Source organism: Frondihabitans sp. OV104 (genome assembly GCF_057787745.1).
This window is the reverse complement of record NZ_CM173541.1, coordinates 57,672-111,426: the sequence shown is the minus strand read 5'-3', so window position 1 is coordinate 111,426 and position 53,755 is coordinate 57,672. Positions and strand designations below refer to the sequence as shown.

The 53,755-nt window shown below is 70.8% G+C and carries 58 protein-coding genes (2 of these 58 only partly in view); 27 read left to right on the top strand and 31 right to left on the bottom strand.

Annotated elements, in window-relative coordinates; translation table 11 throughout:
• The 5 genes from AC3CBB_RS00600 to AC3CBB_RS00580 form a co-directional block, all read right to left on the bottom strand.
• Window positions 1–1,978: the 5' portion of a beta-glucosidase family protein gene (locus AC3CBB_RS00600; RefSeq protein WP_488625587.1), read on the bottom strand. It extends 485 nt beyond the left edge of the window; the window shows 1,978 of its 2,463 coding nt (coding positions 1–1,978); its start codon is at window positions 1,976–1,978; the stop codon falls past the left edge of the window.
• 70 nt (window positions 1,979–2,048) lie between these two features.
• Entirely contained in the window at window positions 2,049–2,942 is an 894-nt protein-coding gene (locus AC3CBB_RS00595) for an ATP-binding cassette domain-containing protein (protein WP_488625586.1), read from the bottom strand.
• Window positions 2,939–4,789: a dipeptide/oligopeptide/nickel ABC transporter permease/ATP-binding protein gene (locus tag AC3CBB_RS00590; protein ID WP_488625585.1), complete on the bottom strand. Its 1,851-nt coding sequence runs from the start codon at window positions 4,787–4,789 to the stop codon at window positions 2,939–2,941. Before AC3CBB_RS00590 ends, AC3CBB_RS00595 begins: the two co-directional genes overlap by 4 nt.
• Window positions 4,786–5,727: an ABC transporter permease gene (locus tag AC3CBB_RS00585; RefSeq protein ID WP_488625584.1), complete on the bottom strand. Its 942-nt coding sequence runs from the start codon at window positions 5,725–5,727 to the stop codon at window positions 4,786–4,788. Before AC3CBB_RS00585 ends, AC3CBB_RS00590 begins: the two co-directional genes overlap by 4 nt.
• A gap of 95 nt (window positions 5,728–5,822) precedes the next feature.
• Complete coding sequence (locus AC3CBB_RS00580; RefSeq protein ID WP_158614225.1) at window positions 5,823–7,352, bottom strand: ABC transporter substrate-binding protein; 1,530 nt, start codon at window positions 7,350–7,352, stop codon at window positions 5,823–5,825.
• Between the two features lie 173 nt (window positions 7,353–7,525).
• Here AC3CBB_RS00580 and AC3CBB_RS00575 point away from each other — a divergent pair, with 173 nt between their 5' ends.
• Together AC3CBB_RS00575 and AC3CBB_RS00570 are read left to right on the top strand one after the other, a co-directional pair.
• Entirely contained in the window at window positions 7,526–7,951 is a 426-nt protein-coding gene (locus tag AC3CBB_RS00575) for a MarR family winged helix-turn-helix transcriptional regulator (protein WP_488625583.1), read from the top strand.
• Window positions 7,952–7,955: 4 nt separating this feature from the next.
• Window positions 7,956–9,224: an MFS transporter gene (locus AC3CBB_RS00570; protein ID WP_488625582.1), complete on the top strand. Its 1,269-nt coding sequence runs from the start codon at window positions 7,956–7,958 to the stop codon at window positions 9,222–9,224.
• Window positions 9,225–9,430: 206 nt separating this feature from the next.
• Here AC3CBB_RS00570 and AC3CBB_RS00565 read toward each other — a convergent pair whose 3' ends face one another.
• On the bottom strand, window positions 9,431–10,633 hold the full coding sequence (locus AC3CBB_RS00565; RefSeq protein ID WP_488625581.1) for a TetR/AcrR family transcriptional regulator: 1,203 nt from the start codon (window positions 10,631–10,633) through the stop codon (window positions 9,431–9,433).
• A 200-nt stretch (window positions 10,634–10,833) separates the two neighbouring features.
• Between AC3CBB_RS00565 and AC3CBB_RS00560 the strand changes: the two genes are divergently transcribed.
• Genes AC3CBB_RS00560 through AC3CBB_RS00540 form a run of 5 tightly spaced genes read left to right on the top strand, consistent with a single transcriptional unit; the run spans window position 10,834 to window position 15,380 of the window.
• Window positions 10,834–11,484 carry an ABC transporter permease gene (locus tag AC3CBB_RS00560; RefSeq protein WP_488625580.1) on the top strand — a complete coding sequence of 217 codons (651 nt, stop codon included), beginning with the start codon at window positions 10,834–10,836 and terminating at the stop codon, window positions 11,482–11,484.
• Entirely contained in the window at window positions 11,471–12,721 is a 1,251-nt protein-coding gene (locus AC3CBB_RS00555) for an ATP-binding cassette domain-containing protein (RefSeq protein ID WP_488625579.1), read from the top strand. The genes AC3CBB_RS00560 and AC3CBB_RS00555 overlap by 14 nt, the downstream gene beginning before the upstream one ends.
• Complete coding sequence (locus AC3CBB_RS00550) at window positions 12,718–13,479, top strand: ABC transporter permease (protein WP_123506387.1); 762 nt, start codon at window positions 12,718–12,720, stop codon at window positions 13,477–13,479. The genes AC3CBB_RS00555 and AC3CBB_RS00550 overlap by 4 nt, the downstream gene beginning before the upstream one ends.
• The gene (locus tag AC3CBB_RS00545) at window positions 13,476–14,483 is read left to right on the top strand and encodes a glycine betaine ABC transporter substrate-binding protein (protein WP_488625578.1); all 1,008 of its coding nucleotides are present in this window, start codon (window positions 13,476–13,478) and stop codon (window positions 14,481–14,483) included. Before AC3CBB_RS00550 ends, AC3CBB_RS00545 begins: the two co-directional genes overlap by 4 nt.
• 60 nt (window positions 14,484–14,543) lie before the next feature.
• Window positions 14,544–15,380, top strand: a complete 837-nt coding sequence (locus tag AC3CBB_RS00540; protein WP_488625577.1) for a PhzF family phenazine biosynthesis protein — start codon at window positions 14,544–14,546, stop codon at window positions 15,378–15,380.
• 292 nt (window positions 15,381–15,672) lie between these two features.
• On the opposite strand, the gene AC3CBB_RS00535 is transcribed toward AC3CBB_RS00540, so the two are convergent.
• The 3 genes from AC3CBB_RS00535 to AC3CBB_RS00525 all read right to left on the bottom strand — a co-directional run bounded on the left by AC3CBB_RS00535 (window position 15,673) and on the right by AC3CBB_RS00525 (window position 18,632).
• Window positions 15,673–16,482: a hypothetical protein gene (locus AC3CBB_RS00535; protein WP_123506390.1), complete on the bottom strand. Its 810-nt coding sequence runs from the start codon at window positions 16,480–16,482 to the stop codon at window positions 15,673–15,675.
• A gap of 192 nt (window positions 16,483–16,674) precedes the next feature.
• On the bottom strand, window positions 16,675–17,808 hold the full coding sequence (locus tag AC3CBB_RS00530) for a Gfo/Idh/MocA family protein (RefSeq protein ID WP_488625576.1): 1,134 nt from the start codon (window positions 17,806–17,808) through the stop codon (window positions 16,675–16,677).
• Complete coding sequence (locus AC3CBB_RS00525; RefSeq protein WP_488625575.1) at window positions 17,808–18,632, bottom strand: sugar phosphate isomerase/epimerase family protein; 825 nt, start codon at window positions 18,630–18,632, stop codon at window positions 17,808–17,810. The genes AC3CBB_RS00530 and AC3CBB_RS00525 overlap by 1 nt, the downstream gene beginning before the upstream one ends.
• A gap of 134 nt (window positions 18,633–18,766) precedes the next feature.
• On the opposite strand from AC3CBB_RS00525, the gene AC3CBB_RS00520 reads away from it, so the two are divergent.
• Together AC3CBB_RS00520 and AC3CBB_RS00515 are read left to right on the top strand one after the other, a co-directional pair.
• On the top strand, window positions 18,767–19,357 hold the full coding sequence (locus AC3CBB_RS00520) for a TetR/AcrR family transcriptional regulator (protein WP_488625574.1): 591 nt from the start codon (window positions 18,767–18,769) through the stop codon (window positions 19,355–19,357).
• Between the two features lie 9 nt (window positions 19,358–19,366).
• Window positions 19,367–19,834 carry an S-ribosylhomocysteine lyase gene (locus tag AC3CBB_RS00515; protein WP_123506393.1) on the top strand — a complete coding sequence of 156 codons (468 nt, stop codon included), beginning with the start codon at window positions 19,367–19,369 and terminating at the stop codon, window positions 19,832–19,834.
• A gap of 24 nt (window positions 19,835–19,858) precedes the next feature.
• Here the strand turns inward: AC3CBB_RS00515 and AC3CBB_RS00510 are convergent, their stop codons facing one another.
• On the bottom strand, window positions 19,859–21,064 hold the full coding sequence (locus tag AC3CBB_RS00510; protein ID WP_488625573.1) for a Gfo/Idh/MocA family protein: 1,206 nt from the start codon (window positions 21,062–21,064) through the stop codon (window positions 19,859–19,861).
• A gap of 96 nt (window positions 21,065–21,160) precedes the next feature.
• Window positions 21,161–22,165, bottom strand: a complete 1,005-nt coding sequence (locus AC3CBB_RS00505) for a LacI family DNA-binding transcriptional regulator (protein ID WP_488625572.1) — start codon at window positions 22,163–22,165, stop codon at window positions 21,161–21,163.
• A 65-nt stretch (window positions 22,166–22,230) separates the two neighbouring features.
• Here AC3CBB_RS00505 and AC3CBB_RS00500 point away from each other — a divergent pair, with 65 nt between their 5' ends.
• From AC3CBB_RS00500 to AC3CBB_RS00490, 3 genes are all read left to right on the top strand, one after another.
• Complete coding sequence (locus tag AC3CBB_RS00500) at window positions 22,231–22,845, top strand: DedA family protein (protein ID WP_488625571.1); 615 nt, start codon at window positions 22,231–22,233, stop codon at window positions 22,843–22,845.
• Window positions 22,846–22,981: 136 nt separating this feature from the next.
• Window positions 22,982–23,215 carry a hypothetical protein gene (locus AC3CBB_RS00495; RefSeq protein ID WP_488625570.1) on the top strand — a complete coding sequence of 78 codons (234 nt, stop codon included), beginning with the start codon at window positions 22,982–22,984 and terminating at the stop codon, window positions 23,213–23,215.
• A gap of 140 nt (window positions 23,216–23,355) precedes the next feature.
• On the top strand, window positions 23,356–24,411 hold the full coding sequence (locus AC3CBB_RS00490; RefSeq protein ID WP_488625569.1) for an FUSC family protein: 1,056 nt from the start codon (window positions 23,356–23,358) through the stop codon (window positions 24,409–24,411).
• A gap of 149 nt (window positions 24,412–24,560) precedes the next feature.
• Here the strand turns inward: AC3CBB_RS00490 and AC3CBB_RS00485 are convergent, their stop codons facing one another.
• The gene (locus AC3CBB_RS00485; RefSeq protein WP_158614226.1) at window positions 24,561–25,829 is read right to left on the bottom strand and encodes an MFS transporter; all 1,269 of its coding nucleotides are present in this window, start codon (window positions 25,827–25,829) and stop codon (window positions 24,561–24,563) included.
• 118 nt (window positions 25,830–25,947) lie between these two features.
• Between AC3CBB_RS00485 and AC3CBB_RS00480 the strand changes: the two genes are divergently transcribed.
• Window positions 25,948–26,538 carry a hypothetical protein gene (locus AC3CBB_RS00480; protein ID WP_488625568.1) on the top strand — a complete coding sequence of 197 codons (591 nt, stop codon included), beginning with the start codon at window positions 25,948–25,950 and terminating at the stop codon, window positions 26,536–26,538.
• Window positions 26,539–26,557: 19 nt separating this feature from the next.
• Here AC3CBB_RS00480 and AC3CBB_RS00475 read toward each other — a convergent pair whose 3' ends face one another.
• The 4 genes from AC3CBB_RS00475 to AC3CBB_RS00460 are packed head-to-tail and all read right to left on the bottom strand — an operon-like array spanning window position 26,558 to window position 30,501.
• Window positions 26,558–27,835 (bottom strand): aminotransferase class III-fold pyridoxal phosphate-dependent enzyme, encoded by a 1,278-nt coding sequence (locus AC3CBB_RS00475; protein WP_488625567.1) that lies wholly within the window; start codon window positions 27,833–27,835, stop codon window positions 26,558–26,560.
• Between the two features lie 10 nt (window positions 27,836–27,845).
• Entirely contained in the window at window positions 27,846–28,616 is a 771-nt protein-coding gene (locus AC3CBB_RS00470; protein WP_488625566.1) for a hypothetical protein, read from the bottom strand.
• Window positions 28,616–29,893, bottom strand: a complete 1,278-nt coding sequence (locus tag AC3CBB_RS00465; protein WP_488625565.1) for an MFS transporter — start codon at window positions 29,891–29,893, stop codon at window positions 28,616–28,618. The genes AC3CBB_RS00470 and AC3CBB_RS00465 overlap by 1 nt, the downstream gene beginning before the upstream one ends.
• Entirely contained in the window at window positions 29,890–30,501 is a 612-nt protein-coding gene (locus tag AC3CBB_RS00460; protein ID WP_488625564.1) for a TetR/AcrR family transcriptional regulator, read from the bottom strand. The genes AC3CBB_RS00465 and AC3CBB_RS00460 overlap by 4 nt, the downstream gene beginning before the upstream one ends.
• Before the next feature lie 186 nt (window positions 30,502–30,687).
• Between AC3CBB_RS00460 and AC3CBB_RS00455 the strand changes: the two genes are divergently transcribed.
• Window positions 30,688–31,743 (top strand): Gfo/Idh/MocA family protein, encoded by a 1,056-nt coding sequence (locus AC3CBB_RS00455; protein WP_488625563.1) that lies wholly within the window; start codon window positions 30,688–30,690, stop codon window positions 31,741–31,743.
• On the opposite strand, the gene AC3CBB_RS00450 is transcribed toward AC3CBB_RS00455, so the two are convergent.
• Window positions 31,740–32,414: a hypothetical protein gene (locus AC3CBB_RS00450; protein WP_488625562.1), complete on the bottom strand. Its 675-nt coding sequence runs from the start codon at window positions 32,412–32,414 to the stop codon at window positions 31,740–31,742. The two genes, AC3CBB_RS00455 and AC3CBB_RS00450, sit on opposite strands and share 4 nt — an antisense overlap.
• Before the next feature lie 216 nt (window positions 32,415–32,630).
• Entirely contained in the window at window positions 32,631–34,136 is a 1,506-nt protein-coding gene (locus tag AC3CBB_RS00445; protein WP_488625561.1) for an MFS transporter, read from the bottom strand.
• 126 nt (window positions 34,137–34,262) lie between these two features.
• Between AC3CBB_RS00445 and AC3CBB_RS00440 the strand changes: the two genes are divergently transcribed.
• Window positions 34,263–34,859, top strand: a complete 597-nt coding sequence (locus AC3CBB_RS00440) for a TetR/AcrR family transcriptional regulator (RefSeq protein ID WP_233580002.1) — start codon at window positions 34,263–34,265, stop codon at window positions 34,857–34,859.
• 193 nt (window positions 34,860–35,052) lie between these two features.
• Here the strand turns inward: AC3CBB_RS00440 and AC3CBB_RS00435 are convergent, their stop codons facing one another.
• Window positions 35,053–35,802 carry a sulfite exporter TauE/SafE family protein gene (locus tag AC3CBB_RS00435; RefSeq protein ID WP_488625560.1) on the bottom strand — a complete coding sequence of 250 codons (750 nt, stop codon included), beginning with the start codon at window positions 35,800–35,802 and terminating at the stop codon, window positions 35,053–35,055.
• Window positions 35,792–36,520: a GntR family transcriptional regulator gene (locus tag AC3CBB_RS00430; RefSeq protein WP_488625559.1), complete on the bottom strand. Its 729-nt coding sequence runs from the start codon at window positions 36,518–36,520 to the stop codon at window positions 35,792–35,794. Before AC3CBB_RS00430 ends, AC3CBB_RS00435 begins: the two co-directional genes overlap by 11 nt.
• A 116-nt stretch (window positions 36,521–36,636) precedes the next feature.
• Here AC3CBB_RS00430 and AC3CBB_RS00425 point away from each other — a divergent pair, with 116 nt between their 5' ends.
• Entirely contained in the window at window positions 36,637–36,960 is a 324-nt protein-coding gene (locus AC3CBB_RS00425) for a zinc ribbon domain-containing protein (RefSeq protein ID WP_488625558.1), read from the top strand.
• 124 nt (window positions 36,961–37,084) lie between these two features.
• Here the strand turns inward: AC3CBB_RS00425 and AC3CBB_RS00420 are convergent, their stop codons facing one another.
• The 3 genes from AC3CBB_RS00420 to ppk2 all read right to left on the bottom strand — a co-directional run bounded on the left by AC3CBB_RS00420 (window position 37,085) and on the right by ppk2 (window position 39,861).
• Window positions 37,085–37,807, bottom strand: coding sequence for an AAA family ATPase (locus tag AC3CBB_RS00420; protein ID WP_488625557.1), 723 nt, complete (start codon window positions 37,805–37,807; stop codon window positions 37,085–37,087).
• 115 nt (window positions 37,808–37,922) lie between these two features.
• Complete coding sequence (locus AC3CBB_RS00415) at window positions 37,923–38,858, bottom strand: C40 family peptidase (RefSeq protein WP_488625556.1); 936 nt, start codon at window positions 38,856–38,858, stop codon at window positions 37,923–37,925.
• Window positions 38,859–38,955: 97 nt separating this feature from the next.
• Complete coding sequence (ppk2, locus tag AC3CBB_RS00410; protein WP_370454095.1) at window positions 38,956–39,861, bottom strand: polyphosphate kinase 2; 906 nt, start codon at window positions 39,859–39,861, stop codon at window positions 38,956–38,958.
• A gap of 152 nt (window positions 39,862–40,013) precedes the next feature.
• Here ppk2 and AC3CBB_RS00405 point away from each other — a divergent pair, with 152 nt between their 5' ends.
• Together AC3CBB_RS00405 and arfB are read left to right on the top strand one after the other, a co-directional pair.
• Complete coding sequence (locus AC3CBB_RS00405) at window positions 40,014–40,316, top strand: EthD domain-containing protein (protein WP_488625555.1); 303 nt, start codon at window positions 40,014–40,016, stop codon at window positions 40,314–40,316.
• A gap of 42 nt (window positions 40,317–40,358) precedes the next feature.
• Window positions 40,359–40,781, top strand: coding sequence for an alternative ribosome rescue aminoacyl-tRNA hydrolase ArfB (arfB, locus tag AC3CBB_RS00400; protein ID WP_123506412.1), 423 nt, complete (start codon window positions 40,359–40,361; stop codon window positions 40,779–40,781).
• A gap of 7 nt (window positions 40,782–40,788) precedes the next feature.
• Here the strand turns inward: arfB and AC3CBB_RS00395 are convergent, their stop codons facing one another.
• A complete protein-coding gene (locus tag AC3CBB_RS00395) occupies window positions 40,789–41,451 on the bottom strand; it encodes an SDR family NAD(P)-dependent oxidoreductase (protein WP_488625554.1) in 663 nt (220 codons plus the stop codon).
• Window positions 41,452–41,606: 155 nt separating this feature from the next.
• Here AC3CBB_RS00395 and AC3CBB_RS00390 point away from each other — a divergent pair, with 155 nt between their 5' ends.
• Complete coding sequence (locus AC3CBB_RS00390) at window positions 41,607–42,176, top strand: LppP/LprE family lipoprotein (protein ID WP_488625553.1); 570 nt, start codon at window positions 41,607–41,609, stop codon at window positions 42,174–42,176.
• Between the two features lie 4 nt (window positions 42,177–42,180).
• On the opposite strand, the gene AC3CBB_RS00385 is transcribed toward AC3CBB_RS00390, so the two are convergent.
• Window positions 42,181–43,128, bottom strand: coding sequence for an SDR family oxidoreductase (locus AC3CBB_RS00385; protein WP_488625552.1), 948 nt, complete (start codon window positions 43,126–43,128; stop codon window positions 42,181–42,183).
• A gap of 117 nt (window positions 43,129–43,245) precedes the next feature.
• On the opposite strand from AC3CBB_RS00385, the gene AC3CBB_RS00380 reads away from it, so the two are divergent.
• Complete coding sequence (locus tag AC3CBB_RS00380; RefSeq protein WP_488625551.1) at window positions 43,246–44,076, top strand: helix-turn-helix transcriptional regulator; 831 nt, start codon at window positions 43,246–43,248, stop codon at window positions 44,074–44,076.
• A 272-nt stretch (window positions 44,077–44,348) separates the two neighbouring features.
• Here AC3CBB_RS00380 and AC3CBB_RS00375 read toward each other — a convergent pair whose 3' ends face one another.
• A complete protein-coding gene (locus AC3CBB_RS00375; RefSeq protein ID WP_488625550.1) occupies window positions 44,349–45,299 on the bottom strand; it encodes a DMT family transporter in 951 nt (316 codons plus the stop codon).
• Window positions 45,300–45,371: 72 nt separating this feature from the next.
• On the opposite strand from AC3CBB_RS00375, the gene AC3CBB_RS00370 reads away from it, so the two are divergent.
• A complete protein-coding gene (locus tag AC3CBB_RS00370; RefSeq protein ID WP_488625549.1) occupies window positions 45,372–46,271 on the top strand; it encodes a LysR family transcriptional regulator in 900 nt (299 codons plus the stop codon).
• 197 nt (window positions 46,272–46,468) lie between these two features.
• Here the strand turns inward: AC3CBB_RS00370 and AC3CBB_RS00365 are convergent, their stop codons facing one another.
• Together AC3CBB_RS00365 and AC3CBB_RS00360 are read right to left on the bottom strand one after the other, a co-directional pair.
• Window positions 46,469–46,912: a VOC family protein gene (locus tag AC3CBB_RS00365; protein WP_488625548.1), complete on the bottom strand. Its 444-nt coding sequence runs from the start codon at window positions 46,910–46,912 to the stop codon at window positions 46,469–46,471.
• Entirely contained in the window at window positions 46,909–47,757 is an 849-nt protein-coding gene (locus tag AC3CBB_RS00360) for an alpha/beta fold hydrolase (RefSeq protein WP_488625547.1), read from the bottom strand. Before AC3CBB_RS00360 ends, AC3CBB_RS00365 begins: the two co-directional genes overlap by 4 nt.
• 143 nt (window positions 47,758–47,900) lie before the next feature.
• Between AC3CBB_RS00360 and AC3CBB_RS00355 the strand changes: the two genes are divergently transcribed.
• The 5 genes from AC3CBB_RS00355 (at window position 47,901) to AC3CBB_RS00335 (ending at window position 50,368) form a co-directional block, all read left to right on the top strand.
• Window positions 47,901–48,146 carry a CopG family transcriptional regulator gene (locus AC3CBB_RS00355; protein WP_488625546.1) on the top strand — a complete coding sequence of 82 codons (246 nt, stop codon included), beginning with the start codon at window positions 47,901–47,903 and terminating at the stop codon, window positions 48,144–48,146.
• Complete coding sequence (locus AC3CBB_RS00350; RefSeq protein WP_488625545.1) at window positions 48,140–48,487, top strand: type II toxin-antitoxin system PemK/MazF family toxin; 348 nt, start codon at window positions 48,140–48,142, stop codon at window positions 48,485–48,487. Before AC3CBB_RS00355 ends, AC3CBB_RS00350 begins: the two co-directional genes overlap by 7 nt.
• Before the next feature lie 126 nt (window positions 48,488–48,613).
• Window positions 48,614–48,976: a hypothetical protein gene (locus AC3CBB_RS00345; protein ID WP_488625544.1), complete on the top strand. Its 363-nt coding sequence runs from the start codon at window positions 48,614–48,616 to the stop codon at window positions 48,974–48,976.
• An 85-nt stretch (window positions 48,977–49,061) separates the two neighbouring features.
• A complete protein-coding gene (locus AC3CBB_RS00340) occupies window positions 49,062–49,733 on the top strand; it encodes a thioredoxin-like domain-containing protein (protein ID WP_488625543.1) in 672 nt (223 codons plus the stop codon).
• A complete protein-coding gene (locus tag AC3CBB_RS00335; RefSeq protein WP_233580005.1) occupies window positions 49,730–50,368 on the top strand; it encodes a DUF305 domain-containing protein in 639 nt (212 codons plus the stop codon). The genes AC3CBB_RS00340 and AC3CBB_RS00335 overlap by 4 nt, the downstream gene beginning before the upstream one ends.
• 13 nt (window positions 50,369–50,381) lie before the next feature.
• Here AC3CBB_RS00335 and AC3CBB_RS00330 read toward each other — a convergent pair whose 3' ends face one another.
• Window positions 50,382–50,750: a VOC family protein gene (locus AC3CBB_RS00330; RefSeq protein ID WP_488625542.1), complete on the bottom strand. Its 369-nt coding sequence runs from the start codon at window positions 50,748–50,750 to the stop codon at window positions 50,382–50,384.
• 62 nt (window positions 50,751–50,812) lie between these two features.
• Here AC3CBB_RS00330 and AC3CBB_RS00325 point away from each other — a divergent pair, with 62 nt between their 5' ends.
• The gene (locus tag AC3CBB_RS00325; protein ID WP_488625541.1) at window positions 50,813–51,259 is read left to right on the top strand and encodes a MarR family winged helix-turn-helix transcriptional regulator; all 447 of its coding nucleotides are present in this window, start codon (window positions 50,813–50,815) and stop codon (window positions 51,257–51,259) included.
• Between the two features lie 54 nt (window positions 51,260–51,313).
• Here the strand turns inward: AC3CBB_RS00325 and AC3CBB_RS00320 are convergent, their stop codons facing one another.
• Together AC3CBB_RS00320 and AC3CBB_RS00315 are read right to left on the bottom strand one after the other, a co-directional pair.
• Window positions 51,314–52,717, bottom strand: a complete 1,404-nt coding sequence (locus AC3CBB_RS00320) for a M24 family metallopeptidase (RefSeq protein ID WP_488625540.1) — start codon at window positions 52,715–52,717, stop codon at window positions 51,314–51,316.
• Between the two features lie 20 nt (window positions 52,718–52,737).
• A protein-coding gene (locus AC3CBB_RS00315; RefSeq protein ID WP_488625539.1) for an ABC transporter substrate-binding protein crosses the window boundary here: on the bottom strand, window positions 52,738–53,755 show its 3' portion. 632 nt of this gene lie beyond the right edge of the window; the window shows 1,018 of its 1,650 coding nt (coding positions 633–1,650); its start codon lies beyond the right edge, outside the window — the gene reads right to left on this strand; its stop codon occupies window positions 52,738–52,740.

The window sequence follows — 53,755 nt, the reverse complement described above, 5'->3', positions numbered from 1 at the left end:
CGAGCGCGGCCGGCCAGGTGGTGGGGAGGCGACCGCCGGGCTCGGAGTCGCCCGAGAGCACGTCGGCCAGGGCGTTGCCGATCTCCTGGCCGCCGAAGTAGCCGATCACGACGGCGGCGACCTCGTCGCGCCACGGCAGGAGCACCGGGGCGCCCGAGTTCACGACCACGACGGTGCGCGGGTTCGCCGCGACGACGGCGCGGACGAGGTCGTCCTGACGGCCCGGCAGGTCGAGGTTCGACCGGTCGTAGCCCTCGGACTCCACGCGCGAGTTGGTGCCGACGACGACCACGGCGACCTCGGCCGCGGCGGCCGCTTCCGCTGCCTCGGCGATCAGGGCCTCGGGGTCGTCGTCGTTCGGCTCGATGCCGAAGGCGAACGACATGGCGTTGCCGAGGGCGCCGGCGTCGCGCTGGGTCAGGTCGACGCGGATCGTGACGGCGATGCTCTCGCCCTCGGTGACCGCGACGGGCACCGAGCGCGTCGGCGGCGACAGGAAGGCCGCGCCCAGGTCGGTGCCCTCGGGCACGACGGTGGCGTGGAGCACCTCGACGCCGTCGACGACGATCGTGGCGGTGCCGGCCGCGGCGAAGCCGAGCTTGATGGTGCCGGTGGCGGTCGGCGTGTAGACCGTCGACAGCTGGAGCGTGGACGACTCCGCGATCGGGGCGTCGCCGCCGAACCAGACCAGCGCCGTTGCCAGGCGGTCCTCGCCGAAGAGCTCGACGTCGTCGGCGTCGAGGAAGGCCGCACGGAGGCCCGGACCACCCGAGACGGGGTTGGCGATGGTCTCGCGGGCGAGCTCGGCGATGCCCTCCTGCACGACCGCGCCGACGGAGTAGGTGATGCGGTCGGCGCCGAAGCGGCTCCGGAGCCCCTCGAGCGGCGACACCACGTGCTCGGGCAGCACGGTCGCGCTGCCGCCGCCCTGGCTCCGGGCGAACTCGGCGTTGTGGCCGATGACGGCGATGCTGTGGGGGACCGCGTCGGCCCAGGGCAGCTCGTCACGGTTGACGAGCAGCACGCTGCCGGCCGCCGCCGCCTCGCGGGCGAAGGCGATGCCGTCTTCGACGAGAGCGGGCTCGGCCACCGCCGGGTCGAAGCCCTCGAGGGCGCCGACCCGCTGGGCGAGGCGCAGGATCCGCAGGACCTTGCGATCCACCGCCTCCTCAGCGATCTCGCCGGCTCGGACCGCGGCGACCAGCGCTTCGCCCCACGGGCCGTCGGGCCCGGGCATGACGATGTCCTGCGACGCCTTCGCGCTCTCGAGGCTGCGCACGGCGGTCCAGTCGCTGATGACCGCTCCGTCGAAGCCCCACTCGGTGCCGAGCGGGGTCTCGAGCAGCTCGTTCTCGGTGGCGGTGACTCCGTTGATCGAGTTGTAGGCGCTCATGATCGCCCAGGTCTTCGACTCGGTGACGGCCTTCTCGAAGGCGAGCAGGTAGAGCTCGCGGAGCGGACGCTCGGCGACGTTCACATCGACGGTGAAGCGGTCGGTCTCGGAGTCGTTGGCGACGTAGTGCTTGGGGGTCGCGGCGACGCCGTTCTCCTGCATGCCGTCGACGTACGAGGCGGCGAGCTCGGCCGTCAGCACCGGGTCTTCCGAGAACGCCTCGAAGTGCCGGCCGCCGAGGGGCGAGCGGTGCAGGTTGATGGTGGGTCCGAGCACCACGTCGACGCCCTTGCGGCGGGCCTCGACGGCGGCGGCGGCACCGTAGCGCGCGGCGATCGCGGTGTCCCACGACGACGAGACCACGGTGGCCGACGGCAGGTTCAGCGACGGCGAGCGCTCGTCCCACACCTCGCCGCGGACGCCCGACGGGCCGTCCGACATGAGCAGGCGACGCAGCCCGATCTTCTGGATCGGCCAGGTGGTCCAGAAGTCGCGCCCCGTGAGGAGCTGGACCTTCTCTTCGAGGGTGAGCGAATCGAGCAGGGGCTGGAGCCGTGCGTCGATGGTCGCCAGGGTGTCCGTCATCGTTGAGCCGTTCTGGTGGTGTTCGGGAAGAGGTGAGGTGAGGTGAGGTGAGGTGAGGTGAGGGGAACGGCTACGCCACGGCGCCGGCCTGCAGGTCGGCCTCGCGCTGCTCCAGCACGAGCCGTCGTCGCTCGGCGCGGCGCTGCTCCTGTCGCACGGGGTCCGGCACGGGTGCCGCGAGGAAGAGGCGCTGCGTGTAGGGGTGCTCCGGGCGGGCCGTGACCTGATCGCCGTCGCCCCATTCCACGATCTCGCCGTGGTACATGACCGCGACGCGGTGGCTCAGGTGACGCACGACCTCGAGGTCGTGCGAGACGAAGAGGTAGGCGACGCCGGTGCGTTCCTGGATCTCCTTGAACAGCTCGAGCACGCGGGCCTGGGTCGACAGGTCGAGCGCCGAGACGGGCTCGTCGCAGACGATGAGGCGCGGGTCGAGGGCGAGAGCGCGGGCGATCGCGATGCGCTGGCGCTGACCGCCCGAGAACTCGCGGGGAAGGCGGTCGACGGAGCCGCTCGGCAGGCCGACCTGGTCGAGCAGTTCGCGGACACGCTTCCCGGCCTCCTTGGCCGGGACGTTCCGCACGGTGAGCGGCTCGGCGAGGATCTGCTCGATCGTCAGCGACGGGTTGAGCGAGGTGTACGGATCCTGGAAGACGACCTGGATCTCGCTCGAGAGAGCGCGACGGGCCTTGCGGCCGAGCCGCGAGATCTCCTGCGAGCGGTAGGTGATGCTGCCGCCGGTGACCGGGGCGAGCCCGAGCACAGCGCGACCCAGGGTGGTCTTGCCCGAGCCCGACTCGCCGACGAGGCCGACGGTCTCACCGGGGCGGATGTCGAGCGACACGCCCTTCAGCGCCCGGAACGGCTCCTTGCGGAAGCCCTTGATCGGGTAGTCGACCGTGACGTCCTTGACGTCGAGCAGGGTGGAGACGAGGGGCTTCTCCGACACGGCTGAGGTGCTCACAGGACGACTCCTTTGTTGATGTTCGACGGCAGGAAGACCGATTCGGTCATGATCGGAACAAGGTCGGGCTCCTTGAGCTCACCTCGGGGCGGTCCCTCCTCGAGGATCGCATCGAACAGGGCCCGGGTGTACTCGTGCTGCGGGTTCGCGAAGAGGGAGCGGACGGGCCCGGTCTCGACGATCCGGCCGTTCCGCATCACCGAGACGCGGTCGCACAGGTCGGCGACGACGCCGAAGTTGTGCGTGACCAGGATGACGCCCATCTGGAGCTCCCGCTGCAGGTCGCGCAGGAGGTCGAGCACCTCGGCCTGCACCGTCACGTCGAGAGCCGTGGTCGGCTCGTCGGCGATCAGGAGGTCGGGATCGCATGAGATCGCTCCCGCGATGAGGACCCGCTGGGCCATGCCGCCCGACACCTCGTGCGGGTACGCCGTGAAAGTGCGCTCCGGGTTGGGGATCCCGACCCGGGTGAGGAGGCCGATCGCCTTGGCCTTCGCCTCGTCTTTCGACAGGCCGAGGCTGTTGCGGATCGGCTCGACGAGCTGGTACCCGATCGTGAACGACGGGTCGAGGTTCGACATGGGCTCCTGCGGGATGTACGCGATCTTCTTTCCGCGGATCCCGAGGAGCTTCCTCTCGCTGGCATCGGCGAGGTCGACGCCCTCGAACGAGATGGCGCCGCCGACGACACGGCCGCCCTCGGGGAGCAGGCGCAGGACGGACCAGGCCGTCTGTGTCTTGCCGGATCCGGACTCGCCGATCAGGCCGTGGACCTCGCCGCGCTTGACGACCAGCGACACGTCGTGGACCACGCGCTTGACCGACCCGTCGGGCTGGTCGTAGCCGACTGCGAGCCGGTCGACGCGGAGGAGCTCCTCGCCGAAGCGACCCTCGGTGTCGGGGATCTCGTCGTGGACGATGATCGGCTCGGCCTCGGCCGGGGAGAGCTCCACGGCGCCGCGACGACGGCGCTTCCTGCCGCCCGAGCGCTCGAGCTCGTCGCGCATCGCGTTGGCGAGCAGCGTGAGGGCGACGCACGTGAGTGCGATCGCGAGGCTGGGCCAGATCATGAGCAGCGGGTTCGAGTAGATCTGCTGGAAGCCGTCCGACAGCATCGAGCCCCAGGTGGGGATCGAGGTGTCGCCGAGGCCGAGGAAGTCGAGGCCCGCCTGGATGGCGATCGCGATTCCGGTGATCATGGCGGCCTGGATGATGACGGGCGCCCGGACGACGGTCAGGATGTGGCGGCCGATGATGCGGGCGTCCGACAGACCGGAGACGCGTGCCGCGTCGACGTAGAGCTCGTTTCGCACGGCCGAGACCGCGGCGAACACGAGGCGGAAGAAGGCCGGGCTGAGAAGCACGCCGAAGATGGCCATCGAGCCCCAGAGCGACGGGCCGAGGACGGACCGGGCTGCGAGCAGGACGACGATGCCGGGGAGGGCCATCAGCAGGCCGGTGAGCCAGGACGACACGGCGTTGAACCACTTGCCGTAGTAGCCGGCGATGAGGCCGCCGATGATTCCGAACACCGCGGCCACGGCGAGGGCCAGCATGGCGCCGAGGAGGCTGTAGCGGCTGGCGAAGAACAGGCGCGACAGCACGTCCTGCCCGGCGCTGTCCGCACCCAGCGGGTGGGCGCCGCCCGGCTTCGCGAGCACGGCGTTGATGTCGGCCGCATTCGGGTCCATCGGCGCGATGACGTTCGCGAGGATCGCCGTCAGGACGAGGAGTGCCAGCCAGATTAGCGAGCCGAGGCCGACCGGGTTCTTCGTGAGGCGACGGAAGAGCGATGTGCCGGTGGCCTTGGGGGCCTCGTCGGCGAGGACGGTGGGAAGCTCGATCACGACAGACGCACCTTCGGGTTGATAGCGCCCTGAGCCAGGTCGATGACCAGGTTCACGATGACGACGATGACTGCGGTGGCGAGGACGAGGCCCATCACCAGGGGGATGTCGCCCTGGCTGGTGGCGGTGACCGCCACCTGCCCGACGCCGGGGATGGCGAAGACCTGCTCGACGATGACCGCGCCGCCGAGGAGGCCGACGAACTGCACTGCCAGGACCGCGAGGGCCGGAGCGCCGGCGTTCCTGAGCACGTGCTTGAAGACGACGCTCGTGGTGGAGAGTCCGCGCGAGCGGAGCGTGCGGACGTAGTCCTGACGCAGGGCGTCGATCACCGAGCCGCGCACCTGCTGCGTGACGCCCGCCACGCCGCCGATCGCGAGGGCGATGACCGGCAGGGTCACGGTCTTGATCCACTCGGACGGGGAGTCGGAGAACGAGGTGTATCCCGTCGGAGCGAAGAGCTTGAGGTTGATCGCGAGCACCAGGACGAGCGCCAGCGCGATGAGGAAGCCGGGGATGCCGAACCCGAGGACGGAGAGGAACTGCACGATGCGGTCCACCCACCCGCGGCGCGTGGCCGCCCAGACGCCGAGGACCACGGCGAACACCGCAGTGATGACGGTGGCGCCGATGACGAGGGTGAGCGTCACGCCGAGGCGGCTGGCGATGGCGTCGTTGACGGGCTGGCCGGTGAACCACGAGTCGCCGAAGCTGCCGTGGAGCGCATTGGCCAGCCAGTCGCCGAACTGGACGAGGATCGGCCGGTCCAGGCCGAGCTGGTGGTTCTTCTCAGCGACGCCCGCCTGTGTGGCGCTGTTGCCGAGGATCTTCCTGGCCACGTTGCCGCTGCCGGCATAGAGGAGGAAGAAGGCCACCGTCGTGATCACCACGACCAGGACGGCGCCGGCGAGAAGACGCCGGATGATGAAGGTCAGCATCGTTGGTTCCCTTGTGACTCGAGAAAGTGCGGAGGGGGTGGCGAGCCGGCGGGGAGTCCCGCCGGCTCGCCGAGGTGCGGTGCGGCGTCGGCCCGCTAGGACTTCGGCTTGATGTTGTAGAGGTACGGGTACGCGTTTCCGACCTGGACGATCGCGCTCGTCTTGGCGTCGGTGACGTACTCGCCCTTCGGGCGGAACCAGGGAGCGAACCAGGCCTGCTGGACGATGTAGGCGTTCAGCTCCTTGGTGGCCGCGGCGGCCTCGGACTCGGAGCCGCTCTGGATGGTCTTGCCCCACGCGACGACCTTGGGGTCGTTGTACTTGTAGGGGTTGAACGTGGCGGTCGGAAGCAGCTCGAAGTTCAGGATCTGCCACGCCGTGGGATCCTGCTGCAGCTGGAAGTAGGAGGACGTGTACTTCGGGGCGAGAACGTCGGCGATGAAGTTGTTGCCGGGGTCGGTGAACTTCACGGTGATGCCGATGGCCTTGAGCTGCTGCGCGAGCAGCGTGTAGGTGGCCGTTCCGAGGAGCGCCGAGCTCGGCTGCGAGAGCGTGAAGCCGTCGGCGTAGCCGGCCTCCTTCATGAGCTCCTTGGCCTTCGTGGGGTTGTACGCGTAGGCGGAGTCGAGCGACTTGTCGTATCCGGGCGACGAGGTCGGGAAGATCTGAGTCGTCGTCGTGCCGTAGCCGTAGCCGACCGTCTTGAGGAGCGCCTTGGTGTCGAACGCGTAGTTGATCGCCTGACGGACCTTGACGTTTCCGAGGGGCTTGTCGACGGTGCCGCCGCGGTCGAACAGGATCAGACCGGCCCAGTTGTACTCCTGGTCGTTCAGCGTCCAGCCGGCCGCCTTGATCTGGTCGACGGTGGTGATGTCCGAGACGTTGGCGCCGTTGACCTGGCCACCGCGGATGGCGTTGAGCAGGGCGGTCGGCGTCGCGAAGTACTTCAGCACGAGCTTGGCGTAGTGCTGGTCCTGGGGAGCCCAGTAGTCGGGGTTCTTGGTGAACGCGTAGCTGGAGCCGACGACGGTGTTCTTCACGTCCATCGTGTAGGGGCCCGAGCCCACCGGAACGGTCTTGAGCGTCGAGCTCGTGAAGGCCGCGGGCGACTCGATCTGGCCGGCGTTCTGTGTCAGCGACGTGAGCAGAGCCGGATCGGGAGCCGTGAGGTCGATCTCGAGGGTCGAGGAGTCGACCGCCTTCGCGTCTTTCACGAGCGCCAGGAGCGACTTGTTCGCCGAGTCGCCGTCACGGAACCGAAGCACGTTCTGCGCGGCGGCAGAGGCGTCGAACTTGGTGCCGTCCGAGAACTTCACGTCGGTACGGAGATCCATCGTGAGCTTGGTCTTGGAGGAGTCGTAGCTCCACTTGGTCGCCAGCCACGGCACGACCGTGCCGTCGGGGTCGGCGTGGACGAGTCCGTCGTAGACGGCCTGGCCGTAGGGCGACTCGTTCGCCCAGCTCATGCTCTGGGCGGCGAAGCTCGTCGCCGGGGCGAGAACGCCGAGCGTGAGAGTGCCGCTGCCGGAGTTGCTGCTGTCAGTGCTGCCTGAGTTCGACGAGCAGCCCGTCAGGGCCAGCCCGGCGACAACGGCGATCGCCGTCAGCGTCTTCCATCGGAACATCTTTGATCCTCGCTGGTCGGGTCGTTCCACCGTTGGAGCGACTCCGATCGAGGAAGCTAACACAAAAACCGAGCGGTACATAGGTTTTCGCACAAATTGGCGAACCGGTTATCCAACCGTGATCCATCGCATGAGGCTGGACGCTTTGCATAGTCCAGTTATATAGTTGGCTTATGCCCAGCTCCGTCACCACCCAGGACACGGCGCACGCCCTCGAGGCGGTCATCACCTGGCTCCGCGACTCGCGCGAGCCCGCCGACATGTCGAAGAGCGCCCTCAGCGTCCTGGCGCGCCTCGACGCACTCGGCCCGCTTCGCATCACGGACCTCGCCGTGCGCGAGGGCCTCACGCAGCCGGGCATGACCACGCTCGTCAATCGAATAGTCGGTCAGGGTCTCGCCGAGCGCCTCTCGGACCCCGACGACGGCCGGGCTGTGCTCGTCGCTCTGACCGGAGCCGGCGTCGCGCGGCTGACCGAGTACCGCGTCTCGCGGACCGCCACGATCGCGGCGCGACTCGAGCGCCTCGACCCCGAGTCGCGGCTCGCACTCACCCAGGCAACAGACGCCCTGCGCCGATTCGTCACAGAACAGGACTGATCACATGTCGCACCACTCCCCCGCCGGCCCCCACGAGAAGGCGCCGAGCCCCTTCAAGCAGCCGCGAGCGGTCTGGGCCGTCGCGTTCGCCTGCGTGGTCTCGTTCATGGGAATCGGCCTCGTCGACCCCATCCTCAAGACCCTCGCCGGCCAGCTGAGCGCGACCCCGTCGCAGGTCGAGCTGCTCTTTACCAGCTACCTCGTCGTCACTGCCGTCTGCATGCTCGGCACCGGCTGGATCTCGAGCCGCATCGGCCCGAAGCGCACCCTCATCGGCGGCCTCTCGATCATCGTCGTCTTCGCCGCCCTCGCCGGAGCCAGCGGCTCGATCGGCGAGATCGTCGGCTTCCGAGCCGGCTGGGGCCTCGGCAACGCGCTCTTCATCGCGACCTCGCTGTCGGTCATCGTCGGCTCGGCGAGCGGCGGCTTCGCCGGAGCGATCGTCCTCTACGAGAGCGCCCTCGGCGTCGGCATCGCGCTCGGCCCGCTGATCGGCGGCGTGCTCGGCTCGATCAGCTGGCGCGGGCCGTTCTTCGGCGTCTCGGCCCTGATGTTCATCGCCCTCCTCGCGACGGTCTTCCTCCTGCCGCCGCTCCCGAGACCGGCGCGCAAGCAGAAGCTCTCCGAGCCGCTCACGGCCCTCAAGCACAAGGCCCTGCGCACCACGAGCATCGTGGGCTTCCTCTACAACTGGGCCTTCTTCACGCTGCTCGGCTACTCGCCCTTCCTGATGGGCATCGACAGCCCGATCAAGCTCGGCTTCGTCTTCTGCGGCTGGGGCATCCTCGTCGCCGTCTTCGCCGTCTGGGGCGCGCCCTGGCTGCAGCGCCGGTTCGGCACCCCGAAGACGCTCTACGTCAACTTCGTGCTGATGGCAATCGACCTCGCGGTCATCGGCATCGTCCCGTCGAACCACGTCGCGGTCATCGTCTGCGTGATCATCGCCGGCGCGTTCATCGGCGTGAACAACACGCTCGTGACCACGGCCGTGATGAGCATCTCGCCGGTCGAGCGCCCGGTCGCGAGCGCGACCTACGGCTTCGTCCGATTCATCGGCGGCGGCATGGCGCCGTTCGTCGCCGGCATCCTGGCTGCCGCGTTCAGCGAGCACGTCCCCTTCCTGCTGGGCACGGCGACCCTGGTGGCCGCGGCGATCGTCCTGAGCACGGCGCACAAGGCGCTCACCGCAGCCGACCGCGGCGAGGAGGCGCTGCCCGCCACCGCCGAAGAGGAGCACCTCGCCGAGGCAGAGGCCGTCGGCAACGCCGACTGACGCCGAACCGGCCTCGCACGCAGAAGGCCCGTCGTCCCCGAACTGGACGGCGGGCCTTGCAGTTGTGCGGGTGCGACAGCCGAACCCGAATCGGCCGTCACTCGATCTCCGCGGCCCCTACACCCCGTCTAATCGAGCTTGCCTCGTGAATGTAGCAAGGTTCGACCACAAAGTTAATACCTGGTCGAGAAAATGTTGTCTCGTGGTCAGGTGAGGTGCCGCGACGGCACCAGCGCCCGGTTGATCTCGGTACGAATCAGTTCGGCGGCGCCCTCCATCGGCAGGTAGAACGTCTGGATCCGCAGACCCTCCCAGAGCGCCAGCGTCCACGTCGCCTCCGCCACCGGTTCGACACCCGGCGCCAGCTCGCCCGCAGCCTCGACATCGCGGAAGACCCCCACCAGGCGGTCGAGCTGACCGCCGAACCGGGTGACGAAGTAGCCGTTCGCCGGATGCTGGGGCTCGATCGCCTCGAACGCCAGCGCCGACCGCACGCGCTCGATCTCCGCCTCGTTCTCGCGGGTGGTGCTCCGGGCGACCTCGTGGACCAGGCGCAGGAACTCGCCCCCGTCGCGAGCGATCCCCCGCGGAATCCGCGTGGCCAGCTCCGTCCCGTCCGAGTCGAAGACGCCCTGCAGCAGCGCCTGCTTGGTGGGGTAGTGGTAGAGCAGCGTGCTGTGGGCGATGCCGGCGTTCGCGGCGATCTCGCGGATCCTCGCGTCCCGGTAGCCCGAGCCGGCGAAGACCCGGATGGCGGAGCGCAGGATCCGCGCCTCGACCGCGTCGTCGTCACCGCGAGGCGCGTCCGACGCGGCGGCGGGCTCTCCCCGGGGCGCCGCCGGGGTCTCCGTCATCGCGCCCGTCCGCAGCCGGTAGGCGAGCGACTGCGCGGCGTCGACCCGCGCGGGCAGGTACAGCCCGAGGAGGCGGAGGCCGTCCCAGGCGGCGTGCAGGGCCGGACCGACCGAGCCGAACTCGCCGACCAGCCTGGCGTGGACGCCGTTCATCTGGCCGATGATCCAGTCGTGCCCGAGGTGCTCCGGCGTCCGCGCCTCACCGAGCATCACTGTGTACAGCTCGGTCTCCCGGCGCCGCGAGGCGAGCTGCTCGGCCTGGAGCACGATCCGCTCGGCCGCGTCGAGCCGGCCGAGCTCGGAGCCGGTGAGGGCGGCCAGGTTGCGGTCCTGGATGCGCTCGAGCAGGGCGACGAACAGAGCCTGCTTCGTGGCGAAGTGGCGGGCCACACCCGGAGCGCTCATCCCGGCCGCGACCGACACCCGTCGGATCGACGTCTCGGCATAGCCGCCCTCGGCCAGAGCCCGCTCGGCGGCGTCGAGGATCTCCACCCGCGACGCGGCACTCCGCAGCCGACGCCCGTCGGGGCGACTGCTGTCCGAGGCGGGATTCACGAGGTCCTCTCAAGGTCGATGGGGCCCGACTCTACGCGGATCGACCGAACTTAGTTATTCCCTGGTCGAACGTCTGCCATCCGTCTGATTCGAGGGAAACGCGAAACGTCACTAGGCTGGTCGGCATTTGCTCGCGACGGGTGTCGCCCAGACGAGCCGTGACCTCGTGCTTACTGATGTGAACGGAACGTATACGACTGATGCTGTGGAAATTTTTCGTCGACCGATGGGACCAGATCTGGTTCTCGTCCTGGCAGCATCTGTCGCTGGTGATCCAGTGCCTCGTGCTCGCCGTGGTGATCGCGCTGGTGATCGCCGCCCTCGTCTACCGGAGCCGGACCTGGAGCGGGATCGCCAACGGCGTCTCCGCCGTGGGGCTCACGATCCCGTCCTTCGCCCTGATCGGGCTCCTGATCGCGCCGCTCGGCTTCGGCGTCGTGCCGTCGGTCGTCGTGGTGACCTTCTTCGCCGCGCTGCCGATCCTGCGCAACGCCGTCGTCGGCCTCTCGGAGGTCGATGAGGGCGTCGTCGAGTCGGCGCGCGGCATCGGCATGAGTCGGTTCCGCACCTTCGCCACCGTCGAGCTCCCTCTGGCCTGGCCCATCATCCTGACCGGAGTGCGCATCTCGGCGCAGATGGTCATGGGCGTGGCGGCCGTGACGGCCTACGGCCTCGGCCCCGGTCTCGGCGGCTTCGTCTTCTCGGGTCTGTCGCGCCTCGGCGGCGCCAATTCCCTGCAGTCCGTCGTGGTCGGGGTGGTGGGCGTCGTCGTCCTCGCCTTCGTCCTCGACCTCCTTCTTCTCGGCCTCGGCCGACTGACCATCTCGCGAGGTATCCGTGTCGCACGCTGACCCCACCACCACCAGCACCACCACCGACTCCGGTCGCAGCATCCTGCTCGACCAGGTCACCAAGCGCTACCCCGGCCAGGCGAAGCCCGCCGTCGACGGCATCACGCTCGAGATCCCCGCCGGCAAGATCGTCATGCTCGTCGGCCCCTCGGGCTGCGGCAAGACCACGACGCTCAAGATGATCAACCGGCTCATCGAGCCGACCGAGGGCCGCATCGTCCTCGGCGACGACGACGTGACCGGCATCGACGGCGACGAGCTGCGCCGCCAGATCGGCTACGTCATCCAGGCCGGCGGGCTCTTCCCGCACATGACGGTCGCAACCAACATCGGCGTCGTGCCGAAGATGCTGGGCTGGTCGAAAGACCGGATCGCCGCCCGCGTCGACGAGCTCCTCGAGCTCGTGTCGCTCGACCCCGAGGTCTACCGCGACCGCTTCCCCAAAGAGCTCTCGGGCGGACAGCAGCAGCGCGTCGGAGTCGCCCGTGCCCTCGCCGCCGACCCGCCCGTGCTGCTGATGGACGAGCCCTTCGGCGCCGTCGACCCGATCACGCGCCAGCGCCTGCAAGACGAGCTGATCAACATCCAGCACGAGCTGCACAAGACCATCGTGATCGTCACCCACGACTTCGACGAGGCCGTGAAGCTCGGCGACTGGATCGTCGTCTTCTCGGAGGGGGCGCACATCGTGCAGTACGACACCCCCGAGCGGATCCTCGCCGAGCCCGCCAACGAGTTCGTCGAGAACTTCATCGGCGCCGGCGCAGGCCTCAAGCAGCTCACGCTCAACCGCGTGCGCGACGTCGAGCTCGCCGACGCGGTCGTCGTCCAGGCGGGCGAATCCGCCGCAGCGGTGCTCGCGCGCATCGAGGCCGCCGGTCACGGCCACGCCGTGATCGTCGACTCCCGCGAGCGCCCGATCCGCTGGCCCTCGAAGCGCCAGCTCGGCCGCATGGAGACCGTGCCGTCCGACGTCGACGCGAACCTTCCGGTCGTCGGACAGGGCGCGACGCTGAACGACGCCCTCGACACCATGCTCGTGTCGAGCGCGGGGGCCGCCCTGGTGACGGGGCCGCGCGACCGGTTCGTCGGCGTGATCACCGTCGAGGTGGTCATGGAGGCGATCACGCGCTCCCGCCGGCTGGCGGCGGAGAGCGCCGAGAAGCCGGTCGGCACGAACACCGGCACGTTCGACGTCGTCGTGGATCCTGCGCTCGCCTCTGAGGCCCCGGCATGAGCGACGTCGTCACCGCCCGCGCGCCGGCGAGCACGCACCCCTGGCGCGGCCTCGCCGCACAGCCGATCGCCGTGCTCGTGGTGCTCGCCGGCTTCGTCGTCTGGCTGAACACGGCCGACCTCTCGGCGTCGGAGCGCTCGACCCTCAACCCGGCCGATCTGCTCGACTACACGGGCCAGCACCTGGCGCTCACCTTCGTGTCGGCCGTCATCGTGCTCGTCATCGCGATCCCGCTCGGTGTGCTCCTGACCAGGCCGCCGCTGAACCGCGCCAGCGGCGTGATCCTGGCCGTCAGCAACGTCGGCCAGGCGGCACCCGCCATCGGCCTCGTCGTGCTCCTCGCCTTCTGGCTGGGCTTCTCGTTCTGGGCTGCGGTCGTCGCGCTCGTGGCCTACGCGATCCTGCCGGTGCTGCGCAACACGATGATCGGCATCCAGAGCGTCGACGCCCGGCTCGTCGAGGCGGGCCGCGGCATGGGCATGTCGGCGTTCTCCGTGCTGATGAAGGTCGAGCTGCCCCTGGCGGTGCCCGTGATGCTCTCGGGCATCCGCACGGCCCTCGTGCTCCTGGTCGGCTCGGCCGCCCTCGCGACCTTCATCGGCGCCGGCGGACTCGGGCTGCTCATCACGACCGGCGTGACGCTCTTCCTGCCGAAGGTGCTCGTCTCGGGCGCCCTTCTCATCGCCCTGCTCGCCCTCCTGATCGACTGGCTCGGCCGCATGGTCGAGCACGTCGCCCGACCGAAGGGACTCCGATGACCCGCCGCCGCCCGATCCTGACCTCCGCACTGGTCGCAGGAACTGCCGCCTCCGCCCTCCTCCTCACCGGCTGCGGGCTCCAGCCCGCGACGGCCTTCGTCCCGGCCACCGCTCCGGGCACCATCAAGCCGATCGCCGGCCTCCCCGACGACGCGCACCTCACCGTGACGACGAAGAACTTCACCGAGCAGCTGATCCTCGGCAAGATCGCCGTGCTGGCGGCGCAGACCGCGGGCTTCGATGTGACCGACATGACGAACACGCCCGGCAGCGTCGCGGTGCGCCAGCTCATGCTGACCGGCGGCGCCGACATGACGTACGAGTACACGGGCACAGCGTGGCTGACCTACCTCGGCAACACGAAGGGCATCCCCGACAAGCAGAAGCAGTACGCGGCGGTCCGCGACGCCGACGCGGCGAACGGCCTCGACTGGCTGACGCCCGCGCCGCTCAACAACACGTACGCGATGGCCGTGCGGTCGGAGGCCGTGAAAGACCTCGACGGCATCTCGTCGCTGTCGCAGATCAAAGACCTGCCGGTCTCGGAGCGGACCTTCTGCGTCGAGTCGGAGTTCAACTCGCGCGCCGACGGGTTCAGGCCGATGCTCGCGAAGTACGGGCTGAAGCTCGGCTCTTCGGGAGAGGACGGCGTGCCGTCGTCGAATGTCAGCATCCTCGACACCGGCACCGTGTACACGGCGACCGACCGGGGCAAGTGCAACTTCGGAGAGGTGTTCACGACCGACGGCCGGATCAACTCGCTCGACCTGACGGTGCTCGACGACGACGAGGGGTTCTTCCCCGCCTACAACGTCGCGCCGGTCTTCGGCTCCGCCACGCTGAAGGAGTACCCGCAGCTGAAGGGCGTCTTCGACCAGATCTCGCCGAAGCTGACCGACACCCAGATGCGCAAGCTCAACCTGAAGGTCGATGTCGACGGCGAAGAGCCCGCCGACGTCGCATTCGACTGGATGGTGAAGGAAGGCTTCATCAGCAGGCCCTAGCGGGCCAGGAGCCGCCGATTGGCCCTTTCGGCGGCCCCTGACGACCCCTAGCGTTGCCGCATGATCAAGCGCCCCTTCTCTCAGGTCGACGTCTTCTCGTCGGTGCCCTACCTCGGCAACCCGGTCGCTGTCGTGCTCGACGCCGACGGAGTGACCGACGAGGCCATGGCCGCGTTCGCGCGCTGGACGAACCTCTCCGAGACCACGTTCGTGCTGCCGCCGACCACGCCCGACGCCGACTACCGCCTCCGCATCTTCACGCCGGGCGGCGAGCTCCCGTTCGCCGGCCACCCGACGCTCGGCTCGGCGCACGCCTGGCTCGAGGCCGGCTCCGTCCCCGCCCGCGGCGACCTGATCGTGCAGGAGTGCATCGCGGGCCTGATCGACATCCGCCGCGACGGCGCCACCCTGGCCTTCGCCGCTCCCCCGACCACGCGCTCCGGCCCGGTCGACGAGGAGACCATCGAGCGCATCGCCCGAGGGCTGGGAGTCGAGCGCTCCGAGGTCCTCAGCCACCAGTGGATCGTCAACGGCCCGCCGTGGCTGGCCGTCGAGCTCGCGTCGGCCGAGAGGGTGCTCGCCCTCGAGCCCGACCTGTCGATCATCCCCGACCTGAACACGGGCGTCTTCGGCGCCTACCCCGAGGGCCACGAGCACGCCCACGAGGTGCGCGGCTTCGTGCCGATCATCGGCGTGCCCGAAGACCCGGTGACCGGCAGCCTCAACGCGTCGCTCGCCCAGTGGCTGCACCGCGAGGGCCGCACGCCCGCCGCCTACACGAACGGCCAGGGCACACGCCTCGGCCGCGACGGCGTCGTGCGCATCACGGTCGTCGACGACGCGGTCTGGGTCGGCGGCGAGAGCACGACGGCGATCGCCGGGACCGTGCTGCTGTAGCCGCGCCGGGTTCGGCTCGGCGGCGGGGGCGAGTTCCTGCGCCCCTAGTCGCCGTGGCTTCTGCGTCGATGTCGGACCAGCAAGCTCATGCCCACGAGGCCTAGTAAGTACCCGGGTAGCCACCACCCGAGCGCTGGCTCGTCGATGGGAGCCGGCCGGACGACTCCGATCACCGTCCACGCCACGACCGGAGAGACTGCCACGAGTGCACCCCCGACACGACCGAGTCGCAGCAGGGCGATTCCAAGAGCACACCCGAGCGCGAGGCCGAAGGCGACTGAACTGGTCACCGTCAGCACTTCGGGAAAGTCGGCCACCACGTGCCGATGGTCGGCGGGAATCCGACGATGTGGGCTCGGATGCACTTCCCGCCGGAGAGCTGGGCGGCGCTGAAGGCAGCGAAGACTCCGCACCCGACCATGAGGGCGCGCATTGCGGGATGTGGAGCCTTGGCAAGCAGCGCGGTGCAACTGCCGACCGTGCCGACGACCGTAAAGCTCTCGCTCTTGGTGAACGTGATCTGGTAGTAGCCGACGTACGTCTTGATCGTCGGATCGGCGACCACCGGGTAGACGGTGTCCCGACGAGTCGTTACTTCTTGAACGAGCCTGGACCCGTCTACGACATACCGAGTCGCCAGCCTGACCCCATGCGAGTCCACTGCCCACGGTGCCGCGATCCCGGCCAGGAACTCACCGTCTTCGTCGCTGACGCTCACGCGACCGTCGGCCAGGACGAACAGCTCCGTGTCAGGACCGAAATCCCAGCTCGCGGTTTGCCCCGCCGTCGTGAGCACTGCTGCAAGTCGCGTCGTCTCAGGATCCAAGCGATCGACTGTGTACGCAGGAGCCCTGCTTGATGCCGCCCTGGCGTCGGTTGCTACGGCAACTCCGGCCGCGGAATCGCCAACGGCGACCCGTTCGCCTGGCACCGCCACCAGCGGCTTTGCGGGGTCTATGTCGTCATCGAGGCCCATCATGCCCTCGGCGCGGGCCACGGCGTCGGTCGCCGACGGCGAGGCGGACGCGTAAGCGGCCCCGGGAACGGACGTGGCGGCGATCACTGCAACGGTGATGATGCCTAAAAACAGGTGTCTCTTCATTGAAGCCTCACTCTCATTTTCATTCAACATACTGGATGAGAAGTCGGGATTTCAAGGAATGATCGCATCGCCCGCAGACGATGCAGAAACGGCTCGATCCCTCCGGAAGAGCGGAGGGGGCGAGCCGATTCAGCGGGCCGGAGCCCCAAAAGCGCGGGGTCGTGGGGCGCGGGCGCGGCCGCGGGCGCGGCGCTACAGGGTGGCCGCGAGCGGATCGCACGACTCGGGCAGTGACGGCACGGGGCCGACGGTGCTCTCGACGTCGACGTACTCACGGCGGGCGGCGCTCTCCTCGACGGCGACCATGGTGTCGAGCACGTGGTAGCCGACCTCGCCGGTGGCGACGTGGACTCCGCCGCCGCGGATGGCCCGGGCGATGTCGAGCACGCCGAGTCCGCGGCCGAAGACCTCGCCGACGTCGGGCAGGGTCTCCCAGTCCTGCTCGATCGGGAACCCGGTGATCCCGGTCAGCGGGCGCACGACCTTGATCGGGGTGTCGCCGAAGGTGTTCGGGTCGGGCAGCACGATCGTGCCCTCGGTGCCGTTGACCTCGAAGACGCCGTGGCGGAACAGCGCGGTGTCGTTGCTGAGCAGGCTCTGCGCCGCTCCCCCGCCCTCGAACGACGACAGCACGCTGAGATGGGTCGGCACCTCGACGGGGAACACCTCGCCGGTGCGGGGGCCCTCCTTGATCGTGCGGGTGGCCTGCGCCTTCGTGCCGAGAGCCGCGACCGACTCGATCGGTCCGAACAGGTGCACGAGCGCCGTGAAGTAGTACGGGCCCATGTCGAACAGCGGGCCGGCGCCCTTCGCGAACAGGAAGTCGGCGTTGGGGTGCATGAGGTCGGGCCCCTGCCACTGCATGCTCGTCACGGCGGTCAGCGGCGTGCCGATGATGCCGCCTTCGATCGCGCGCTTGGCGGCCTGCCAGCCGGCGCCGAGCACGGTGTCCGGTGCGATGCCGAGACGGAGGCCGGAACTCGCGGCGAGCTCGACGAGCCCCCTCGCCGTGGCGCGGTCGACGCCGATCGGCTTCTCGCTCCAGACGTGCTTCCCGGCCTCGAGTGCACTCGTCGACACGGCCACGTGGGCCGCCGGGATGGTCAGGTTGACGACGATCTCGACGTCAGGGTCGGCGAGCACGTCGTCGGCCGTGCCCGAGCGGGGAACGCCCCATTTGGCGGCCTGCGCGGCCGCGCGCTCGGTGTCGATGTCGCCGATCACCAGCACCTCGACATCGGGGAAGCGCGTGAGGTTGGCGAGGTACGCGTCGCTGATCATGCCGGCTCCGATGAAGCCGACTCCGACCCTGCCGGTGCCGGGCATCAGGCGCTCGCCTTCGTGCCGGCGGCGTCGATCTCGGCGATCGTCGCGGTCAGCCAGTCGAAGCTGCCCTGGACTCCGTCGAAGATGTCGCCCTGGAACCCGTCGAACTCGATGACGGCGTACTTCAGGTGCGGGTTCGAGGCCAGCGCGGCGGCCAGCGGCACGTCGCCCCGGCCGGCCGAGACCTGGTCGGTCGGGACATTCGCCGTCGTGATCTCGCGGTCCATCGGGCCGTCCTTCACGTGGACGGCGAGCACCTGCTCGCCCAGCCCGGAGACGAACTCGGCGATGTCGACGTGCGCGGCGGTCGCCCAGTAGAGGTCGACCTCGAGCTTCACGGCAGGATCGATGAGCTCGGCGAGCACGGCCAGGGCCGGCTTGCCCTCGATGATCGACCGGAGCTCGTGGTCGTGGTTGTGGTACCCGACGAGGAGCCCATCCTTCGCCGCGTCGATCGACGCCGCGTTGAGAGCGTCGGCGATGCGCTTCACGCCGTCGAGGGTCGACCACTCGTCGACTCCGACGAACGGGTCGATGACGGTCGTCATGCCGAGCTCGGCCGCGGCTCCGAATGTCTCGGCGCGGCTGGGGGCCGTCATCGTCGTGCCGTCGGGCAGCGGGATCTCGGACTGCACCAGGAAGGCGTGGCCGGTCGCCGCGGTGATGCCGTGGGCGCCGAACGCCTTCGCGAGCTGCGGCGCGCGTCGCACGAAGTCGAAGGCCTCGACCGTCGTGAAGCCGATCTCGGCGAGGCGGGCGAGGCCGCCGTCGAGATCGGACTCGAGGGCGGAATTGACTGTGTAGAGCTGGAGCGAGATGTCCATCGGTTCTCCCAGAGTGAGCCGGGCGTCTTCGCCCGGGACGCGCGCCTGTGGCCGTCGCGACGACCGTAGCACCGAAAACCTCCACGTGGATGTTTTTCTGCGAGGGGACCGCGCTGAACGGCTACTCTCGGGACATGACCACCCGAGGCCCATACCCGAAGGGCGTCCAGCGCCGACGCGAGATCCTCGACCGAGCCCTCGAGGTGTTCGCCGAGAAGGGCTTCGAGAGCACCTCCCTGCGGGCCATCGGCGAGGCGATCGGCGTCTCGCACGCGGCCTTGTCGCACTACTTCGAGTCGCGGGAGGCTCTGCTCGTCGAGGTGCTGCGCGAGCGCGACCTCCAGGGCGCCGAAGCCATCGCCGACATCGACGGCGTGGTCGAGCGGACCACGGTCATCGCCGAGCACAACAAGAACGTGCCGGGGCTGGTCGGCCTGCACACGGTGATGATGGCGTCCGCCGTCGAGCCGGGTCACGAGGTCGCGACCGAGTTCTTCACCGACCGATTCGAGAGGGGACGCGAGTCCACGCGAGCGGCTCTCGAGCACGACCTGGCCGAGCGCGGCATCGCCCCCGGCGTCGACCTCGACGACCTCGCGTCGCTGATCATGGCCGCGTCGGACGGCCTGCAGGTGCAGTGGCTGCTCGACGACCGGATCGACATCCCGCGCATTCTCGCCCTGATCGAGCGCATCGTCGTTCCCGCGCACACCGACGGTGCGTAGGCTCGTCCCATGGAAGAAAAGCGCATGAACGTCGAGTCGTTCAACCTCGACCACCGCATCGTGAAGGCGCCGTTCGTCCGGCTCGCCGATCACAAAGACCTGCCGGGCGGCGACACGCTCTCGAAGTACGACCTCCGTTTCGCCCAGCCGAACGTCTCGCGGCTCGACATGAAGGCCGTGCACTCGCTCGAGCACCTGTTCGCCGAGCACTCGCGCAACCACTCGTCGAAGGTGATCGACTTCTCGCCGATGGGCTGCCAGACCGGCTTCTACCTGCTGCTCGAGGGCACGCCCGAGGTCGACGACGTCTACACGCTCATCGAGCAGACGCTGACCGACATCCTCGCGGCGACGGAGGTTCCGGCCGCGAACGAGACGCAGTGCGGCTGGGGCTCGAACCACTCGCTGGAGGCCGCGCAGGACGCCGCCCGGGAGTTCCTGCGCCAGCGTGACGAGTGGTCGCAGATCTACGCCTGACCGGCCCTCGCCAGGGCAGCCCGGTCAGAGGGCGGGGGCCGGCGCGGGGTACGTGAGCGGCCCGTCGACGGACGGCACGTCGTGCCAGGCGCCGTCGGCGAGGGATTTCTCGGCGGCCTCGACGATGGCGGCCGCCGCGAGCCCGTCGGCGACCGAGGGCGCGATCTGCGTGCCGGAGAGCACCGACGCCACGAACTGCGCCGCCTCGATCGTCTTGAGGTCGTCGAAGCCCATGCCCGTTCCGCCGCCCGGCTGGAAGCGCCCGAACTCGCCGTGCCCGGGCGACATGTACACGGTCGAGTAGCCGTACTCGCCGGCCTCGGAGTCGTCGGGCAGGCACACCTCGAGCTCGTTCAGCCGCTGGAAGTCCCACCGCACCGACCCCAGCGTGCCGTAGACCTCGAGCGCGTACTCGGCGCGCGGGCCCCGCATGATCCGGCTGGAGTCCATCGTGCCGACGGCGCCGTTCTCGAACCGCATCAGCAGCGCCGCGTAGTCGTCGTTCTCGACCCGCTTGAGCTCGCCCGATCCGGCGGCCGACCGGTCGACGACGCCCGCCGCCGGGACGGGGCGCTCCGTGATGAACGTCTCGGCCATCGCCGAGACGCTCGCGATCCGGCCGACGACGTACTGCGCGAGGTCGAGGCCGTGCGACAGCAGGTCGCCGAGCACTCCGGAGCCCGCTTGCTCGCGCTCGAAGCGCCAGGTCAGCGGCGCCAGCGGGTTCGACGAGTAGTCGGCGAGCAGGGTGCCGCGCACGTTGGTGATGCGCCCGAGGCGGCCGTCGCTCACGAGCTTCTTCATGTGCTCGATCGCCGGGGCGTGACGGTAGTTGAAGCCGACGCAGGTGATGACGCCGGCGCTCGCGACCGCATCGGCGATCTGGCGCGAGTCGGATGCGTAGCGCCCCATCGGCTTCTCGATCCAGAACGGCTTGCCCGCGGCGGCGGCGGCGACGGCCATCTCGCGGTGCAGGAAGTTCGGCGAGCAGATCGACACGACGTCGACGGCGGGGTCGGCGAGCACCTCGCGGTAGTCGCTCACCGAGCGCTCGTAGCCGAGGCGCGACACGGCCTCGGCGGCGGCCTGAGGCACCGGATCGGCTGCGACGACGAAGCGGGGCGACACGTCGAGCTCGGGGAAGTGGTCCGGGAGGGCGCGGTAGGCCCGCGAGTGGAGGCGGCCCATCCAGCCCACGCTGATGAGTCCGATGCCGACTTCCTGCGCCATTGAAGCTCCTTCGATTCAGGCCGCCGTTCGCGGCGAGCACGACTAGAGCGCTCTAGTTTGACAATACCAGGCCGCTCATGTCATGACAAACACGGCTCAGGAACTCGGGGCGGTCGCCGACGACCGCACCACGAGCCGCGGCGAGAGCGACACGTCGACGACCTCCCCGGCCGGATTCTCGAGCCGCCACAGGGCGGCCTCCGCGCTCCGCCTCCCGAGCTCGAGCGCGTGCTGGTCGACCGACGTCAGGCCCACCGCCCGCAGCCCCGAGAGCGGGCTGTCGTCGTAGCCCACCACCGAGAGGTCGCCGGGCACCCGCAGGCCGAGGCGACCGGCTGCCTCGACGACGCCGAGGGCTGCCAGGTCGTTGTTCGCGAACACCGCCGTGGGGCGCCCCGGCCCGGTCAGCAACGGGGTCGCCACCGCGAGCGCGGCCTCCAGTGTCGGCACCGCCGTGACGACCTGCGGCGTCAACCCGAGCTCGCGCATCCGCGCCTCATACCCGGCGCGGCGGTCGGTGCGGCCGTCGGTAGGCGGGACGGCGAGGTGGGCGATCCTGCGGTGGCCCAGGGAGTAGAGGTGGTCGACGACGAGGCGGGCGCCCGCCAGGTCGTCGGCGTAGACGCTGTCGACGCCGGGCACTCGACGAGCGACGCTGACGAGGCGGTCGGCGCCGACGAGCGCGATCAGCTCGCGGTCGGAGAGCACCGCGCCGGCCGCGAGGACGACGTCGGCACGCGCGCCGAGGAGCGTCTCGAGCGCCGGGCGGTCGCGGGTGCCCGCGGTGTCGCCGACGCCGAGCACGAGGTGGGCACCCGCTTCTTCGGTCACGGCGCTGACGCCGTCGAAGATGTCGGCGAAGACGGGGTTGCGCAGGTCGAGAAGGAAGAGCCCCAGCGACCTCCCGGTGCGGCTCGCCAGGCGCGAGGCCACCGTGTTCGGGCGGTATCGGAGCGCTCGGCCCGCGGCGAGGATGTGCTCGCGGGTCTCGTCGCTGACACCCGCGACACCGCGGTACGCGATGCTCACGAGCGAGCGCGACACCCCGGCGGCCGCGGCGACGTCGTCCATGGTGACGCGGGGGCGGGAGGTCTCGGGCATGGCCACAGTGTTTCACGCGGCCGATTCTTCGCCGTTTCTGAGAGCCGCCGATTCAGGATCAGGCCGTGATCTTCGACCCGCAGTCCTTCCTGACCTCGCTCGGCCCCGCCGTGCTCATTGGCCTCGGCGTGATGGTGTTCATCGAGTCGGGGCTGCTGTTCCCCTTCCTTCCCGGCGACTCGCTGCTGTTCACCGCCGGGCTGCTGGCCGCGAGCGGCGTGATCGGCGTACCCGTGTGGCTCGTCATCGTCGTGGCCTTCGTCGCAGCCGCCCTCGGCGACCAGGTCGGCTACTGGCTCGGACACCGTTTCGGGCGCCGCCTGTTCAGGCCCGACGCCCGCCTCCTGAAGACGAAGCACCTCGAGGAGGCCGAGGCCTTCTTCGCGCGGTACGGCGGCGCGGCGCTGATCCTGGGCCGATTCGTGCCGGTGGTGCGCACCTACGTGCCGCTGGCCGCAGGCACGAGCCGGTACCGGTACAGCCGGTTCTCAGTCTGGAACCTCGCGGGCTCCTCGATCTGGACGGCCAGCGTCTCGATCCTCGGCGTGATCCTCGGTCGGATCCCGTTCGTCCGCACGCACATCGACGTGCTGTCGATCCTGGTGGTGGCGGTCTCGGTCCTGCCGATCGTCGTCAGCGGCGTCGTGCGCGTGAGGAGGTCCCGGACCCCTGCGGTGTGAGCAGGCGGCCGCGACCCGATCGCGCCATACTGGCGAGGTCCGCCTCACACCTCAGGAGCCCCTCATTTCAGACATCTCCGACGCCTACGACGAGCTCGTCCTCGACCTCAGCCAGGACGAGGACGACGATGTCACCGTGACCGACGACGGGCTTCTGGCCCGCGGCACGCTCTTCCTCTACCTCGAAGGCGACTCGATCGTCATCAAGCTCCCGGCCGACCGCAGCGACGACCTCGTCGCCCGCGGCGTCGCGAAGGCGCACGCCGACGGAGCCGGCTGGGTCTCGATCGCCGACGTCGAGCTGTGGCCGGAGCTCGCGGGCGAGTCGCACTCGTTCGTCGGCGAGCCCGCTGTCGGCGGCGAGAGCTAGGCGCTCCTTCTCGCGAGATGGCCCTCGCCGTCGGCCCGGCATGCCCGGACCGACGGCGAGGGCCATCTCGCCGTTGTCGATCGGCCTCTCCGGGCGTAGGATGATTATGTTCTTATAACTGATCGAGAGGCGGGGAGCGGGTGAGCTCGAGCACAGCACCAGGCGGAGCAGTCTCCGAGTGGCGGCGCGAGCTCCTGTCGGTCCTCCCGCACAACCGCGCGCACTGGGGTGCCGTGCGCGCGGCGATCGTCATCACGATCCCGATCGCGACCCTCGCCCTCACCGGGCACGCCGACCTGACGCTCTACGCCACGTTCGGCGCCATGGCCGGCGTCTTCGGCCGCCACGCGACCTACTCCGCACGCCTCTACCAGCAGGCGGTCGCCGGCCTCAGCCTCTCGCTGGCCGTCTTCGTCGGCACGGCGGTCGGGGTCGTCGCACCGGGTTCGTTCCTGGCCGTCGGCGCGATCGCCGCCCTCTCGCTCGTCGGCCTCCTCGTCTCGAAGCGCGTCGGCCTGCTCCCGGTGCCGTCGCTGTTCCTCGTCTTCGCGGCGGGGAGCACGTCGTCGTTCCGCCACGCGCCGGCCGACCTCGTGCTGGCGGCCGCCCTGCCGCTCGGGGCCGCGGCGCTGGCGATCGTGGTCGGGCAGGTCGGCCGGATCCTGCCCCCGTCTCGCGCCACCAAGCACCCCCGTCGCGAGATCGTGCCCCTGCGCGCCGTGCTCGCGGCACCGGGCGCTCGGCTCGAGATGGTGCGGTACGTCGTCGGCCCCCTCGTCGCCGGAGCCATCGCCACGGGCGTCGGCATCGGCCACCCGTACTGGGCGGCCGTCGCTGCGACCGTCCCGCTCACCGGGGCCACCCTCGGCGCGAAGTTCGGCCGCGGCACGCAGCGCCTCGTCGGAACCGTCGTCGGCGTGCTGCTCGCAGCCGCGCTCATCGGAGCCGACCCGCCGCTGGGCGTCCTGATCGCCGCCGTCGGCGTGGCCCAGCTGCTCGCCGAGCTGTTCGTGCTCCGCAACTACGCGCTGGCGACCATGGCCGTCACGCCTCTCGCCCTGATCATGGTGCACCTGGCGTCGCCCGCCCCGCTCGGGACGCTCATCGCCGACCGGCTCGTCGAGACGGTCATCGGAGTGCTCGTCGCGCTGGTGCTGCTCGTCGTGACGTCGCCGCGGCGTCGCGCGCGGACCTAGGCCCCGTGGCGTAGCGCGCGCGTCGTGCTGCACCACGCGGGCCTCGCAGCACACCACGATCGGGACGCGGCACCACGACTTTGTGCGGTGCGGAGTCCCGATCGTGGTGCGAGCCAAGGCCCGCCCGCAGGCGGGCACGGGGCTGCGCCCTACGCGTCGTGCGGCGCCCCGATGATCCCGATCTCGCCGGTGACGGGCGCAAGCGACGGGTCCTGCTTGAGCGGGAACAGCCACCGGTTGGCGATCACGACGATGGTGAACACGCCGATCACGACGGCGCCGAACGGGGCGAGGAAGCGCACGTCGCCGGCCGCGAGGATGGCCCCGCCGACCAGCGAGCCGCTCGAGATGCCGATCTGCGCGGCACTCTGCCGGATCGCCGACGCCGAGTCGCGGGCCTGCGGCGCCACGCGCATCGCGGTCTGCTGCACGATGAGCGGCACCGATGAGAATCCGGCGCCCCACACCAGCACGGCGATGACCGTCACGACGGTGCTGCGGGTGATCGAGAGCGTGACCAGGGCGAGCACGACGGCCGTGAAGCAGCCGATCAGCGCCGCACCTGGGCGTCGATCGACGATCCGCCCGACGACGACCGTGGCCGCGAGCCCCATCGCGCCGTAGCCGAGCAGCAGCAGGCTGAGGCCCGATCCGCTGATGTGCCCGCTCCGCTCCACGATGGGTGCGGTGAACGTGTAGGCGGCGTAGTGGCCGAGGCACCCGAGCGTCGTGACCGCGCAGACGAGAGTGATGGCGCGCGAGCCGAGCAGCCGGCGCACGGCGGAGAACTGCGACCGCATGCTCGAGGCGGCCTGAGCGCGGGTGACCGGGGTCTTCGGAAGGAAGACGATCACGCCGACGAGCGCCACGGTCCCGGCCCCGGCGAGCACCCCGTACGCGGCGCGCCAGCCGACGGCCTGGCCGAGCAGCGTGGTGATGGGCACGCCCAGCACCATTCCGACGGTCGTCCCGGCCATGACCAGCGACGCCGCCTTGCCGCCCTGCCCGCGGGGCCCGAGCCGCTGGGCGACCGGGGCCATCACCGACCAGAACACCCCGTGCGCCAGCGCGGTCAGGATCCGCGCGATCACCAGCACCAGGAAGGTCGGCGCCAGGGCGGCGGCCGTCTGCGACACGACGTACGCGGCGACGAGGCAGGCGATGAGCACGTGCCGCGGTACCTTGAGAGTGAGGCTGGTCAGCGGGATCGCCCCGGCCGCCGCGAATGCGGCGTAGACGGTGACGAGCAGCCCGACCTGCGCGGGAGTCACCTGCAGCCCCGACGCGATCTGCGGCAGCAGCCCGACCGGCAGGGTCTCGGCGGTGAAGTAGACGAAGCCGGTGCCGGCGAGCGCGGCGATTGCTCCGTACCGGAGACGGTCGGGGTAGTCCGTGGTGGGCGCCGCCGTTGTCGTCACAGGCTCAGCGTAGCCCTGCCCCCGTCCCGCTCCGGGCGCAGGAACTGGCGCCCCGCCGCCGAGCCTCTTCTCGCGCCCGGCTCCGCCCGATAGCGTGGTGGCCCGCGAGAGGAGCACCATGACCGAACTCGACGAGGCCATCGAGCGCTTCGCGCGGCCGCGGCGGAACGTCGTCGCCGTGCCCGAGGAGACCGATGAGCAGGCGGGTTCGTGGGCCCTCGAGCTGCTCCTCGCAGAGACGGCCATCGCGCTGCGGAGGCGCGGGATCGAGCCGGTCCCGACCGTGATGGAGGCCCGCGCGGGCGTGTACAAGGCCGTCGCGGCGTGCTGGCCGCTGGAGCTGTTCGCCCTGACGACGCGGGGCGTCGCCCTGCCCTACACGATGCTCACCGGCTCCGCCTTCGGCATCGAGCCTCCCCCGCGGCCGGACGCCCCGGTCATCTGCGTGCGCCCGACCCCGATCGTCGTCGGGCCCGGGCCGGGCGACGTCGAGGTCAACCGTCGCGGGCAGCTCCTGTGGCGCTGGTCGGCTCCCGCCGACGGCCGTCACAGCGCCGGCCCCATCGTCGACCAGCCGTGGACGACCGGCTTCCGCGAGCGCTTCGACGTCAACGCCTCGCAGCACCGGCCCGGGCCGCTCGTCGAGCCGATCGCCTTCGCGATCGTCGACCACCTCGCCGGGCGCCTGGAGCGCGGCATCGTCCACTGACCGGCGCCCGCACCACCGCCTAGCGCCGTGCGGCCACGATCCCGAACGCCTCGTGCGCGATCTCGAGCGAGCGGTCGACGTCCGCCTCGGTGAGCGCCGCGTTGATGAAGTGGTTGTGGTGCGATGTGATGAACATCCCGCGCTGCACGCACTCGGCGACCCACTGCTGGTGCAGCATCAGCGAGTCGTCGTCGGCCAGCCGCAGATAGAACAGTGCCGGCTCGCCGGAGGTCACCAGGGTGAGCCCGTGGTCGGCGGCACCCGCGACCAGGCCGGAGGTCAGCCGCTCGCCGAGCGACCGGAACAGCGTGGGCGCGTCGAGCTCCCGGAGCTTCGTGAGACACGCGATGCCCGCCGCGAACGGCACGGCGCTCATCCAGTAGCTGCCGGTGTAGGTGATGCTGCTGACGGCGTCCTTCAGGGAGTCGCGGCCGCAGAGCGCCGACACGTTGTAGCCGTTCGCGAGCGCTTTGCAGAAGCAGATCAGGTCGGCACGGAAGCCGTAGAAGTGGTCGGAGCCGGCGAGGTCGAGCCGGAACCCGGCACGCACGTCGTCGACGATGAGCACGACGCCGTGCTCGTCGCAGAGGCGGCGCACCGCCTGCCAGTAGCCGTCGGCGGGCAGCTCGTTGTCGACGAAGTTGCCGTGCATGTACGGCTGGGCGATGAGTCCGGCGATCTCGCCGCGGTGCTCCCGCAGGGTCGTCTCGAGAGCGGCCAGGTCGTTGAACGGCACCGTGAGATTGTTCGCGACGTCCTCTTCGAGAACCCCGGGGTAGTCGAGCTTCTGCGTCCAGGGTGCGACGCCGTGGTAGTAGCCCTTGACGAAGACGATCTTCTTGCGGTGCGTCGCGGCCCGGGCCGTCATCACGGCGAGGGTCGTGACGTCGCCGCCGTTCTTGGCGAAGAACGCCCAGTCGGCGCTGGCGACGGTGTCGACGAGCAGCTCGGCGAAGTCGACCATGATCGACGAGGGGATCGTGACGACGTCCTCCTGACGCTGCTGCGCCTCGGCCGCGGCGACGACGTCGGGGTCGTTGTAGCCGAGCACGTTGGGGCCGTAGCCGCACATGTAGTCGATGTACTCGTTGTCGTCGAGGTCCCAGAAGCGGGTGCCCTCGGCGCGCGACGAGAACCGCGGAAAGGCGTCCTCGGGGATGTAGCAGCCCTCCGACGGCCCCTGGTGGCCGTAGATGCCGGACGGGATCACGGCGGTGGCGCGGGCGAAGGCGGCGCGGCTCTTCGGGTACTTGTAGGGCTCCGTGGTGAACGGCTTGGCGGGGGTCGAGATGCTCATGCGTTGTCCTTTACGAGAGGTACTGACCGGCGCGGTCGAGGATGCGGCTGACGTTGTCGACCATCGGCACGTAGCCGCTCATGGCGAGGCGTCCGTCGCAGACGCAGGCGAGCGCGCTGAGGTCGCCTGCGAGGATGCCTCGGGCGACCTCCATGTCGGCGAACGCGAGGATCGCGCGGGGCGACGGCGACTCCGCGGCGACGAACGTCAGGCGGTGGTCGGCGACGCGCAGCGTGTACGAGACGGCGTCGCCGATGCGCACCGACAGATCGCCGTCGGGCATGAGGCTCGCGCTGGCTCGTCCGCTGCGGTCGTGCGTCGCGAGCTCGGCGACCGCGCCCAGGGCGACGACGAGGGTGAGGACCGTGCTCGTGTCGCGGAAGGCCTCGTCGGCGAGGTCGTCGGCGGAGGGCCGGAGGTATCTCGTGAGGAGCTCGGCCAGGGGCGCGAAGACCCCGGTGAGGAAGGCGATGCGGTGGAGACCCGTGACCGGGATGGGTGTCGCGGTTCCTGCGATCACCTTGTTGAAGGCACGGGGCCCCGCGAACGGGAGCGTGATCGTGCCCCGGCCGGTCGCGGGGTCGACGGTCACCCCGCCGTCGGCGAAGCGCAGGGCGGCTCGCGGCCCCCCGCGCACGGCGAATCCGATCGACGTCGGCCGATCGTCTCTCTCGACCAGGGCGCGGGCCTCGGGCACTCGGGCGCAGAGCTCGCCGAGTGCTCCGAGCACCCCGTGCAGGTTGACGAACGCCAGAGCGCGGTCGTCGATCGTCGTCAGCATCAGCGGACCCCTTTCACGGGAGCGAGGGCCGCGGCGCCGGCGATGCCGAAGACGCCGACGGCCACGAAGAGCAGCCAGAAGCCGCCGACCGCGACCACGAGACCGGCGCCGGCGAGCGGTGCCAGGGCCTGCGGGATCGCGTAGGCGATGTTCATGATGCCCAGGTCTTTGCCGCGATCGACGGCCGACGGCAGCACCTCGGTGGCGAGGGCCTGGTCGACTGCGAGGAACGCGCCGAACCCGAAGCCCGACAGCGCCCCGGCCACGTAGACCATGGGCTCGGAGGGAGCGGCGATGAGCAGGATCCCCGCGGCCGCCTGCATCACAGCCGTGATGACGACGAACATCTTGCGGCGGCCCAGCCGGTCGGACAGCCCGCCGAACCACAGCGACGCGATCACCGAGAACACGCTGTAGATCACCGTCGTGACGAGCAGGACCGTCTCGGCGTCGCCCTCGGGCAGCGTCAGCCCGAACATCAGGAAGTACAGCAGCAGCGTCGTCGTGAGCGCGTTCGCCCAGTTGACGAGCACGCGGCTCAGCAGCGTCCAGCCGAAATCCGGGTGGGTCCTCGGGTCGATCCAGAATCCGCGCAGGAACTCGGCCACCCCCAGCCGCGGCCGCTCGCTCCGGGCCAGCACCCGGTCGGGCATCCGCACCGCGAACGCCGCCACGCACACGACGAGCAGCACGGCCACCAGCGCGTAGCCGGCGAAGAGCGACAGCCCGAGCGCGAGCACCGCGAGCAGCCCCACCAGCGCGCCGACCGGCTGCGGCGCCGCCATCCATCCCGAGATCGTGCCGCGCTGGCCGACCGGCACCTGGTCCGAGATCACGGCCGTCAGGGCCGCCGTCAGCACGCAGAAGCCGACGAGCGTCACCACCCAGAACACGGTGACCCCGACGATGGACGACTGCACGCCGAGCAGCACGAGTCCGATGGCGAAGAGCACCGCTCCCGCGGCGATCCACGGCCGGCGTCGGCCGAACGGCGACAGGGTGCGGTCGGACAGCGCACCGGTGAGCGGGTACGCCACGAGCGCGAAGACGCCGGCGATCGCCGACACCACGCCGAACGCGACGACGTTGGCCACCCAGTCGGCCGGGTCGAGATTCAGGACGGCGGCGACCTGCTCGGGCAGCAGGAGCTGGATGGGGGTGAGCTGCGCGATCCAGATGCCGAACCAGGCGAGCGAGAAGAGCTGGATCCAGCGGCGGCCGACCGGAGCGCGGAGGGCGGCGGCCGTCGCCTCGACGGTGACCTCGTCGGCGCTCACACCCGCACCCGCTGCGCGGCGAAGCCGGCCAGGCTCGCCGCGGCGAGCCGGGCGGTGCGCCGGGCCGCCTCGGTGTCGCGGTCGGCGAGCCAGGTCGTCGTGAGGCCGTCGAGCAGCACGATCGCGAGCCGGGCGATCTCGGCCGGCGGCACCGTCCACTCGACGCCGGCCCGGGTGGCCAGCGCGCCCTCGGCGAGCGCGAACGAGCTCGCGTAGTAGTCGCGGGCACGGCCTTCGAGGCCCGGCGTGCGCTGCGCGTAGGCCATCAGCTCGAGGAGGGCCTGCTGCTGGTCGGGGTGGGCGGCCAGGACGTCGAGATACAGGTCGAAGGCCCGGAGCACGACGGTCTCGAGGTCGGCGTCGACGTCGGAGTCGATCTCGACGGCCGCGACGGCGATGGCCCGCTCGCCCTCGGTCACCGACTCGATGACGCGGTCGATGAGGTGGTCGTACGAGTCGAACGCGTAGTGGAACGCCGACAGGGGCACCCGTGCCTCGGCCGTGATCGCCCGGGTCGACGCCGAGGCGACGCCCTGCCGCGCGATGACCCGGATCGCGGCGTCGACGAGCAGCTGCCGCGTCGCGGCGAGTGGTCGTCGCTGTGCCATGGCATCCCTCTCGGTCGATCGTCCAGGTCGGTCGATCCGAAGCACAGTCTGGCCGTGCCCGAGCGCCGCGGCTAGAGGACGCCGAGAGCTGTTACAGACCCGGCGCGAGCGCGAAACACTGCCGAAACCGGGCCGGTAGAGTGGATGTATCGTGGTTAGCACGAGCCAAGCACTGAAAGGCCGACGATGTCCCTCACCCTGCCCACCCCGGTCCTCCCCGATCCCGCCGCCGTCCCCGCCCTCCGCTGGGGCGTCATCGGCACGGGCATCGCCGACCGCTTCGTGCTCGCCCTGCACGCCCACACGGCGCAGCGCGTCGTCGCCGTGACGGCGCGCGACGCCGAGAAGACCGCCGCGTTCGCCGCGCGGCACGGCATCCCGCGCGTGGCCGAGTCGGTCGACGCACTCGTGAACGACTCCGAGGTCGACGTCGTCTACATCGCGACCCCGCACCCCCTGCACCGCGAGCAGGCCCTGGCCGCCATCGCCGCCGGCAAGCACGTGCTCATCGAGAAGCCGATCGCGATGTCGGCCGACGAGGCCCGCGAGATCACCGACGCCGGCCGCACCGCGGGCGTGTTCGTCACCGAGGCGATGTGGACCCGCTACCTCCCGCAGACCGAGATCCTCCGCCTGCTCCTCGCCGACGGAGCCATCGGCGAGGTCCGCCTCGTCACGGCCGACTTCGGCTTCACCATGCCGTTCGACCCGTCGCACCGCCTCTGGAACACGGAGCTCGGCGGCGGGGCCCTCCTCGACGCCGGCGTCTACCCGATCTCGTTCGCGGACTCGGTGCTCGGCCCCCCGACCGAGATCGTGACCCGGGGCGACCTCGGCCCCGGCGACGTCGACGCCCGCGCCGACCTCCTCCTCTCGTACGCGTCGGGTGCCCGCGCCTTCGCGTCCACCTCGCTCGTGACCGCCCTTCCCGTCGTCGCGTCGGTGATCGGCTCCGAGGGCCGCATCGACCTGCACAGCCCGTTCTTCGGCCCCAGTGGCATCACCTGGACCCGCGGCGGCATGGGCTCCGACGAGACGGCGACCTGGATCGACGACCGCTTCGAGGCCGTGCACGAGGGCCTCGGCTACCAGGCGACGGCCGTGGCGTCGTACATCGGCGAGGGCCTCGCCGAGTCACCCGTGCACACGCACGACGACATCGTCGGAGTCATGCACGTGATCGACGTGGCGCGCGCGGCGATCGGCGGGCAGGGCGGCGGGGTCGGAGTTCCTGCGCCCTAGGGGGTCGTGGCCGTGCGAGACGGTGCCCAGCGGGTGAAGCCGGCGAGTACCTCGTTGGCTCGGCGCGCTCGGGCGAAGCCGAGGAGGTTCGGCGTGTAGATCGACAGCGGGAGGTCGACGGAGTCGTGGCCGCCCGCCCCGATGCGGACCCGCACGGTCCGGGCGTCGGGGGCGTACGTGCCCTCGCCGACGCGCTGGAAGGCGGCGGTGACTCCGCCGACCTCGCGCCACGCGAACGTGACGGTCGGCGCCTCGTCGGTCGACTGAGCCCACAGCTCGACGCCCTGCCAGCCGGCCGAGACCAGGAAGCGCGCAGGCAGGCCGATCCCGGGGCGGACGTCGGCCAGCGCCGCGCGGACCAGTGGCGTGCGCGGGGCGATGAACACGACGGCGTCGGGACGCAGCCGCTCGATGCGACGCGCGCGGCGGGCGACGAGGCGGCTCCGAGCCAGGGTGGCGGCGATCCCGACGACCAGCGCGGCGACCGGCACCCCGATGCGCAGGCCATTGATGATCGGATGCTCGGTGACCGCGTCGCGGATCACCGGCTGCACGACCAGCAGCAGCCCGATCATCGCGACCACGGCCAGCGCGCCCTTGGCCCGCTGCCGTGGGGTCGGCGCCGTCTCGTCGAAGCCCTCTCCGGTGCACTGCGGCGCTGCATCCCCCATGCGACCAGCCTAGGAAGGGCCGTGCGTCGGCGCCTCCCCCACATCGGGCTGCGTCGAGGGGTCGGTCGCTGTCGGAGCCTTCCCCTGTGAGATCGGGCGAATCTGCCGTAGATGGTGCAAGTTCGCCCGATCGGACGTGCTGACGACACGGGACGCAGGAACTCGCGCAGCCGCCGCCGGGGTCCGACCCCGGCGGCGGCGGGGAGTTCCTGCGCCCTAGTGGGCGAGCAGGTCGTCGACGTCGTCCACGCCCGCGGCGACCGCGTCGTCGTGGTGCTTGCGCAGGCCGGGCGCCGCGAGGGCCGCGACGATGGCGAGGGCTCCGACGCCGGCGCACGCCCAGAACCCGATCGTGAAGGTGTCGCCCGACGGGAGCGCGATCGAGCCCGCCGGCGTCGTGAAGACCTTCGAGTGCGACGAGATGAGGGCTGCGATGACGGCGGTTCCGACGCTCGAGCCGATGGTGCGGACGACGGTGTTGGCGCTGATGGCCTCGCCGGTCTGCGCCTTCGGGACGCTCTCGATGATGGCATTGGACGCCGCCGCCAGGCCGAAGCCGATGCCCGCACCGGTGAGGATGCCCGAGAGGAGGATCTGCCAGGTGTGCTCGTGGGTGAGCGCCGGCAGGACGAACGCCGCCGTGAGCAGGATGCCGCCGATGACCAGAGGCGGCTTCGCGCCGAGCCGGCGCACCAGGGCGCCGGAGATCGGCGAGACGACGATCATCATGAGGACGGTCGGCAGCAGGAAGAGGCCGGACTGCGAGGCGTCCTTGCCGAAGCCGTATCCGGTGAAGGCCGGCAGCTGGAGCAGGGTCGGGACGAGCACGAACGTGCCGTACATCGCGAAGCCGAAGACGAGCGCGACAGCGTGGGCGGTCCAGACGCCGCGGATTTTAAAGAGTCGGACGTCGATCAGCGGCTCTGCGACGCGGAGCTCGACCAGCACGAACGCCACCATCGCGAGTGCGCCGACCGCGAGGAGGCCGATCGTCTTGAAGTCGCCCCAGCCCCAGGTCTCGCCCTCGGAGACGGCCAGCAGCAGCGAGACGAGCGAGACCGTCAGGATGACGGTGCCGACGAGGTCGAGGCGGCCGGGCTTGCGGATCGGCGACTCGGGCATGCCGAAGATGATGCCGGCGAGCGCGATGACCACGAGGATCAGCGGCAGCCAGAACAGGAAGTGGTAGTTGAGGTGCTGCACGATCGGGCCCGCGGCGACGATGCCGATGCCGGCGCCGATTCCGAAGATGCCCGAGAGGAGGCCGATCATCGTGCTGACTCGCTCTTTCGGGAACTCGTCGCGGACGATGCCGATCGACAGCGGCAGAACGGCGCCGGCGGCACCCTGCAGGATCCGCGCGACGATGAGGACGCCGAGGCTCGTGGCGAGCGCGGCCACCAGCGTGCCGATCAGGAGGAGCGACATCACGACGATCAGGATGCGGCGCTTGCCCAGCATGTCGCCGAGGCGTCCGAGGATCGGCGTGAGCACCGACGCCGAGAGCAGGTAGGCGGTGATGACCCAGCTGACGTTCGACGTCGAGGCGTTCAGGTCTTCGCCGATGGTCGAGAGCGCCGGGGCGACCAGCGACTGGAGGACCGCGTAGGCCAGGCCGCCGAGGGCCAGGTACACGATAACGAGGGTGAGGTTCGGCTTGTGCTCGCTGTGCTCGACAGCGGCGATGGAGCCCGTGGTGGGCTCCTGAAGGGTGTCTGACATCGGTCTCCGGAGTCGTGTAAACAATTGCTGACTTGTGAAGACTAGTGATTCGCCGAGCAATGTCAACTCTTGTTTACATCGACGAGACGGGCCGGTACGGTTGCGGGACTTGGGAGGATGAGCACCATGACCACCGACAGCCCCGTCGCATCGCGCAGCCGCGACGCCGAGAAGACGCGCCAGGCGCTCCTCGAGTCGGCGCGCAGCCGCTTCGCGCATGACGGGTACGCGGCCACCACCGTCCGCGACATCGCGACCGACGCCGGCGTCAACGTCGCCCTGATCAACCGCTACTTCGGCAGCAAGGAGGGGCTGTTCGCCGCCTGCCTGAACCGCACCGTCGAGCAGATGGAGCCGCCGGCCGAGTCGCAGACGACGTTCGACCAGATGGTCGCCAGCCTCGTCGCGCGCGTCGCCGACCAGTCGGGCGGCGTCAAGCCGCTCGAGTTGCTGCTTCTGATCCGGTCGTCGGGTGACGAGAAGGCCGACGAGATCCGCCGCGCCACCCTCACCCGCTACACCGAGAGCATGGCCGCGATCGCCGGCTGGAAGCGCGACGACCCCGCGACGGAGGCGCTGCTGCTGCGGGCCCAGATCGCGATGGCCACGGGGTTCGGGATCGTGCTCTGGCGAGCGTCGACCGAGCTCGGCCCGCTGGCGTCGGCGTCGGCGGCCGACCTCTCGGGGCCGGTGGGCGACGTCGTCACGGCGCTGCTGCGCTGACTCGGCGAGTCACTGCCGGACGGGGCGCCGGCGCCCCGCCCGGCCCCGTGGCATCGAGACTCCAGAATTGGCCCTTTTCTGCGGCGGAACCGGGGCCAACGCTGGAGTCTCGACGGCGCGGGGGGCGGCGGCGGCGGGGGGCGGGGGCGGGGGCGGGGGCGGGCGGCGGGGCGGGGCGGGGCGGGCGGCGGCGTCAGGGGTGGGCGAAGAGCCAGGCGGCTAGGGCGAAGCCCGACGCGGCCACAGCGAGGCGCAGCGCGGTGCGGGGCACCCGGCGGGCGATGCTCGGCCCGAGCAGCCCGCCGGCGAGCGTGCCGACGCCGAGTGCGAGCGCCGCGAGCCACACCACGTGGCCGAACACGGCGAACAGCACGGCCGGCAGGAGGTCGGCCCCGACCAGCAGCACGTTCTTGAGCGCATTGGCCCGCAGGATCTGCGGTTCGAGCGTCAGCAGCAGCACGCCGATCATGAGCACGCCCGACCCGGCGCCGAAGTACCCGTTGTAGATCGTGACGCCGGTCATCGCCGAGGCCGTCACCCCGGTTCCCACCGCCCCGCGCCGACGCTCGTTCCAGCCGGTGATCGTCGGCTGCACGAGCAGTAGCAGCGCAGCCGCCGCCACCAGGAACGGCACGATCCGCCCGAACAGGTCGGGCGGCGTCACCAGCAGCAGCACGGCTCCGAGCAGCGACCCCGTCACGGCGACGGGCATCCAGCGCCGCAGGGTGGCGCGATGGCCCACGAGGTCGGGGCCGGCGCGCAGGGTCGACCCGACGCCCGAGCCGAGCATCGCGACGGCTCCGGTGACATTGGCGGTGAGCGGCGGGATCCCGACGGCGAGCAGCAGCGGGTACGCCACGAGCGAGGTGACCCCACCGGCCGTGCCGATGACGCCCGCGACCACTCCCCCGCCGAGCAGAAGCAGGAGGAGGTCAGGAGACATGCGTCAGCGCCGGGCCGTTCTCGAGACTGAAGTTGACGAGGCCGGGCAGGTACCGGTCGTCGTCGTACTCGATGACCGCGCCGTCGGCGTCGCGCACCCAGCGCCGCTGGCGCAGCAGCGGGGAGCCCTCGACGACGCCGAGGTGGGCGGCGTCGACCGCGTCGGCGGCCACAGCGTCGATGACGTGGCTGGCAGCGGCGAAGGCCACGCCGCGCGACTCGAGGTAGCTCCACTCGGAGCCCGAGTCGGTGTCGAAGTCGAGCAGGAGCGTGCCGACGCGCAGGGCGTACGTGGTGCGCTCGAGCATGGCCGGGTCGCCGTCGAGGAGGCGGAGGCGGAGCTCTTCGACGACGTGGTCCTCGCCGGTCTCGAGGCCGAGTCGCTCGCGGGCGAGGGGGCTCGCCGGGCGCCGTGCGAGTTCCAGCGTCTTCTGACCCGGGGTGCGGCCGATCGAGGTCGCCCACGCGGAGTACGAGAGGAGCGTGTCGAACGGCTGCGCCAGGGCGGGGGTGCTGACGACCGCGCGACGCCCCTGGCCGCCGGCGAGTAGGCCTTCGGCGCGGAGGGTGGCGAGCGCCTGGCGCACGGGGCCGCGCGACGACTGCCATTCGGCGCAGAGCTGCGACTCCGACGGGATCGACGCGCCGGGAGCGAGCTCGCCCGATCGGATCCGGCCGCGCAGCTGCTTGGCGATCAGTTCATGGAGGGGCGCGGGCACGACTTGACTATACAAGTTGCGCGGCGTGGGCGGCCCAGGTCGTGGACGGTTGACCGCGCCGCGCCGTACGCGAACCGGACGAAGAGTATGTTCGACCACGAAAAGGGGGAACACACATGATCATCTTCGGTTCGCGCACGAGCTCCAAGGTCGTTGCGATGCTCATCTTCGTCTGCGCCACCTGCCACCACGAGGCGGCGCAGCGCCTGGTGCGACGGCGCACCTGGTTCACACTGTTCTTCGCGCCGATCTTCCCGTTCGGCCATGGCTCGTACACGGTGTCGTGCGCGTACTGCGGCACGGCCTACGGCGTTACACGCGAGAACGCCGACAAGTTCATCGCCGACTACGACGCCCAGCAGGTGAACGCCGAGGCCGACCGCATCCTCGCCGCCGAAGATGCGAAGATCCAGGCCGAGCAGCGGGGCACCGAGAGCTAGGGGCGCCTGGCCCTCGCGCCCGACGGTCGCCGCCGCGAGGTGGCCCTCCGCGTCGGGTGCGAGCCCGCGGCCCGACGGCGCGGGCCATCTCGCGCCGCTCGGGCCTCGTTCCGGACCGAGGCCGCTACCCCAGGTGCCGCAGGTAGCGCCCCGGGTCGGCCATGAACCCGCGCCAGTTCCGGACGAGGTCGAGGTCGTCGTAGTCGCAGGCCCGAATGCCCCAGTCGCCGAGCTCGTAGAGCAAGGCCCCCGGGTACGCGGCGAGGACGGGCGAGTGCGTCGACAGGACGATCTGCGACCCGTTCTCGACGAGGCCGCGCATCAGACCGAGCAGTGCGAGGCATCCGGGGAGCGACAACGCCGACTCCGGCTCGTCGAACAGCCAGAGGCCGCGGATCAGGCTGCGGTCCATCACGAGGTCGATGAACGACTCCCCGTGGCTCTTCAAGTGGTACCCGCCGGCGTCGTTCACCTCGTCGAGATACGTGTAGAAGCCGTGCATGGTCTCCGCGCGAAGAAAGAACCCCTTGCGGGAGGCCCCGACGTCGCGAACGAGCGTGAGCCGCTCCCCGAGGGCCGACTCGCTGCCGAAAGTCCGATTCCGCGCGCCGGTCGAGCCGCCCTCGAGGTTGAGTCCGAAGGCGTCCGCCACGGCTTCGACGACGGTCGACTTGCCAGCGCCGTTGTCGCCCACGAGCACGGTCACCGCGCCGAGGTCCAGCCCGTCATCGAGAAGAGCGCGGACCGGCTCCAGCGTCAGCGGCCACTCCGGCTCTTTCGGCGGCTCCGCATCGTTGCGCTCGATGCGCCTGACGGGCAGAGCACGGCGTCGCGACCCGAGAGGCATGAGGTCATCGTCTCACCTCCCCGGCGCAGGACACCCCGCGAGGACCACCCCGCGAGCACGGGCGCAGGAACTCGCAGCCCGGCGGCGGGCTGCGAGTTCCTGCGCCCGGCGCCTATCAGGAGACCTTGATGTGCACGTAGACCGGGTCGCCCCAGACCGACTGCACCTCGACGTCGCGGCCGACGTTGGGGGCGTCGACCATGTAGCCGTCGCCGATGTAGATGCCGATGTGCTGGTGCGGGTAGACGACGAGGTCGCCGGGCTGGAGCTTCGAGGCCGGGATCTCGGTGCCCGCCGCGGCCTGCGCGTCGACGTCGTGGATCAGGTCGACGCCGAACTCCGCGTAGACGTACTTCACCAGCCCGGAGCAGTCGAAGCCCTGCTCGGGGGTCGCGCCGCCGTGGACGTACGGCACGACTCCGACGTACTTCGTGGCCGCGGCGACGAGGCGGTTCTGGGTCGCCGACGCCGACTCGAGGGTGGATTCGGAGACGACGTCGGCGACCGTGCCGACCGTCGTCGTCGTGACGCTCTCGTCGGCGGTCGCGGTGTTGACGACGTCGTCGGCGGGGGTGGTGTCGCTCAGCGCGGCCGCATTGACGGAGACGACGGTGACCGGCGTCTTCAGGATGGAGCGGATGGCGGCGGCCTTCTTGCCGGCGCTGGTCTTCAGGGCGAGGGCAGCGTCGATGCGCGCCTGGAGCACCTGCGGCGAGGTCGCGGTGTAGCCGTCGCGTGCCACGGACGGCTCGACGTCGACCGTGTCGGCCACGGTGTACGACTGCTGATCGGGCAGGGACGCAGGCGTGCCCGCAGCGGACCGGCTGGCGGCCTGCTGACTCGCGGCGGACCGACTCGCGGCAGACGGAGCCTCCGCCGGCCCGGTCACGGCGAACGCCGGCATCAGCGCCGTCAACGACAGCCCGCCGATCGCCAGGACCGCCGAGGCCGAGAGCACGACGCGCTTGCCGCTCCACTGCGAGGCGGAGGAGGCGGGGCGCGAGTGTCGTCCGCGCGACGGCGGAGCATCGCGGTGGCGCGGAGAACTCATGCCTCCACGCTAGGCAGAGGCCCGCGCTGCCACGAGTCCCCCTTCGGTGGGCACCCGTTCGGGCGGCGGCGGCAGCGGAGCGTCCGTCGCTCTCGACCTACTCCTCGAGCTGCAGGGACTTGCCGCGCATCACGAGCAGCGGGTCCGGCGCGACCGCGACACGGCGGTCTTTGTCCTCGTATTCGAACTGCGACAGGAAGTAGCGCATGGCGTTGATGCGGGCGCGCTTCTTGTCGTTCGACCGGACGATCGTCCACGGGGCGATCCGCTTGTCGGTACGGCGGAACATCTCCTCCTTGGCGGCCGTGTACTTGTCCCACAGGCCGAGCGAGGCGATGTCCATCGGCGAGAGCTTCCAGCGGCGCACCGGGTCGAGCTGCCGGATCGCGAAGCGCGTGCGCTGCTCCTTTCGCGTCACCGAGAACCAGAACTTGGTCACGTGGATGCCCGAGTCGATCAGCATCTTCTCGAACGACGGCGCCTGCGCCATGAACGTCTCGTACTCCTCGTCGGAGGCGAAGCCCATCACCCGCTCGACGCCGGCCCGGTTGTACCAGGATCGGTCGAACAGCACGATCTCGCCGGCCGTCGGCAGGTGCTCGACGTAGCGCTGGAAGTACCACTGCCCCGACTCGCGCTCACTCGGCTTCGACAGGGCCACCACCCGCGACATGCGGGGGTTGAGGTGCTCGGTGAAGCGCTTGATCGTGCCGCCCTTGCCCGCCGCGTCGCGCCCCTCGAACAGGATGATGGCGCGCTTGCCGGTGTCTTCGAGCCAGTACTGGAACTTGAGCAGCTCGACCTGCAGGCGGTACTTCTCGAACTCGTACTCCTCGCGGCTCATGCGCTCGTCGTACGGGTAGTCCTCCTGCCAGGTGTAGATCGGGTTGCCCTCGGGGTCGATCAGGTCGGGGTCGGCGGTGTGGGCGTTGCCGACGGAGTACCCCTGAGCCCGGAGCTCCTCGATGTACTCGCGCAGGTCGCCGATCGGCATGGTGTCCATGCCCCGTGTCTAGCGATCGCGGCTGAACGCCCGGCAAACGCGGCCCTCCTCTGCCGTGACAGGTCTGGCCCGGCAGGGGAGGCGCGGCGGTATCTTCTCCCTGACCTCGGCTATCGCCCCGAGAACCGGCACCCCCTCACGAAAGGCACACCATGGGAACCAAGATCACCCTCGTCATCGACAACCCCGCCGACACCGCGGCATTCGACGCCGCCTACCCGCGCGTCCTCGAGCTCGCCTCCCAGCTCACCGGCCTGCAGCGCGTCGAGTCGGCGAAGGTCTGGCCGAAGGAGGACGGCACCCCGACCCCCGCCTACCGCACCCTCGACCTCTACTTCGAGTCGTACGAGGCGGCGTCTGCGGCCGTCGCCGACGAGCCCGGCGGAGCGTTCTTCCAGGAGGTCATCGGCCTCGGCACGACGTTCACGGGCCTGTTCAGCGACATCGAGCAGTAGCACCGGCGGCGCGGGCGCGGGCTGACGTGCCACCCTTGTCGCATGGACCTGGAGGTGACGCCCGAGCTGACGATCCCCGCCGGCGAGCTCCGGTGGCAGTTCTCGCGGTCGTCGGGGCCGGGCGGGCAGCACGTCAATACGTCCGACACGCGCGCTCAGGTGTCGTGGAGTCCGGCGGCATCGGCCGTGCTGACCGACGACCAGCGGGCGCTGCTGTTCGCGCGCCTCGCGGGTCGGCTCGTCGGCGGCGAGGTCAGGGCCGTGTCGTCGGAGCAGCGGTCGCAGCTGCAGAACCGCGAGAGCGCCCTCGCCAAGCTCGCCGCGGTCATCGCCGCGGGGCTCGCGCCCGAGGCGGCCCCACGGCGGCCGACCCGGCGCACGCGCGGTTCGGACCGCCGGCGCCTCGACGCGAAGTCGGAGCGCTCGGCCACCAAGCGCAACCGTCAGCGGCCGCCGTCGGAGTAGCGCCGTCCTACGGCAGCGGCTCCGCGTAGACGCGGAAGTCGCCGCGCTCGGCGTGCATGGTCCAGAGCCGCTCCGCGACGGATGCGGCCGAGTGCTCGTCGGTTCCGTCGTCGATGCCGAACGGGATGATGAGCTGCCCGACGTGGATGTTCTGCTCCTTCACGGCGTCGTGGAGCAGCTGCGCGTAGGCGCTCTCGCCGGCGAAGGCCACCGACGTGCCGGTCACCGCCGGGCCGGGGCGCACGGCGCTCCCGCCGTTGACGAAGAGCAGCGTGCCTCGTTTCAGGGCGCGCATGCCCGGGACCACCTGGCGAGCCGCCGTGACTGCCCCGTAGATCGAGAACTCCACGGGGCCGCGCAGGTCGTCGGCGACCGTCTCGAGCACGGGCCGCATGAACTCCTTGGCGGGCAGAGGGCTGTACTGCAGGATCTCGATGGGTCCGAGCTGCTCGGCCGCCGCCTCGAGGGCCCCCTGCAGCGACGCCTGGTCGCGCACGTTCGCCGTGAAGCCGCGCGCGGTGATCCCCTCGCCCTCGAGGGTCGCGGCGAGCTCGTCGAGCCGACCCTGGTGGCGAGAGATGAGCGCGATCGAGAATCCCTCGCGCCCGAAGCGGCGGGCGACGGTGAGGCCGAGGCCGGGCCCGGCGCCGATGATTGCCATGGTTGTCATGTGCTGTCTCCTGTTCGGTCGCCGTGAACGGTAGACGCCCGCGCCTGCGAGCGGGGTGCCCTGGCAGTGCTCCCCTCGCGCCGGCGCTCCCCTCCTGCCGACGCTCCCCCGGCGCATTCACGGTTCTCGGAGGCGGGAGCGAGCACGGTGGAGTCATGCGTTCCACCACCGCCCCCGCCCTGCTCCTTGCCGGCGCCGGGCTGGTCGCCGCACTCTCGGGGTGCACGTCGACCACGCCCGGGTCGGCGCCGACCGCCACGGTGACGACGACCGCCACCCCACCCCCGCCGACGGAAGGGACCGCGACCAGCACCTGCGGCCCATCCGACGCGCGCGATGCGGCGGCTGCGCCGATCGCGGCCCTGCCCGTCCCCGAGGGCCTGAGCGGCGAGAAGTGGGACGCCTCCGGGGCCGACTACAGCGGCTACGATGCGTGCGCCGCCCTGTCGTGGTCGGTGGCCACGTTCGCCCGAGCCACGTCCAGCTCGCCGTACGCGATCCTGCTCTTCCATGACGGCTCGTATCTCGGGACGGCCACCTCCACCTCCTACGCCTTTTCTCCCGACGTCGCGAGGGAGGCCGACGACCGCCTGTCGGTCACCTACCGGTACGCCGAGGGCAGCGACTCGAACGCCGACCCGACGGGCCGCACCACGGCGACGCTCACCTGGAACGCGAGCACTCAGAAGGTCGACTTCAGCGGGACGACACCTCCGACGCCGTGAGCACTCAGACCGCCGGGAACGCGACTCCGGTCAAGTGCTCCGACACGGTCCAGATGCGGCGGGCGTCCTCCTCGCTGCGGAGGCGCGAGTACAGCTTCTGCTCGGCGGGCGGGCCACCCAGGTGCCCAGCGCCGCTCGGACCGTAGAAGCGGCCGCCCTCCGAGGCCGTCGAGGCCGCGGCCAGCAGCGCCGGCAGGGCCGCCGACTCGGGCGTGCCGAGCAGGATGCCGCGAGCCGAGAGCCAGCGGATCAGCCGCACACCCGCCGTGTCGGCTGCCCGACCCATCTCGGGCCGAGCGGCGAGCAGGCTCGTGGGAGCGACGCCGGGGTGAGCCAGGGTGCTGGTGATCCCCCAGCCTCCGGCGCGGCTGCGCCGATCCAGCTCGAGGCCGAACAGCCCGAGCGCGATCTTCGACTGGCTGTAGGCGCGGCCGCCGGCGTAGCTGCGGCGCTCCCAGCCGAGGTCGTCCCAGTTGATGGCGCCGTTGTTCGCCGAGACGCTGATCTGCGACGTGACCCGGGCGCTGCCGGCGGTGAGCAGCGGCAGCAGTCGGGCGACGAGCGCGAAGTGGCCCAGGTGGTTGGTGCCGAACTGCGACTCGAAGCCGTCGACCGTCACCTGGCGGCTCGGCGGCGTCATGATCCCGGCGTTGTTCACGAGGATGCGGATCGGATCGCCCTCGCCTGCGAGGGTGTCGGCAAGAGCCGCGACCGACTCGAGCGACGACAGGTCGAGCTGCCGGAGGGTCACGGCGGCCGATGGCACGGCCGCGCGGATCGTCTCGACGGTCGCCGCGCCCTTGGCCGGGTTTCGCACCGGGAGCACGACCTCGGCGCCGGCGGCCGCGAGGCGGGTCGCGATCCTGCGTCCGATTCCGTCGCTGCCGCCCGTGACGACGGCGCGCTGTCCGGTCAGGTCGGAAAGGCTGATCTCGCTGATGCTGCGCGGCATGGCTGCTCCTGTCGGTGGGGTCCTCCGACTCTGACCCGTGCGGCGGCGTCTGACCAGGACTCGTGAAGTCCTGGCTGGCGGCTACGCGGATCCGCGCCGGGGCACTAGAACTGGAACGTGGACAGAGATCAGCTCGGAGCCTTCCTGCTCCGCCGGCGCACGGCGCTCCAGCCCGAAGACGTCGGGCTCCCCCGCGGGCAGCGTCGGCGGACCGCCGGGCTGCGCCGCGAGGAGGTCGCGGGGCTCAGCCACATGTCGCCCGACTACTACGCGCGCCTCGAGCGCGGCACCGGGCCGCAGCCGTCCGAGCAGATGATCGCCGCCATCGCGCAGGGCCTGCACCTGTCGGTGGCCGAGCGCGACCACCTGTTCCATCTGGCCGGGCACCACCCGCCGACCCCGGGGCCGTCGGGTGATCACGTCGCACCGGGTCTGCTCCGCATCCTCGACCGGCTCGACGACACCCCGGCCGAGATCGTGTCGGAGCTCGGCGAGACGCTGCGGCAGACACCTCTCGGCGTCGCGCTGACCGGCGATACCGCGCACTTCGCCGGGCCCGCGCGCAGCATCGGCTACCGCTGGTTCACCGATGCGGGCAGCCGCCGCCTCTACGCCGACGAAGACCACGCCTTCCTGTCGCGCCTCTGGGTCTCCGGCCTGCGCGACGTCGCCGCCCGCCGCGGCCCGGCCTCACGCGCGGCGGCCTACGTCGCCGACCTGTCCGAGCGCAGCGCCGAGTTCCGCGAGCTCTGGGACCTCGGCGAGATCGGCCTCCGCCCGCAGCCCCTCAAGCGCTTCGTGCACCCGCAGCTCGGCGCGCTCGACCTGGCCTGCCAGACGCTGATCGACCCGGAGCAGTCGCACTTCCTCCTCGTGTACACGGCCGAGCCGGGCTCCGAGACCTACGACCGGCTGCAGCTGCTCGGCGTCGTCGGGTCGATGGCCTGACCCGGGCGCAGGAACTCGCGGCCCGCCGCCGGGCCGCGAGTCCCGGCGCCGCTCGCCACCGCCGGGCCGCCGCCGCCTCCGCCACCCGCCGCGCCCGCCACCCGCCGAACCGGCACACCCCCGCCGGTCAGACGGCGGGCACGGGCCGATCCGGCGGGTTCACGCCCGCCGCCCCTCCGCCGTCGCTACTCGCCGCCCCCTCCACCCACCGAATCGGCACACCCCCGCCGGCCCGGCCCGGCCCACCCGCCGGATCGGCACACCCCCGCCGGTCAGACGGCGGGCGCGAGCCGATCCGGCGGGTTCACGCTCGCCGCCGCCAGCACCCGCCGCCCCTCCACCCGCCGCCCCCACGCCGTCGCCACCAGGATCACGACGACGCCGGCCCACCCCACCGGCCCGAGCGCGTCGCGCGCCACGAACGCGCCGATCAGCGCCGCCCACACCGGCTCGGTGCCGAGCAGCAGGCTGACCCGCGTCGGCGACGTGCGGCGCACGGCCCACATCTGCACGAAGAACGCGAACACGGTGCAGACGACGGCGAGGTACAGCAGCAGCGCGACGGCGCTCGTCGTGAGACTCCCGACGTAGGTCGCCACGGGCTGCCCGACGAGCGTCGAGGCGGCCGCGAAGACGGCGGCGCAGGTCGCGAGCTGCACGGCGGTGAGGGTCGCCGAGTCGAGCGGCCGCGCGGATCGCCGGGTCAGCCGGTGCATGGTCGTCACGTGGACGGCGCGAACGACGGCCGCACCGAGCACGAGGCCGTCGCCGAGGGAGGGCCGCGACAGGGCTCCCCCGCTCGTGAGGAGCACCACGCCGGCCAGGGCGCCGAGCGCTGCGAGAGAGAACCGCCCCGGCAGGGCGACCCGCGCGACGGCGGACTCGAGCAGCGGCGTGAACACGATCGTCAGGCTGATGATGACGCCCGCATTCGTCGCCGAGGTGTGGGCGATGCCGAACGTCTCGAGCAGGAAGACCGCCGACAGCAGGGCGCCGAGCACGACCCCGACTCCCCATTCGGCGCGCGTCGGCAGGCTGCGCCGACCGAGCATCACGACGGCGCCGACCATGAGCGGCGCCGCGACGAGCATGCGCACGGCGAGCAGGGCCAGGACGGTGTCGGGGCCGACGAGCTCCTTGGCGACGAGGTAGGTCGAGCCCCAGACCAGGGCGACGAGCAGGAGGAGTCCGTCGACGCGGAGTCCGAGCAGGCGAGCGAGCATGGGTCGATCGTCCCGCCGCGCGGACAGTCGCACAAGCCACCGCTTGACTGGCTGAAGCATTAGTCTCGGCTAATGGAACTCGCTCAGCTCCGCGCCCTCCGCGAGCTCGGCGATCGCGGCAGCATCGCCGCCGTCGCGGCCGCGATGCGGGTCACGCCGTCGTCGGTGTCGCAGCAGCTCGCCGCCCTCCAGCGCGGCGTCGACGTGCCGCTCACCGAGAGGATCGGCCGCCGCACCACCCTCACCGCCGCAGGTCGCGCCCTCTCGGCCGCCGTCGTCGACGTCGAGATCGCCCTGGCGAAGGCCGACGAGTCGGTCGGGCGCTTCCACGCCGAGCCCGTCGGCGACGTCACGGTCGCCGCCTTCACGAGTGCCGCTCTCGCCCTGTTCGGCCCGCTGCTCGCCGCCCCCTCGCGCTCGACCGTCGCCGTCTCGGTCAGCGACCACGACGTGCAGCAGGACGCCTTCCCGTCGCTCGCCCTCGACCACGACCTCGTCGTGGCGCACCGCCTGCGCAACAGCCCGCCGTGGCCGTCGTCGGTCGCGGTGGTCCCCCTGCTCGAGGAGCCCCTCGACATCGCCCTGCGCCAGGGCCACCCGCTGTCGCGGTTCGACGCCGTCGGAGCCGACCAGCTGCGCACCGCCGAATGGGTCGCGGTGCACGACGGCTTCCCGCTCGAAGGCGCCATCGAGACGCTCTCCACGCTCGCCGGCATCGACGCCGACGTGCGCCACCGCGTCAACGACTTCGCGGTGGCGGCGTCCGTCGTGGCCGCGACCGACTGCGTCGTGCTCCTGCCACGCCACCTCGCCGCCGACTCTCGCCCGCCCGGCATCGACCTCCGCCCGACGCGGGGCTTCTCGGTGACGCGCCGCATCGACGCGCTCGCTCGGCCCGAGGCCCTCCAGCGGCGCACGGTGCAGACGGTGCTGGGCGAGATCCGCGCCCGGTTCGGGGCACTGGCCGGCTAGGGGGCGCAGGAACTCGCGGCCCGCCGTCGGGCTGCGAGTTCCTGCGCCCGCCCGCGCCGCCGCCCCCGCCCGCCCCCGCCGAGCCCCCGCCGCCACCCGCCGAGCAGCTCCAACCCCGCCACAGCGGCACGCCCCCTCCGTCGAGACGGAGGGGGCGTGCCGATTCGGCGGGGCGGGCGGCGTGAGCCCAGGGCACCTCAGCCGAGCGCCGCGGCGAGCTCCAGGTTGATGTCGTCCGGGTCCTGCAACGAGAGGATCACGAGCCCGAAGGCCGGCAGCTCGGTCACCTCGCCGTGCACGACACCCGCCTCGGACAGCCGCGCGGCCGCCGAGCGCAACTCGTCGACCGAGCCGACGCGCAGGCTCAGGTGGTCGAGCCCCACCCGGTTCGGGTCGAACGTGTCGCCGACCGGGGCGACCGGCCGCAGCCCGAGCGTCTGTCCGTGAAACCGGAACGAGCACCCGCCGTAGGTGCGGGCGGGGTCGTCGTGGATCGTCGGGTCGTCGATCTGGTCGCTGAAGTCGCTGCCCGGCCCCATGCCGAAGAGCGCCGTGTAGAACGCCTTGCTCCGGTGGATGTCGGTGACGGTGAGCCGGACGTGCGAGTTCCCCAGCGGGCTGACGATCGGGTCGGCGGTCACTTCGCGAGGAAGGCGAGGACGTGCTGGTTCCACTCGTCCTTGTGGGTGACCGTGACGCCGTGCGGTGCACCCTCGATCAGCACGAGCTCGGAGTTCGCGACGGCCTCGTGGGTCCGCTTGCCGCTCACCTCGAACGGCACGATCGAGTCGGAGTCGCCGTGGATCACCAGCGTCGGCACGTCGATCTTCGTCAGGTCGTCGCGGAAGTCGGTCGTCGCGAACGCGACCGTGCAGTCGAGCGTGCCCTTCGGCGAGGCCAGCTCGGCGATGGCCAGGTTGTACGCGGCCTGCTCGTCGCTCACCAGCGGCCTGTTGATCAGCGAGGGCTTGCCCGCCGTGAAGAACATGGTGATGAACTCGCGCAGGAACTTGGGCCGGTCGCCGACGATCCCGTCGTGGAACCAGGCCGCCAGGTCGTCGTCGACCCCGCCCTCGGGGTTGTCGGACGCCTTGTAGAGGTACGGCGGCACCGCGCTGGCGAACACGAGCTTCGCGATGCGCTCGGTGCCGTACTGGGCGACGTACCGGGCCAGCTCGCCGCCGCCCATCGAGAAGCCGATGAGGGTGACGCCGGTGAGGTCGAGGTGGTCGAGCAGCGCCTTCAGGTCGGCGGCGAAGGTGTCGTAGTCGTAGCCGTCCCACGGCTGCGACGACTGGCCGAATCCGCGGCGGTCGTAGGTGATGACACGGTGGCCGGCCTCGACGAGGGCCGGGACCTGGCCCTCCCACGAGCGGCCGCTGAGGGGCCAGCCGTGAACGAGGACGACGGGGCTGCCGGTGCCGAAGTCGTCGTAGTGGAGCTCGACGTCGGGGGCGGACAGCTGGGAAACAGAGAGGAACGGCATTGTGGTCTCGCTTTCGGGGTCAGATGCGTGGACGCGGCTGAAGGTACGCCCGCACTCTGAGGCCGCGTGGAGCCTGTACCCCGCCGTGCTCGGTCGACGCCACCGCCTCAGCCCGGATCGGTATAACTTGTTATACTGACTGAATGAGAACAGCCATCTCGCTTCCCGACGGCGACTTCGCGCGCTTCGAGCGGGTGGCCGCGCGCAATGGCATGAACCGGTCGGAGTTCTACCGACTTGCTGCCGACAAGCTGGCGCGCGAGCTCGAGGGCGAGGGCGAGTTGACCGCTCTCGCCAACGCCGCGATCGCCCGCGCCGGTCAGCCGTCGGGCGAGGGCGAGTTCCTGCGCGAGACAGCACGCACCACTCTGCGCAGCACGGAGTGGTGATCGCCCACGGAGACGTGGTGTGGGTCGACTTCGGATCGCCTCGCGGCTCTGAGCCCGCGAAGATCCGGCCGGCCGTCGTCACGCAGGAGAACTGGGTGCTGGCGACCGACATCAACACGGTCCTGGTGGTGCCGCTCACGTCGAACGTCGCCCTCGAGTCATTCCCGGGCAACGTGCTCGTCCCCCTCGACGCGTCGGGTCTCGACAAGGACTCCGTCGCTGTCGTGACGCAGATCGGGCCCGTCAGCCGCGAGTTCCTCGACCCGTATCCGGTCGGGCACCTTCCCTCCTACCTCGTCGCGAAGATCGCCGCGGGCGTCAGGCTCGTCTCCGGCATCTGAGCGTCGGGGCTGCGGCTGGCCCCGCCGACGCAGAGGCTCCGGAGGGCCGGCACTTACCCGACGGATAGGCGGCCTCTTTAGCGTGGCCGTGATCCGACCCGGATCGCTCCCCCACGGAAAGCCGCCATGCCCTCGACCCCTGCACCCCGCCTGTCGCGAATCAACCTGCCCCGCATGATCCTGTGGCTGGCGTCGCTGGTCGTCGCCGTCGGCGGTTACCTGCTCCTGACGATCTCGAACACGAGAGAGGCCGCGATCTACACGGCCGGCACCGCCGACTACCCGAAGCTGTTCGCGACGCAGTCGGGCAGCACAGTCGGCGGCCTGCTCATCGCCGTCGGGGTGCTCGGCGCCCTGCTCGCCCTCGCCTCGATGGCGCTGACGTGGAAGCCGCGGGTCGCGACCGAAGCCGAAGCCGCGCCGGAAGCCGAGCTCGATGCCGCCGAGGCCGAGCTCGACGACGAGGAGCTCAGGGCCACGCCGCGCTGACACTGCCCTCTCGGCACTCCTCCAGCCGGGTTCCCTACCTTCTTCGGTGACACGTCAACACGATCCCCGATCACAGAGGACCCCCGTGGCTCGCACCCCCACCAGCGGCACCCCGAAGACCCCGTCGACGAAGCAGGAGCGGCTCGCCGCCCGGCAGGAGAAGCTCGCAGAGCTCAAGCGCCAGCAGGCCCGCACCAAGCGCAACCGCCTCGTCGGCCTGATCGTGGGCGGCACGGCGGCGGTCGCCGCGGTGACTCTCGTGATCGTGTTCGTCGTCACGAGCGGCTCGTCGACCGCGCCGACGGCCTCGTCGATCTCCGGAGTGAAGACCTACGACGGCCTGACCAGCAACCACGTCGCCGGCACCGTCGACTACGCGCAGACTCCGCCGGCGGGCGGCGACCACAACCAGGTCTGGCTGAACTGCGGCGTCTACAGCGAGCAGGTGCCCAGCGAGAACGCGGTGCACGACCTCGAGCACGGTGCCGTCTGGATCACCTACGACCCCGATCAGGTGAGCGACGCCGAGGTCACGGCGCTGCGCAAGGTCGTCCCGACCACCTACGCCGTCCTCTCGCCCTACGCGGGCCTCGACAAGCCGATGTACATCTCGGCGTGGGGCGCGCAGCTCGGCTTCTCGAAGGCCGACGACCCGCGCGTCGAGCAGTTCATCACGAAGTACTGGCAGGCCTCGACGGCACCCGAGCCGGGTGCGCCCTGCACCGGCGGCGTGGACGGCCCCGGAAAGATCGCGTGACCCGAAGCAGGATCCGCCTGACGGCCGCCGCTCTCCTCGCCGCGGCGCTGATCCTCGTCGCCGGGGTCTTCCTCGGCGCCCGGACGGTCCGGGGCGAGGCTCCCCCGGCGACCACCAGCGCCGAGGCCGGCTTCGCCCGCGACATGCAGGTGCACCACAACCAGGCCGTCGACATGTCGTTCACGGTGCGCGACCGCGGTGAGAGCGACGCCGTCAAGACGCTCGCCTACGACATCGCGCGGTCGCAGCAGCAGCAGGCCGGCCAGATGTTCGGGTGGCTCGAGGTCTGGGGGCTTCCGCAGGCACCGGCCGAGCCATCGATGACGTGGATGAGCCGGCCGGCGCTGGCCGGGGGCGGCATGGCGATGGATCACGGCGGGGGCGGCGCAGTTCCTGCCGTCATGCCGGGCTTCGCGTCAGCCGACGACCTCGCGCGCCTGGCGAGGCTGTCCGGCACCGCCGAAGACCGGTTGTACCTTCGCCTCATGATCGCGCACCACCGGGGCGGCATCGAGATGGCCCAGGCCGTGCTCGACCGCTCGACGAACCCGCAGGTGACGGCGCTCGCGCGGAGCATGATCGTGACGCAGGAGAGCGACATCCGGGCGATGCGGGCGCTGCAGCGGGCGGCCTGACCGGACCCCGTCGTTAGGCGCGGTCGTGCAGAGTGATGTTGTAGCCGTCGGGGTCGGCGAACGTGAACGTGCGGCCGAACGGGCCGTCGATGGGCGCAGCGACGATCGCGTGCCCGTCGGCGGCCAGGGCGTCGTGGATGGCCTGGACGTCGGTGGCGTGCAACCAGATGGCGGCGCCGATTCCCGGCTGTGCGACGGCGTCGAGGTCGGTGCCGGGAACCAGGTCGCGCAGCGCGAACGCGACGGGCTTCGTCTCGAAGACGACGGCGTGCGGCGGGCCGGCCTGCGAGCGGACGAGGCCGAGGTACTGCTCGTAGAACGCCTGCGAGGCGTCGAGGTCTCGGGTCTGCAGCGAGATGAAGTCGGGGCCGGTGACTGGCATGGTGTGCTCCTTGGTCATGTGTCAGTTTTCTGACACACACCAGGCTATGTCAGAATACTGACATGAGTCAAGACGATGCCGGCGTCGATCTCGAGACGTCCCTGGGCTACCTGCTGAAAGAGGCGTCGAGTGCGCTGCGTGCGGCGATGGAGGCCGTCCTCAAGCCGCTCGGCATGACGGTGACGCACTACTCGTGCCTGGAGCTGCTCTCGCAGCGCCCGGGCCTGTCGAACTCCGAGCTCGCGCGAGGCACCTTCGTCACCCGGCAGTCGATGAACGTGCTGCTGCAGGCGCTGGAGCGCGACGGCTACGTCACCCGGCCGACGGAGGCGCCGATCGGCAAAGCGCTGCCGACCCGGTTGACGCCTGCGGGCCAGCGGAGCCTGGCGTCGGCGACCGCGGCGGTCCGCTCCGTCGAGCTGCGGATGCTGAGCGGCATGACGGCCGACGAGCAATCCCGGGCGTTCCGCATCCTGCAGAGCATGGTGCGGTCGCTTCACGACGCCTGAGCCGCCGACGCACCCCGCCCGCCCCGGCCGAAGCCGGAACGGGCTCGGTACCGATCAGGCCTCGACGCGGAAGGCGTCGACCGACGTGTGGCGGCTGAGGTTCTCGTAGCCGTCCTCCGTGACCAGGAACATGTCGCCGATGTTGGCGCCGTCGCTCAGCGGGTCGAGCCACTGCGCGTGGAGCACCATCGCCATGCCCGGCTGGAGCAGCTCGGTGTTGTGGCTCGTCACGTTGAACTTCGGGCCGCCCATGTTGCCGACGCTGTGGCCGAGGTTCGGGTTGTGCGGGCCGAAGGTCGCCGGGTAGACGCGCTCGAGGCGCCGGCCGGTGGCCTCGTAGTCGACGTCGGGCACGTACTGCTTCGGCACCTTGCGAGCGCCGCCGTCTTTCTCGGACTCCCAGTTGTAGGGCATCCTCGCGGTGTCGGTCTGCTCGGCCGTGAGGTAGCCCCGGTCGGTGTAGGCGCTGAAGGCAGCGTCGTGCAGCTCGTGGATCGGGGCGCCGGGTCGGATGCGCGCCTCGGCACGGCGGACCGCGTCGGCGCACATGGCCAGCGTGGTCTCCTGCTTCTCGGTGATGCTCCCGATCGCGATCATCCGGGCGATCTGCGCGGTGTAGCCGTGGTACTTGACGTTCGAGACGTAGAGGTTGAGCAGGTCGCCGTCGCGGATCACGTGGCCGTAGGGCTTGCCGCAGGCAGTGCCCCACTGGTTGACGCCGATCTGGTAGCCGTCGCCGGTCTCTCCGCCTCGCGACAGCTGCGCGAAGGTGAACGCCGCGTAGATCTCGAAGTCGGTGACGCCCGGCTTCGTGACGTGGCAGGCCGCCTCGTAGGCGACATCGGCGAGCTGCGCGGCGGTGCGGACCTGGTCGCGCTCGTTCTCCGAGAGCAGCTTGGTCATGTCGTTCAGGGTCTCGGTGCGGTCCGAGAAGCGGGCCTTCGGCAGCTCGTCCGCGAGGACGCGCCAGAAGTCGGCCGACAGGCGGTCGCCCACGAGGCCGATGCTCGAGCGGGTGTAGCCGAGCTCGGCGAGGCGCTTCACGGTCGCCTCGATTGTCTTGCGGATCGGGTCGCCCGCGCGCCCGCCGTACTCGATGCTGAAGGGGCTGATCTGCCAGACCTCCTCGACGCCGACGGCCTCGCCCTGCGGCGGCATGATGACCGACTCGGTGTAGAAGGTGAAGAGGTGGATGCCCTTCGAGGCGTCGGTCGGCACGACGAGGATGCCCTCGCGCGACCAGTCGCACAGCCACTTCAGGTAGGTGTTCGAGGTCTGGAAGCCGGTGAGCCCGTCGGCGTGGATGAGCGTCACCTCGTTCTCGGCGACCGCGGCGGCGCGGCGCAGCCGAGCGATGCGGTCCGCGAACTCGGACTCGGGGATGGCCTTGGCGTAGTCGACTTCGAAGCTCGGCTCGAAGCCGTCGAGAAGCCGTTCAGCGGTCTTCGTCTGGATCATGCTCAATCTCTCTCTCGTGATCACTTGCTCGGCTTGATCAGGTAGTAGCGCGTGCCGGCGAACTGCTCGAACGTCGCTCCGGTCATGCCCTTGGCCATGACCGACTGGCGGTCTGCGTACGTGATCGGGATGACGGGCGCCGCGTCGGCGATGATGCCCTGGGCCTTCTTGTAGGCGTCCTCGCGCTCGGTCGAGTCGGCCTTCAGCTCCCAGGTCGAGTTGATCTGGTCGACGGTGCTGTCGCTCCAGAGCGCGTAGTTGTTCACGCCGCCCTTGGTGGTGGCGTAGCCGATCGGGATCTTCGGGTCGTCGGTCCAGGGGCCCCAGTTGAAGAGCACCATGTCAGCGGCGCCGGGGTTGGACGGCTTGCGCGAGCGGCCGTTGACGATGTCCCACTGCTGGTTGTTCGTCTGGGGCGTCAGCTTCACGGTGATGCCGATCTGCTTCAGGTTCTCCTGGATGAGCAGCGCGATGTTCTCCTGCGACGAGTCGGAGGTGTCGTAGTGCAGCGGCACCGAGATCGACGGGTTGCCGGCCTCCTTCATGAGCTCCTTGGCCTTGGTGAGGTCGGTCTCGTACTCGCCCCACGCCGGGTCGTAGCTCGAGGAGTTCTTGTTCACGATGCTGAGCGCGCGCTCGGCACGGCCCGCGTAGACGGTCGAGACGATCTTCTCGTAGGGGATCGCGGTGGCGACGGCCTGTCGCACCTTCTCGTCGGCGAAGGCACCCGTGTCGGACGCCATCGTGAGGTACGTGAGGGTCGGGGTCGCCTGCGACGCCACTGTGAAGCCGGCGCTCTTGAGAGACGTGATGTCGGTCTGCGACATGTCGAACTCGGCGAAGTTGATCGAGCCGCTCTTCACGAGCGAGGCGACGTTGGCGTCGTTCACGATGCGCGCGGTCACCGTCTTGTAGGCGGGCGGGTTCGGGTAGTCGGGGTTCGCCTTGAGGACGACCTCCTGGCCCTTCTTCCAGCTGGCGACGTAGTACGGGCCGGTTCCCACGACGTTGTCGCGGAGCCACTTGGCCGCGTAGGGG

Excerpts from the sequence above, each read along its gene's own strand:
- AC3CBB_RS00585 (WP_488625584.1), bottom strand. The coding sequence starts at position 5,727 with ATGCTGACCTTCATCATCCGGCGTCTTCTCGCCGGCGCCGTCCTGGTC.
- AC3CBB_RS00580 (WP_158614225.1), bottom strand. The coding sequence starts at position 7,352 with ATGTTCCGATGGAAGACGCTGACGGCGATCGCCGTTGTCGCCGGGCTG.
- AC3CBB_RS00575 (WP_488625583.1), top strand. The coding sequence starts at position 7,526 with ATGCCCAGCTCCGTCACCACCCAGGACACGGCGCACGCCCTCGAGGCG.
- AC3CBB_RS00570 (WP_488625582.1), top strand. The coding sequence starts at position 7,956 with ATGTCGCACCACTCCCCCGCCGGCCCCCACGAGAAGGCGCCGAGCCCC.
- AC3CBB_RS00560 (WP_488625580.1), top strand. The coding sequence starts at position 10,834 with ATGCTGTGGAAATTTTTCGTCGACCGATGGGACCAGATCTGGTTCTCG.
- AC3CBB_RS00550 (WP_123506387.1), top strand. The coding sequence starts at position 12,718 with ATGAGCGACGTCGTCACCGCCCGCGCGCCGGCGAGCACGCACCCCTGG.
- AC3CBB_RS00545 (WP_488625578.1), top strand. The coding sequence starts at position 13,476 with ATGACCCGCCGCCGCCCGATCCTGACCTCCGCACTGGTCGCAGGAACT.
- AC3CBB_RS00540 (WP_488625577.1), top strand. The coding sequence starts at position 14,544 with ATGATCAAGCGCCCCTTCTCTCAGGTCGACGTCTTCTCGTCGGTGCCC.
- AC3CBB_RS00535 (WP_123506390.1), bottom strand. The coding sequence starts at position 16,482 with ATGAAGAGACACCTGTTTTTAGGCATCATCACCGTTGCAGTGATCGCC.
- AC3CBB_RS00530 (WP_488625576.1), bottom strand. The coding sequence starts at position 17,808 with ATGCCCGGCACCGGCAGGGTCGGAGTCGGCTTCATCGGAGCCGGCATG.
- AC3CBB_RS00525 (WP_488625575.1), bottom strand. The coding sequence starts at position 18,632 with ATGGACATCTCGCTCCAGCTCTACACAGTCAATTCCGCCCTCGAGTCC.
- AC3CBB_RS00520 (WP_488625574.1), top strand. The coding sequence starts at position 18,767 with ATGACCACCCGAGGCCCATACCCGAAGGGCGTCCAGCGCCGACGCGAG.
- AC3CBB_RS00515 (WP_123506393.1), top strand. The coding sequence starts at position 19,367 with ATGGAAGAAAAGCGCATGAACGTCGAGTCGTTCAACCTCGACCACCGC.
- AC3CBB_RS00510 (WP_488625573.1), bottom strand. The coding sequence starts at position 21,064 with ATGGCGCAGGAAGTCGGCATCGGACTCATCAGCGTGGGCTGGATGGGC.
- AC3CBB_RS00505 (WP_488625572.1), bottom strand. The coding sequence starts at position 22,165 with ATGCCCGAGACCTCCCGCCCCCGCGTCACCATGGACGACGTCGCCGCG.
- AC3CBB_RS00480 (WP_488625568.1), top strand. The coding sequence starts at position 25,948 with ATGACCGAACTCGACGAGGCCATCGAGCGCTTCGCGCGGCCGCGGCGG.
- AC3CBB_RS00475 (WP_488625567.1), bottom strand. The coding sequence starts at position 27,835 with ATGAGCATCTCGACCCCCGCCAAGCCGTTCACCACGGAGCCCTACAAG.
- AC3CBB_RS00470 (WP_488625566.1), bottom strand. The coding sequence starts at position 28,616 with ATGCTGACGACGATCGACGACCGCGCTCTGGCGTTCGTCAACCTGCAC.
- AC3CBB_RS00460 (WP_488625564.1), bottom strand. The coding sequence starts at position 30,501 with ATGGCACAGCGACGACCACTCGCCGCGACGCGGCAGCTGCTCGTCGAC.
- AC3CBB_RS00455 (WP_488625563.1), top strand. The coding sequence starts at position 30,688 with ATGTCCCTCACCCTGCCCACCCCGGTCCTCCCCGATCCCGCCGCCGTC.
- AC3CBB_RS00450 (WP_488625562.1), bottom strand. The coding sequence starts at position 32,414 with ATGGGGGATGCAGCGCCGCAGTGCACCGGAGAGGGCTTCGACGAGACG.
- AC3CBB_RS00445 (WP_488625561.1), bottom strand. The coding sequence starts at position 34,136 with ATGTCAGACACCCTTCAGGAGCCCACCACGGGCTCCATCGCCGCTGTC.
- AC3CBB_RS00440 (WP_233580002.1), top strand. The coding sequence starts at position 34,263 with ATGACCACCGACAGCCCCGTCGCATCGCGCAGCCGCGACGCCGAGAAG.
- AC3CBB_RS00435 (WP_488625560.1), bottom strand. The coding sequence starts at position 35,802 with ATGTCTCCTGACCTCCTCCTGCTTCTGCTCGGCGGGGGAGTGGTCGCG.
- AC3CBB_RS00425 (WP_488625558.1), top strand. The coding sequence starts at position 36,637 with ATGATCATCTTCGGTTCGCGCACGAGCTCCAAGGTCGTTGCGATGCTC.
- AC3CBB_RS00420 (WP_488625557.1), bottom strand. The coding sequence starts at position 37,807 with ATGCCTCTCGGGTCGCGACGCCGTGCTCTGCCCGTCAGGCGCATCGAG.
- AC3CBB_RS00415 (WP_488625556.1), bottom strand. The coding sequence starts at position 38,858 with ATGAGTTCTCCGCGCCACCGCGATGCTCCGCCGTCGCGCGGACGACAC.
- ppk2 (WP_370454095.1), bottom strand. The coding sequence starts at position 39,861 with ATGGACACCATGCCGATCGGCGACCTGCGCGAGTACATCGAGGAGCTC.
- AC3CBB_RS00405 (WP_488625555.1), top strand. The coding sequence starts at position 40,014 with ATGGGAACCAAGATCACCCTCGTCATCGACAACCCCGCCGACACCGCG.
- arfB (WP_123506412.1), top strand. The coding sequence starts at position 40,359 with ATGGACCTGGAGGTGACGCCCGAGCTGACGATCCCCGCCGGCGAGCTC.
- AC3CBB_RS00395 (WP_488625554.1), bottom strand. The coding sequence starts at position 41,451 with ATGACAACCATGGCAATCATCGGCGCCGGGCCCGGCCTCGGCCTCACC.
- AC3CBB_RS00390 (WP_488625553.1), top strand. The coding sequence starts at position 41,607 with ATGCGTTCCACCACCGCCCCCGCCCTGCTCCTTGCCGGCGCCGGGCTG.
- AC3CBB_RS00385 (WP_488625552.1), bottom strand. The coding sequence starts at position 43,128 with ATGCCGCGCAGCATCAGCGAGATCAGCCTTTCCGACCTGACCGGACAG.
- AC3CBB_RS00375 (WP_488625550.1), bottom strand. The coding sequence starts at position 45,299 with ATGCTCGCTCGCCTGCTCGGACTCCGCGTCGACGGACTCCTCCTGCTC.
- AC3CBB_RS00370 (WP_488625549.1), top strand. The coding sequence starts at position 45,372 with ATGGAACTCGCTCAGCTCCGCGCCCTCCGCGAGCTCGGCGATCGCGGC.
- AC3CBB_RS00360 (WP_488625547.1), bottom strand. The coding sequence starts at position 47,757 with ATGCCGTTCCTCTCTGTTTCCCAGCTGTCCGCCCCCGACGTCGAGCTC.
- AC3CBB_RS00355 (WP_488625546.1), top strand. The coding sequence starts at position 47,901 with ATGAGAACAGCCATCTCGCTTCCCGACGGCGACTTCGCGCGCTTCGAG.
- AC3CBB_RS00345 (WP_488625544.1), top strand. The coding sequence starts at position 48,614 with ATGCCCTCGACCCCTGCACCCCGCCTGTCGCGAATCAACCTGCCCCGC.
- AC3CBB_RS00330 (WP_488625542.1), bottom strand. The coding sequence starts at position 50,750 with ATGCCAGTCACCGGCCCCGACTTCATCTCGCTGCAGACCCGAGACCTC.
- AC3CBB_RS00325 (WP_488625541.1), top strand. The coding sequence starts at position 50,813 with ATGAGTCAAGACGATGCCGGCGTCGATCTCGAGACGTCCCTGGGCTAC.
- AC3CBB_RS00320 (WP_488625540.1), bottom strand. The coding sequence starts at position 52,717 with ATGATCCAGACGAAGACCGCTGAACGGCTTCTCGACGGCTTCGAGCCG.